Annotated in this window: 55 protein-coding genes (1 of these 55 running past the window's edge); 2 read left to right on the forward strand and 53 right to left on the reverse strand. The window is 36.9% G+C overall.

Annotation, left to right across the window (positions count from 1 at the left end; genetic code table 11):
- Positions 1-391 precede the first annotated feature (391 nt).
- The 42 genes from ACU1LP_RS10185 to ACU1LP_RS10390 all read right to left on the reverse strand — a co-directional run bounded on the left by ACU1LP_RS10185 (position 392) and on the right by ACU1LP_RS10390 (position 41607).
- The gene (locus ACU1LP_RS10185) at positions 392-1162 is read right to left on the reverse strand and encodes an SDR family NAD(P)-dependent oxidoreductase (protein ID WP_445732542.1); all 771 of its coding nucleotides are present in this window, start codon (positions 1160-1162) and stop codon (positions 392-394) included.
- A gap of 25 nt (positions 1163-1187) precedes the next feature.
- Positions 1188-1694, reverse strand: a complete 507-nt coding sequence (locus ACU1LP_RS10190) for a nuclear transport factor 2 family protein (protein ID WP_445736197.1) — start codon at positions 1692-1694, stop codon at positions 1188-1190.
- 75 nt (positions 1695-1769) lie between these two features.
- A complete protein-coding gene (locus ACU1LP_RS10195; RefSeq protein ID WP_445736198.1) occupies positions 1770-2216 on the reverse strand; it encodes a nuclear transport factor 2 family protein in 447 nt (148 codons plus the stop codon).
- A 105-nt stretch (positions 2217-2321) separates the two neighbouring features.
- Positions 2322-2576, reverse strand: a complete 255-nt coding sequence (locus tag ACU1LP_RS10200; RefSeq protein ID WP_445736199.1) for a hypothetical protein — start codon at positions 2574-2576, stop codon at positions 2322-2324.
- A 117-nt stretch (positions 2577-2693) separates the two neighbouring features.
- Complete coding sequence (locus ACU1LP_RS10205) at positions 2694-3548, reverse strand: SDR family oxidoreductase (protein ID WP_445736200.1); 855 nt, start codon at positions 3546-3548, stop codon at positions 2694-2696.
- Between the two features lie 351 nt (positions 3549-3899).
- A complete protein-coding gene (locus ACU1LP_RS10210; protein WP_445732547.1) occupies positions 3900-4166 on the reverse strand; it encodes a hypothetical protein in 267 nt (88 codons plus the stop codon).
- A 58-nt stretch (positions 4167-4224) separates the two neighbouring features.
- A complete protein-coding gene (locus ACU1LP_RS10215) occupies positions 4225-4761 on the reverse strand; it encodes a nuclear transport factor 2 family protein (RefSeq protein ID WP_445734123.1) in 537 nt (178 codons plus the stop codon).
- 57 nt (positions 4762-4818) lie between these two features.
- On the reverse strand, positions 4819-5700 hold the full coding sequence (locus tag ACU1LP_RS10220) for an ester cyclase (RefSeq protein ID WP_445734124.1): 882 nt from the start codon (positions 5698-5700) through the stop codon (positions 4819-4821).
- Between the two features lie 23 nt (positions 5701-5723).
- Positions 5724-6242: a nuclear transport factor 2 family protein gene (locus tag ACU1LP_RS10225; RefSeq protein WP_445734125.1), complete on the reverse strand. Its 519-nt coding sequence runs from the start codon at positions 6240-6242 to the stop codon at positions 5724-5726.
- A 95-nt stretch (positions 6243-6337) separates the two neighbouring features.
- Positions 6338-7153, reverse strand: coding sequence for a sterol desaturase family protein (locus tag ACU1LP_RS10230; RefSeq protein WP_445734126.1), 816 nt, complete (start codon positions 7151-7153; stop codon positions 6338-6340).
- Between the two features lie 27 nt (positions 7154-7180).
- Positions 7181-7384 carry a hypothetical protein gene (locus tag ACU1LP_RS10235; RefSeq protein ID WP_445734127.1) on the reverse strand — a complete coding sequence of 68 codons (204 nt, stop codon included), beginning with the start codon at positions 7382-7384 and terminating at the stop codon, positions 7181-7183.
- Positions 7385-7440: 56 nt separating this feature from the next.
- Positions 7441-8628 carry a DmpA family aminopeptidase gene (locus tag ACU1LP_RS10240; RefSeq protein WP_445736201.1) on the reverse strand — a complete coding sequence of 396 codons (1188 nt, stop codon included), beginning with the start codon at positions 8626-8628 and terminating at the stop codon, positions 7441-7443.
- An 84-nt stretch (positions 8629-8712) separates the two neighbouring features.
- Positions 8713-10584 carry a prolyl oligopeptidase family serine peptidase gene (locus ACU1LP_RS10245; protein ID WP_445734129.1) on the reverse strand — a complete coding sequence of 624 codons (1872 nt, stop codon included), beginning with the start codon at positions 10582-10584 and terminating at the stop codon, positions 8713-8715.
- A 114-nt stretch (positions 10585-10698) separates the two neighbouring features.
- The gene (locus ACU1LP_RS10250; protein ID WP_445734130.1) at positions 10699-11994 is read right to left on the reverse strand and encodes a DUF418 domain-containing protein; all 1296 of its coding nucleotides are present in this window, start codon (positions 11992-11994) and stop codon (positions 10699-10701) included.
- Positions 11995-12043: 49 nt separating this feature from the next.
- On the reverse strand, positions 12044-12799 hold the full coding sequence (locus tag ACU1LP_RS10255) for an SDR family NAD(P)-dependent oxidoreductase (protein WP_445736202.1): 756 nt from the start codon (positions 12797-12799) through the stop codon (positions 12044-12046).
- 58 nt (positions 12800-12857) lie between these two features.
- A complete protein-coding gene (locus ACU1LP_RS10260) occupies positions 12858-13055 on the reverse strand; it encodes a hypothetical protein (RefSeq protein WP_445735044.1) in 198 nt (65 codons plus the stop codon).
- A gap of 152 nt (positions 13056-13207) precedes the next feature.
- Complete coding sequence (locus ACU1LP_RS10265; RefSeq protein WP_445732500.1) at positions 13208-13354, reverse strand: hypothetical protein; 147 nt, start codon at positions 13352-13354, stop codon at positions 13208-13210.
- A 114-nt stretch (positions 13355-13468) separates the two neighbouring features.
- Positions 13469-14677 carry a DUF418 domain-containing protein gene (locus ACU1LP_RS10270; RefSeq protein WP_445736203.1) on the reverse strand — a complete coding sequence of 403 codons (1209 nt, stop codon included), beginning with the start codon at positions 14675-14677 and terminating at the stop codon, positions 13469-13471.
- Positions 14678-14792: 115 nt separating this feature from the next.
- Complete coding sequence (locus tag ACU1LP_RS10275) at positions 14793-15212, reverse strand: DUF1330 domain-containing protein (RefSeq protein ID WP_445732502.1); 420 nt, start codon at positions 15210-15212, stop codon at positions 14793-14795.
- Between the two features lie 4 nt (positions 15213-15216).
- Positions 15217-16542, reverse strand: a complete 1326-nt coding sequence (locus ACU1LP_RS10280; protein ID WP_445734229.1) for an agmatine deiminase family protein — start codon at positions 16540-16542, stop codon at positions 15217-15219.
- Positions 16543-16625: 83 nt separating this feature from the next.
- Complete coding sequence (locus ACU1LP_RS10285) at positions 16626-19049, reverse strand: CehA/McbA family metallohydrolase (RefSeq protein WP_445734228.1); 2424 nt, start codon at positions 19047-19049, stop codon at positions 16626-16628.
- 24 nt (positions 19050-19073) lie between these two features.
- A complete protein-coding gene (locus ACU1LP_RS10290; RefSeq protein WP_445732337.1) occupies positions 19074-19355 on the reverse strand; it encodes a hypothetical protein in 282 nt (93 codons plus the stop codon).
- A 35-nt stretch (positions 19356-19390) separates the two neighbouring features.
- Entirely contained in the window at positions 19391-20944 is a 1554-nt protein-coding gene (locus ACU1LP_RS10295) for a M20/M25/M40 family metallo-hydrolase (RefSeq protein WP_445734227.1), read from the reverse strand.
- A 96-nt stretch (positions 20945-21040) separates the two neighbouring features.
- Positions 21041-22828: a DUF885 domain-containing protein gene (locus tag ACU1LP_RS10300; RefSeq protein ID WP_445736204.1), complete on the reverse strand. Its 1788-nt coding sequence runs from the start codon at positions 22826-22828 to the stop codon at positions 21041-21043.
- A 294-nt stretch (positions 22829-23122) separates the two neighbouring features.
- Positions 23123-24421, reverse strand: coding sequence for an amidohydrolase family protein (locus ACU1LP_RS10305; protein WP_445734864.1), 1299 nt, complete (start codon positions 24419-24421; stop codon positions 23123-23125).
- 73 nt (positions 24422-24494) lie between these two features.
- Positions 24495-25244, reverse strand: coding sequence for a DUF6090 family protein (locus ACU1LP_RS10310; protein ID WP_445732333.1), 750 nt, complete (start codon positions 25242-25244; stop codon positions 24495-24497).
- A gap of 65 nt (positions 25245-25309) precedes the next feature.
- Entirely contained in the window at positions 25310-25468 is a 159-nt protein-coding gene (locus ACU1LP_RS10315; RefSeq protein WP_445732332.1) for a hypothetical protein, read from the reverse strand.
- Between the two features lie 331 nt (positions 25469-25799).
- On the reverse strand, positions 25800-26705 hold the full coding sequence (locus tag ACU1LP_RS10320) for an alpha/beta hydrolase (protein ID WP_445734387.1): 906 nt from the start codon (positions 26703-26705) through the stop codon (positions 25800-25802).
- Positions 26706-26802: 97 nt separating this feature from the next.
- Positions 26803-28110 carry a Zn-dependent hydrolase gene (locus tag ACU1LP_RS10325; RefSeq protein WP_445734388.1) on the reverse strand — a complete coding sequence of 436 codons (1308 nt, stop codon included), beginning with the start codon at positions 28108-28110 and terminating at the stop codon, positions 26803-26805.
- Between the two features lie 290 nt (positions 28111-28400).
- A complete protein-coding gene (locus ACU1LP_RS10330) occupies positions 28401-29117 on the reverse strand; it encodes a serine hydrolase domain-containing protein (protein ID WP_445736205.1) in 717 nt (238 codons plus the stop codon).
- A gap of 66 nt (positions 29118-29183) precedes the next feature.
- The gene (locus ACU1LP_RS10335) at positions 29184-30416 is read right to left on the reverse strand and encodes a DUF711 family protein (protein ID WP_445736206.1); all 1233 of its coding nucleotides are present in this window, start codon (positions 30414-30416) and stop codon (positions 29184-29186) included.
- Positions 30417-30492: 76 nt separating this feature from the next.
- Positions 30493-31032, reverse strand: a complete 540-nt coding sequence (locus ACU1LP_RS10340; RefSeq protein WP_445734602.1) for a nuclear transport factor 2 family protein — start codon at positions 31030-31032, stop codon at positions 30493-30495.
- A 183-nt stretch (positions 31033-31215) separates the two neighbouring features.
- Positions 31216-31959: a DUF6090 family protein gene (locus ACU1LP_RS10345; RefSeq protein WP_445734603.1), complete on the reverse strand. Its 744-nt coding sequence runs from the start codon at positions 31957-31959 to the stop codon at positions 31216-31218.
- 351 nt (positions 31960-32310) lie between these two features.
- On the reverse strand, positions 32311-33540 hold the full coding sequence (locus ACU1LP_RS10350; protein WP_445734604.1) for an amidohydrolase: 1230 nt from the start codon (positions 33538-33540) through the stop codon (positions 32311-32313).
- Between the two features lie 219 nt (positions 33541-33759).
- Positions 33760-35043 (reverse strand): agmatine deiminase family protein, encoded by a 1284-nt coding sequence (locus ACU1LP_RS10355; RefSeq protein ID WP_445736207.1) that lies wholly within the window; start codon positions 35041-35043, stop codon positions 33760-33762.
- 32 nt (positions 35044-35075) lie between these two features.
- The gene (locus tag ACU1LP_RS10360) at positions 35076-35588 is read right to left on the reverse strand and encodes a hypothetical protein (RefSeq protein WP_445732829.1); all 513 of its coding nucleotides are present in this window, start codon (positions 35586-35588) and stop codon (positions 35076-35078) included.
- A gap of 52 nt (positions 35589-35640) precedes the next feature.
- The gene (locus ACU1LP_RS10365) at positions 35641-36141 is read right to left on the reverse strand and encodes an ester cyclase (RefSeq protein WP_445732830.1); all 501 of its coding nucleotides are present in this window, start codon (positions 36139-36141) and stop codon (positions 35641-35643) included.
- Between the two features lie 113 nt (positions 36142-36254).
- Positions 36255-37565, reverse strand: coding sequence for an amidohydrolase family protein (locus ACU1LP_RS10370; RefSeq protein WP_445736208.1), 1311 nt, complete (start codon positions 37563-37565; stop codon positions 36255-36257).
- A 45-nt stretch (positions 37566-37610) separates the two neighbouring features.
- Positions 37611-38540 (reverse strand): proline iminopeptidase-family hydrolase, encoded by a 930-nt coding sequence (locus ACU1LP_RS10375; protein ID WP_445736209.1) that lies wholly within the window; start codon positions 38538-38540, stop codon positions 37611-37613.
- Between the two features lie 87 nt (positions 38541-38627).
- Positions 38628-39311: a hypothetical protein gene (locus tag ACU1LP_RS10380; RefSeq protein ID WP_445734552.1), complete on the reverse strand. Its 684-nt coding sequence runs from the start codon at positions 39309-39311 to the stop codon at positions 38628-38630.
- Positions 39312-39424: 113 nt separating this feature from the next.
- Entirely contained in the window at positions 39425-41128 is a 1704-nt protein-coding gene (locus tag ACU1LP_RS10385) for a tetratricopeptide repeat protein (RefSeq protein ID WP_445734553.1), read from the reverse strand.
- Positions 41129-41250: 122 nt separating this feature from the next.
- The gene (locus ACU1LP_RS10390) at positions 41251-41607 is read right to left on the reverse strand and encodes a RidA family protein (RefSeq protein ID WP_445734554.1); all 357 of its coding nucleotides are present in this window, start codon (positions 41605-41607) and stop codon (positions 41251-41253) included.
- A 204-nt stretch (positions 41608-41811) separates the two neighbouring features.
- Between ACU1LP_RS10390 and ACU1LP_RS10395 the strand changes: the two genes are divergently transcribed.
- A complete protein-coding gene (locus tag ACU1LP_RS10395) occupies positions 41812-42927 on the forward strand; it encodes an ATP-binding protein (RefSeq protein ID WP_445736210.1) in 1116 nt (371 codons plus the stop codon).
- A gap of 75 nt (positions 42928-43002) precedes the next feature.
- Here the strand turns inward: ACU1LP_RS10395 and ACU1LP_RS10400 are convergent, their stop codons facing one another.
- From ACU1LP_RS10400 to ACU1LP_RS10450, 11 genes are all read right to left on the reverse strand, one after another.
- A complete protein-coding gene (locus tag ACU1LP_RS10400; RefSeq protein ID WP_445736211.1) occupies positions 43003-43521 on the reverse strand; it encodes a YybH family protein in 519 nt (172 codons plus the stop codon).
- A 179-nt stretch (positions 43522-43700) separates the two neighbouring features.
- Positions 43701-44006, reverse strand: coding sequence for an EthD family reductase (locus tag ACU1LP_RS10405; protein ID WP_445731467.1), 306 nt, complete (start codon positions 44004-44006; stop codon positions 43701-43703).
- A gap of 58 nt (positions 44007-44064) precedes the next feature.
- Positions 44065-44802, reverse strand: a complete 738-nt coding sequence (locus tag ACU1LP_RS10410; protein WP_445731468.1) for a hypothetical protein — start codon at positions 44800-44802, stop codon at positions 44065-44067.
- 175 nt (positions 44803-44977) lie between these two features.
- Positions 44978-46009, reverse strand: coding sequence for a methyltransferase (locus ACU1LP_RS10415; protein WP_445734687.1), 1032 nt, complete (start codon positions 46007-46009; stop codon positions 44978-44980).
- A 204-nt stretch (positions 46010-46213) separates the two neighbouring features.
- Positions 46214-47158 (reverse strand): nuclear transport factor 2 family protein, encoded by a 945-nt coding sequence (locus ACU1LP_RS10420; protein ID WP_445734688.1) that lies wholly within the window; start codon positions 47156-47158, stop codon positions 46214-46216.
- A 52-nt stretch (positions 47159-47210) separates the two neighbouring features.
- Positions 47211-48149 (reverse strand): NAD-dependent epimerase/dehydratase family protein, encoded by a 939-nt coding sequence (locus tag ACU1LP_RS10425; RefSeq protein WP_445731471.1) that lies wholly within the window; start codon positions 48147-48149, stop codon positions 47211-47213.
- A gap of 234 nt (positions 48150-48383) precedes the next feature.
- Positions 48384-48905 carry a nuclear transport factor 2 family protein gene (locus ACU1LP_RS10430; protein WP_445731472.1) on the reverse strand — a complete coding sequence of 174 codons (522 nt, stop codon included), beginning with the start codon at positions 48903-48905 and terminating at the stop codon, positions 48384-48386.
- A gap of 714 nt (positions 48906-49619) precedes the next feature.
- A complete protein-coding gene (locus ACU1LP_RS10435; RefSeq protein WP_445736212.1) occupies positions 49620-50363 on the reverse strand; it encodes a hypothetical protein in 744 nt (247 codons plus the stop codon).
- 149 nt (positions 50364-50512) lie between these two features.
- Positions 50513-51253, reverse strand: a complete 741-nt coding sequence (locus tag ACU1LP_RS10440; protein WP_445731474.1) for a LytR/AlgR family response regulator transcription factor — start codon at positions 51251-51253, stop codon at positions 50513-50515.
- Positions 51254-53203, reverse strand: a complete 1950-nt coding sequence (locus ACU1LP_RS10445; protein ID WP_445736213.1) for a histidine kinase dimerization/phosphoacceptor domain -containing protein — start codon at positions 53201-53203, stop codon at positions 51254-51256.
- A 238-nt stretch (positions 53204-53441) separates the two neighbouring features.
- Entirely contained in the window at positions 53442-57230 is a 3789-nt protein-coding gene (locus tag ACU1LP_RS10450; RefSeq protein WP_445736214.1) for a histidine kinase dimerization/phosphoacceptor domain -containing protein, read from the reverse strand.
- A 287-nt stretch (positions 57231-57517) separates the two neighbouring features.
- Here ACU1LP_RS10450 and ACU1LP_RS10455 point away from each other — a divergent pair, with 287 nt between their 5' ends.
- A protein-coding gene (locus ACU1LP_RS10455; RefSeq protein WP_445736215.1) for a T9SS type A sorting domain-containing protein crosses the window boundary here: on the forward strand, positions 57518-57671 show its 5' end (the start). The gene runs 848 nt beyond the window's last position; 154 of the gene's 1002 nt are visible here — the first part of the coding sequence; the start codon lies at positions 57518-57520; the stop codon falls past the right edge of the window.

A 57671-nucleotide genomic window follows, 5' to 3' on the forward strand; every position in this document is an offset into this window, starting at 1 on the left:
TACCTAACGGCACGCTGTACGTCATTTTTAATTTTTTCTACCGATATATTGTCCCTAACGGGACATTTTAAAATTTCGCCAATGGCGTATTTGATATACCTTGTTGTCTTGCCTTCTCCCTTTGCCAAAGTTACGGAGGCTCGCCATTGGGAAGGTTTTTACGGATGTTTCGAAAGAGTTTTATCAATGTTGTTTGTTTTTTAGTTGTTTGTTGTTTAGTCGGGGAATTCATTTTTTGATATTTTAAAATTTGTAATTGCCACCATGTGCTTCGCATCCGACAGTCCCATTTTTTTGGGTCTAAAGGATGCGGGTTTTTGATTTATTTTACCCTACAATTAATCTGAAACTGATAGAGCTTTATTCGATTAGATTCATTGGTTTCTAAATTCTATATCGTCAACGTAAATCCACCATCAACCGTAAGCGTCGAACCACTTATATAGCTCGATTCATCTGAACATAGAAATAGAATCGTACGAGCCATTTCCTCTGGAAGCCCTGCTCGTTGTAGATGAATTTTGGGTATAATCTCTTTGTCATAAATGTCATCACCAAGAAACGTTCTGGCTCTGTGATGCATTGGTGTGTCCGTAATACCAGGGCATAAAAGGTTGACCCTAATACCTTGTGGTGCCAATTCTGCCGAGGCACAGCTTGTTAATCCTATAAGGCCATGTTTTGATGTGACATAAGCCGAACCATAACCAAACCCAAGAAATGAATTGATGGAACCAACATTGACAATCGCACCACCATTGCCAGATGTAACCATTGCCTTGGCTTGATATTTCATGCATAGAAAGGTGCCTTTAAGGTTAATGTCCATGACCTTGTCCCAATCGTCTTCTGGTAAGTCGATGACGCTTCCAGGGACGCCTTCAATGCCTGCACTATTTACGGCGTAATCCAAGCGACCGAAGGTCTTAATGGTGTGGGCAACCATTTGCTCCACATTTTTTGAATCGGAAACATCTGTTTGGATAGCAGAGGCTTTTCCGCCATTTGCTTCAATCGAAGCGACCAAGCTATGCAGTTCCTCTTTTCGTCGTGCTGCGACTACGACGTTTGCACCTTTGGCGGCAAAGGCTTCTGCGGTCGATTTCCCGATGCCGCTGCTTGCGCCTGTGATCAATGCGACTTTGTTTTTCATGGTTTTCATAAGGAATCTTATTTTAATTATTGATTTATTCTGTTTTAGCTGGCAAACTCGTATTCCACATATTCCTGAACATTTTCCATTTGCCATCTTCCTTTTTCCAAACGTTCATATATTTTCCTTTATCAACTATGTAATCTGCACCAAAGCTCATATAATAAGTGCCTTCGTCTATCACGTAGTCTTCATTCCCATAGGTCGCTGTACTTTCCTCGCGGGCTTCTTTAATGTCATAATTCACCCATTCCATATTTATGGCTTTGATGGTAGCTTGATCTTTTATTACTTCAGAATTGGGTGGAAAAACTCTAGCATCCCTTGTGAACATGCCATTTAGTGTGGCAGTATCCCGTGTTATATGGGCGTTCATAAAGGCATTGTTGTTATCCTGGATTATTTTTTTCACTTCATTGATATCAAAAACATCGGCAGTCTCTGTATCGCTTTTTTTGGCTGCCGCAGTATTGTTGTTGCAAGCAGTGGTCAAAAAACCTGCAAGTATAATTGCCAGAAGAATTTTAGAAATTTGTTTCATTTTAGTTGTGTTTTATGGTTTATATTAAATCAAATAGGTCCTGTGTTCAATGGTGGCTGGTTTCATTCTATAATCTCAATCTTTAATTGGCGTTTCCATATAAAAAGCTTCCAGCCATTTGCCCCTTTTTTTCACATAATTGACCGATGCCCTCACTTTGGGAGCAAGTCTGGTGTTGCCACAATTGCCATCTTGAGTGGCGATATAGGTTAAAAGCACGACGTTTTTTTCTATCACAACAAACCCAAAATTGTCTATCGACACACTTTTTACATCGCAATCGGTTATGGATGCAATGACTTGTGATTTATTGCTGATGCCCTCGGAATTGATGGATAAAAATTCTTCCGAAGTGTTTGTTTGAAACCATTCGGCATTTTTATTTTTCCAAGCGTCCCAGCCTGCTTTTTCCAAAGCAATGATTTCATTTTTGAGAACCTCGCTTTTGACTGAAGTTGTTTGTCCAAATGTGTTTGTGGCCATCGTAAAAACAACTGTTAAAATCATTAATGTATTTTTCATATTGCTTTTTTTAGTGAACTTGTTTAAAGTTTTAATCTCATTGCACTTAAATATTATAAATCACAGCCATTTTTCCCACATGGAAGACTGGCTGTGATATAATTGTTATACTTTTTTAAGTACACTTGAATTTGGAACGCTAGTAACGCCCGCATTCTTCATTTTTTCCTGAAGGCGGGGGTCGCTGGTGTAAGCCTCCAAAACATCAGGCCCTGGAGCTTCAAAAATCATCGTTACGTCATTTGCGTTTTTAACTGATCTATAAAGCCCTAATTGCTTAATACCGGCTTTAGCACGATTGGGTCCATCTGCATCATAAACTACTTTCCATTGCGCGAAGTCTTTTACTTCGTGTTGCATGATTACTGTCACCGTTTTTTTAATTTAAATTGTTAATGCCTACTCTATACGGTTTTCGGCTTGCTCCGTTTTAGTTGAAAATTTAGTTTTCCATCACTTCTGTATCTTTCTTGGCATCTACCTCGCATCCAATCCAAATGTATTTTGCACGGCTTCGTACCAATCGTCATCGTTTGTAGCATTCCAATCCACCCATTGTTCATCGGTCATAGAAGCTCTCCATGCAATAAATGGTTCTGCATCTGGGCCAACGGGGTGTCTTAATTTCCAAGAATTGCTTTCCGCTATTTCCAAAATCTTTTCAGCCACAAGTGTTGGTGGTGTTGGTGTTTGGAGCGATGCTGAAAAAAGGCCTGCCAAACGTTTGGAATGTGGATAAATTGATTTTTCATCTACTGAAATATCATTTGCCATTTGTGTATTGATGATGCCAGGTTCCACGATTGCTACACGGATGTTAAAGGGTTTTACTTCACCTGCCAAGGCTTCGCTAAAAGCTTCAAGTGCAAATTTACTTGCCGCATAAGCGCCCAATGGACCGCTAGAAATATGACCAGAAACAGAGGCAAGGTTGACAATACATCCCTTTTGATTTTTACGCATTAAAGGTAAAAATGCCTTGGTGCAACGAAGCACACCAAAATAGTTGGTTTCCATAACATCCTTAAAATCTTTCATTGTCAATTCTTCAATGGATCCATGGCGTTCTATCCCAGCGTTGTTGACCAGAACATCCACCGAACCATGTTTTTGAATGATGGTGTCCATACATTGTTTTACCGAAGCGTCGGAATCGACATCCATTTTAAGGATGGAAATGTCCAAGGATTCGTTTTTAATGGTTTGCTTGAAATCCGATGCTTTGTCTGGATTGCGCATCGTGGCAAATACTTTATAGCCTGCGCGACCGAATACCAATGCTGTTTCAAGGCCAATGCCTTTACTTGTTCCTGTGATGAGTACTGTTTTCATATTGTTTTGGATTTAATTAATTTTGTTTATTACAAATTGGAAATACGCCAATCGGTTTTCGGCTTGCTCCGTTTTTATTGAAAATTTAATTTTATATGACCTTCTGCCATTTTCTTTGTGCCTATCTTGCGTTCAATCCAAAATCCGGCTCAACCGACTTATACTACCAATGCCTTTGCTTGTTCCTGTAATTAATACTGTTCTCATATTCTTAAGCCCAGTGTTAACATTCTTTATTTAGTGTTCATTGCGATGCCGCATGGTCGAAATCTTATTCTTGGCCGCACCTCTCCCGATGCCCTAAGAAAAGGTTCGTTAGTGGTGCGGCCAAGAATAGAAGATCTCATTTTACTAAGCTACCTGCATCGATAATATAACCGGTTCCAGCACGGTGTGTTTGTCTTTTATTGCCTGGTTCTTTGGGTCATTGATAATAGCTCCAAGCATTTCCACATCTGCATCTTCAAAAACTACAACAACGGAGTTCGGGTCGTTTGTATCTTGAAAAGTCCTGAAGCTAGATACTGCGGGAGCAAATAGTTCCACTCGGTCTTGATGGCCTTTAAGCCATACATCAAAGTTTCCTACTTTGTGTCTTCCTACGATTGTTTTTTTCATGTCTGTTATATTTATTTTATTATGCCTACTCTAGTCGGTTTTCGGCTTACCCCGTTTTTTAATCCTTTTCCATAAGAACGGCTGGTGGAGGTGTGTCTTTTGACCATGTACCTTGCCAACTTGTGTATTTCCAGGTGCCGTTGTCCTTGACAAAAATGGCAGTGTATAAAAATTCTGCAACATAGGTGCCGTCAAAAAACGCTTGGGACCGTCCGTTAAGAATGCCAACATTGCCATAAATTCTTGTTTTTTGGTCGTAGAATTTAAAGCTTGCCTTTTCAAGCATCTTTAGTCTATCCGTATCTGCAAGGAGCTCATCCTTATTTTGTGTTACGCCATCTGCATTAATCGTAAAGTAGTCATCGGAAACATCTGTCTTAAAATAGTCCGTTGCGTTTGTGAACGTTGTATTTTCAAACATTTTGGAAAATGCAGCATCAAGTTCTTTCTCTAAAACTTCGGAATCATTGGCATCAGCAATAATAGCACTGTCAGTATTTTCGCCAGCATCTTTAGAAGCGGTAGTGTTGTTGCAACCTAAAGTCACTAATCCAACACTAATCATCGTTAGTAATAGAATAGAAAGTCTTTTCATTTTGTTTGTGTTTAGTTTAAAAGTCAACTTCATTTATAAAGCTGGCTTATGATTATTTTATTTTTTCTCTGCATCAGCCAATTTCTTGGTATCAACATATTGCTGAAATGCTGTTATTTTGCCATCTTTAAGCGTCCAAAGATGCGCGACTTGTGCGTCAATTTTTTTACCTGTTGCTTTTACGGTAGCGTCATAACGCAAGGTGGCAAGCACTTGGTTATTGTTCATTTCGTGAAGTTCGATATTCTTCAATTTAAAACCATCATACATCGCACCAAGACGAACGAAAACACCATTTAGAACGGCATCTGGACCTATGTATGGATTGCCAACAGCAAGTGAATTGCTTTCGGCTTCGTTCCACACGATTTTTGGATCCATCATGCCGAGAACGGTAGGAATATCTCCTGTGGCGAATGCGTTGTACAAACCATCAATAATGCTGACGTTTTCTGGGTTTGAAGTCAATCCCAACTGTTGCATCATGACTGAATTATCTATGAAATCCTGCTCTTGGGCTATACGTCCATCTTTCATTAGAACTAATGTGACGCCGTCGATATCCACCACGTTTCCTGTGGGTGGAATGCCGAAGAAATCGCCTGTGTGTTTCCCCGTAAAGTTCCAATGCTTGACGATTTTGTTGCCTTGCCCAAACACATCTTTTACAGTGAATTTCACATCAGAAAATCCAACCATGAAGGTTTTGTAATAGGCCTTAAAATCTGCAATGCCAACAATATTTCCGGTAGCGTTGATCTGTACGACGTTCGGGTCGAAATTTTTATCGTTGATGAGGTCAATCTGTCCTTTGTTAACGATGTTGTCCCAAACCTGTTCGTACATTTTCAGGTCTTTTTCAATGTTGCTTTTTTGGGCAAAAACTGTTGTGATGCTTAAAAAAGCGATGGCTAAAATTAATGTGTGTGTTGTTTTCATGTGTTTATATTTATTGTTTTAGATTATAATTGTATAGGTGTTGAGTTTGATTCATGGGCATATATGATTGACCATACCTCATTTTCTTTTTTGAAAAGCATGCTTCCCACATACGATTCGGTTTTCAGTTTATCACCTGTTTTGAATTCCATTTTGTTTTTTCCGAACCAAGTACAGAGCACCAGGTCTTTTGCTAAAAACCGATACTCTTTTTTGACGGTCGAAAATTCAAGGGAACGCAGTTGTTCGAAGGCTTCCGAGTTTACCGTTTTCATTTCCTGATAGTTATACGATGAACCATCAGGATTGATGAGCATAAAATCATCCGAATTTGAATAGGCTTTCATGGCTTCATCGATATTGAGATTCTTTGCACCTTGGACAATGCCGTCGATGCGTGAAGAGATTTCTTTTTTGGCTTGTTCTTTTTCTTGAGGCGTCAATTCTGAATGTTCCGTTTTTGCTTGTTCTTTACAGCTGATGCAAATAACTACCAATGCAAATGACAAGGTTGCCAATCTCAAAAATTTTGTTGTTTTCATTTTTTGACTATTTTATTTTAAAAGATCCATACGTGCCAGATAACTTCTTTCAATACTGTTGCTTATTTTCCCAATAGTTTTTTCCAAGCATTTTGTTAGGGCTTGTCATTCATATTGCGGTCAATTTTTATAAATGGACTTATAAGCAAATACCAAAACGTTTGTTTTTTATCAGTATCAAATTCCTTTAATCCATAACAAATGTTTTTTACCGGTAGATGTTTATAGGTTCCGAATAATTTGTCCCAAAAAATAAAAATATCGGCAAAATTCGAATCCGTATAAAATTGGTCCTGTTCATGGTGCACTTTGTGGATGTTTGGTGTTATGAACACTTTGCCAAAAATTTTATCTGTCCAATCCGGTAATTGAATGTTGGAATGTTGCGCTATCAGGAAAGGCAAGATCACAATGAAATAGACCCCTAAAATGGACAGGTCAAGACCAAAAATAAGGCTCGCCACAACACTCGAAGTGCCAAATATCAAAACTTCCAAGGGGTGCCCCCGAAAAAATGTCGAGGTATCCATTGTGGTGTCACTGTGGTGCACACGGTGTAATCGCCATAACAGCGGTGACCTATGGGCCAGACGATGGAACCAATACGAAGTAAGATCTAGAAACATGACGCCAATAATGACTTTGAGCCACAGTGGTATTTCAATCCAATACAAGAGACCTATATGATTTACGGACGACCACGAAATGATGCCCACTTGAACAATGGCAAAAGCAAGGTTGGCGAAGAAAAAGGCAATCATGAAAAGGAAATTGTTGAAAAAGTGATGTAAGCGCCTATCAAATTTGAAAGGGGTGCCAAGTAGGTATTCAAGACTGTAAAATAAGGCGATCAAAAAAACGATAATGTAATTGCCGTCAATTGAATTAATAAAATCGATTATGTTTTCCATGATGTTTTGGTTAATGGTTTTTTTCTGTTATCTATTTAATTTGGAAATTTGTACAATCCGATTATTGATAATACCCACATTTTTGATGGCATCCAATTTTGTTTCTGGGTCCATAACACTTCCGCCAGAAAGCACGACATCGTAAATGATGGGTGCTTGTGCGAAAGCCAGCATTGAAAATAGATTTATCAAAATGATACATAGAAGTGTGGTTTGTTTTAGTTTTTTCATTTTGGAATTTGTTTATTGATTTAGAAAAAGCATAATGAGTGGGTTCAACGAAACCATCATTTTATCCGATTGTATTTTTTCAGGGTTTCAATCAGTAAATCGTGTGGTAAAGCATAGGCTGTATTTCCGTTAATTCCCACCATAGTTTCAGCTGCGACCATTGCATTGATAATCGCTTCCTCAACTGCTTGAACGGTTGCTTCAAAAACAGGCATTAATTGGTCATTCGACATTGATTCAACGGTTGTGGTTTCATCTCGATTAAAGGCATTTTCATTTGCAGTTGAGAAAGCTAAAAAAATATCTCCAGAGCCGTTACTTCCCCGGCCGCCTACAATACCAACTCCTAAAGGAATTCTTTGAGCGATTCTTTTTAATTGATGAGGCAAAAGCGGTACGTCTGTTGCTATAATTACTATAATTGAACCATCTCCTTCTTGTCTCCTTGATTTTGGTGGCGCATTAAACTCGTAATTTAAAGTGTCTTTTAATTCAATTCCGACCGGAACACCAGCGATTGATAAGTTTCTTTTGGCTCCAAAATTAGATTGAACAATGGCTCCAACGGTATAGGTTGAATCTTTAATTTTAAATACTCTTGAAGAGGTTCCTGTTCCGCCTTTAAAGCCCAAACACATCATTCCAGTTCCGCCACCAACATTGCCTTCTGCAATCTTTCCGCCCGACGAATTTTTTATGGCTTCCAATACATTTTCTTCTTTGACGTGAAAACCATATATGTCATTAAGGAAACCATCATAAGTTTCAGCCACTACTGGATAGGTGTACCACCAATCTTCGCCGCTATACCAATCCGTATCTACATACCACTTCAATACGGCGTCTCGAACAACTCCAACACTATTGGTATTGGTTATCATAATCGGTGTTTCTAAAAATCCAGATTCGGTAACCCAAGTTGTACCTGTCATTTCTCCATTTCCATTAAGACTGTACCAATTGGCATAAACAGGACTGAATTTTTTGGCTTTTCCTCTCGGAAATATTGCAGTAACTCCAGTTCTTGTAGGCCCTTTGCCAAAAATATTTTCTCCTTCTCCAGAAATTATAGTGCTATATCCTACTTCAACTCCTTTAACATCCGTAATCGCATTGAATTCTCCTGATGTACCAATAAATGGAACTCCCAAATCTCTTGCTCTTGGTTTTTGGGCCAAAAGCTGCATTGAAAATAGATGTATCAAAATGATACATAGAAGTGTGGTTTGGTTTAGTTTTTTCATTTTGGAATTTGTTTAAAAAATGTTGCTTTTTACAATTTGTATTTCTTTTGAATGAAAATATCTGTTCATTAATTAAAATAGATTTTACTTTTTATCCATCAGGTTTTGTTTAAAAAAATCAATCGTTCGTTGTATCCAATCAATCCTGTTTGTTCGTCTGTAAAAACCATGTCCTTCGTTAGGGTAAACAATATATTCGACGGGTTTGTGATTGGATTTTAAACTATCGACAATCATATCGCTGGACCATTTTGGGACATTATTATCATTTGCTCCTTGAAAAACGAGTATCGGCACTTTAATTTTACTTATAAAATTTATGGGTGAGCGATCTACAAAAAGTAGTGAGTCTGTCGTGGGATTTCCCATTTCTCCCTCATACCACAAACCCCATCGGTCTTTGCCAAAATTATAATCGGCAATAAGATCAACCATACCATAAGCAGGAGCAGCGGCAGCATACAAATCAGGGTCTTTTGTCACTGCGATATAAGTCATATAACCGCCATAACTGCCACCTGTAACGCCTATTTTGTTTTTATCAATTAAGCCCTGTTTTATAAAATGTTCCAGTACGGCTCTAATATCTTTTAGGTCGCCACCGCCCCAATCCCTGTTGTTCATATCTTCAAATACTTTTCCGTAACCAACAGAACCCCGATAATTTATATTGAAAACCACAAATCCGGCTTGGGTCAATGACTGTGTCATGGTATCAAATATGTCTTGGTCTTGCATTGATGGACCACCATGGACTATTACTACGGCTGGCAGCAATTTTTCTGAAACACCTTTTGGTTTATATAGAAATCCTTCAATTGTTGTGTTATCGAAACTTTGAATTTTAAAGGATTCTGCTGCACTTAATCTCGCAGGTTGAATATCAGGGGGAAGTGAATTAGTAAGTTGTTGAATTTCATTTGTTTTTAAATCAAGCAAATAAATGGCTTCTGGGTGCGTTGCATCTTGTTTTGAAAACAACATTTTTGTTCCTTCCTCATGTATGTTTATTCCCGAAATGTTTCCGCTTGGAGGTAAAACTTCCTCAACTTTGGATTGTGGATTTTGCATGTGATAAATACCTGTTTTCCCACTTACATTTTTTGTAAAATAGATACCAGAATTTTTATTCCAAACCGCTTCCATAACATCCCAATCGCCAGGACCAAAACTTTTAACTTCATAGCTTGTGGCATCGATTAAAGTGAGTTGGTCAAAACCTTTGTCGTTTTTTGTAAGACATAAAATATTTTTATCATCAGGAGAAAAAGTGATGGGTCTGAAGATGTTGTTTTTATCAGCGGGTTTTATAGTGTCCGTTTTTTTATTTTCCAAATCAAAAAGCAATAAGTCACCACTTTGATCATCACTCGTTATTAGTGCTGTGATTTTCTTTCCGTTTTTAGACCATATTGGATGAAGCACCCGAATATTGCTTTTGTTGATTTGTTGAAATTCGGCTGTACTTATATCATAAATAAAAATTTGTGGCCTAAACGGAATTTCAGAATCGATTTCCATAGTAATTTTAGTTCCATCAGAGGATATGCTATATCCTTTTTCAGCCATTTTAGGCATGTTCGTCAAATTTGTTATTTCTCCACTTTTAATATCATATTTATACATATCAAAGCGTTCATCGCCGCCATAATCCACTGCAAATACAGCAAAAGAACCATCTGGGGCAATTTGTAAATCGCTGATTTTTTGTTTCAATTTGGTTATTTGTCGCGGTTCTCCGGATTTGGATAATTGCCATAATTCCAAATTTCCCGAAGCATCATTTATATAAAGAATATCTTCACTGTTAGGAATGAATTTAGGTGCAAGATTTCTTTGGATTTGTGAAAGTTGTTCTACAGTGTAGGGTTCAGGGTTTTTATTGCAGGAAATAAAAATAGTGCAGCCAAGTAAAATATAAATGGTTGTTTTAATTGTTAAAGATTGATTTTTCATTTTTTTATTCATTTTTTGTTAATGATCCACTCCGAAAACTTATTTATTGACAAAATGCAGTAAACGGGTATCATATAAATAGCATGTTAAGTATTTTTTTCATTATCCAGTCAATTATTTTCTAAACGGATGTTTTTTCTGATAGCTAAGGTTTCTCCATATCCATTCCAAGGGTCCAAATTGATAATACTTCAACCAAATTGGGCTTATGATCATTTGGAATAGCCATATAGAAAATACAACATACAAAAGTTCATATCTTTGTAGTGTCCCAAACAACCCGAAACCGGCACCTGTAAAAATAAATAGGGCAAATACGGAATGCATGACATAGTTGGTCAATGCCATTTTGCCCACGGCTGAAAGACTCTTCTTTAACCAGTTTAAAATAGGCAGTTTACTAAATAACATGATGAGCCCAACATGCCCCATGGCTACTGGCGTTCTTCCTAATTCATAGGTTATATGTGATTTTGAAAACCCTAGCAAAGAAAAGTTGCTATTTATAATGAGTTGTGTTTCATAATAGTTAACACTTAAACCTATGCCATAGCCCAAAACGACCAATATGCCATAAAACTTATACGATTTTTCTGCTGAAAGGATGTTTAATTTAAAAAGAGCAATACCTAAAAGCATCATACTTAAAACGTCCCACAGGTCATATCTATATGGGAAGTGTTCATTTTCATGCTGATTAATTGGAGCAAGAAATGAAACCACACTAAAATAGTCTTGACGCATATTGGCATTATATTCGGCAATAGCTTCCGGAGACCTTTCCCATATTCTGTTTTGCCATTTTTCATCAGCGTCTTTAAGTTCTTTTGATAAAGGTTTTCCCATAGACTTGTAGCTTTGTGCGAGTTCGGCTTGTTCTACAAATTTTTTGTCATTTTTATAATCATAATAGCCCCATAGGGAACCTATTGAAAACAAAATTAGTATGATGAACATTAACTTTTTCGGCGACATTTTTCTGAAAGAATATACCAAAAAACCCATTAATGCATAGTTGTATAAAATTTCGCCCGTCCACAACAACAAATAGCCATGGATCAAACCGAAAACCAATAACCAAGTCAGTCGTCTGAAATAGATGTTTGCAGCTTCTATGCCTGCTCCTTTTTTTTCGAGTCGGTCCAGAAGAATAAACATACCAACGCCAAATAAGAGCGAAAACAATGCCCTCATGGTGCCTTCAAAAAGCATGTTGGTCGTTATCCATGTAGCTAAATTCCAACACGTTGAACCACCACTAACCGTAGGGTCTTCATAGGCGCCTGCAAGTCCCATGCCGTTAATGTTCATTAATAAAATACCGAGCAACACGATGCCTCGCATGATGTCAAGTGATTGGATTCTGTCAGAGAGTTTTAGGGCAGAAAATGCGTTGTTTGTTGTTTCCATTTTTGATTTTAGTTTGATTTTTTAAATATTTGGCTTGTCTTATGGGTTGTTATAAATTCGATTTGTGTTGTCCGCCATCAACGGCTATGCAGGTTCCCGTAACCCAACTGGCAGCTGGCGAAACCAAAAATGCAGCAACATTGCCTATTTCATCGGGTGTGCCCATTCTTCCTGACGGAATGGTGCCCAGCATTTTATCATAAAAGGGGCGATCATGGGTTTTGGCCATTTCCCAAAGTCCACCTTTAAATTCCACTGAACCTGGGGCAATGGTGTTTACTCGAATGTTTTTTGGAGCCAATTGTGCTGCCAAGGTTTTTGAATAACTGATAAGTGCTGCCTTGGCAGCTGCATAAGCCGGCGGCGAACCTGCTTCAAGTCCGGAAACGGATGAAATGAATAAAATAATTCCATTTCCGGCTTCCATCATCCAAGGAATAACCTTTCTGGTGGCTTTTACGCTACCCAATAAATCAATGTTAATGGATGCCTCCCAGTCTTTATAGTCATCACCGAGACTTAAAGCGGAGACGTTATTGACCAAAATATCAATTTTTCCAAATTTGGTTTTGGCAGCATCAAGAAAAGCCTCTAATGCTTTGCTGTCGCCAATATCACAACATTGCGCAAAAACTTTTACACCTTTTTTAATGAGTTCCTTTTCAGTAGCTCGAAGTGCTTCTTCACCGCGAGCACAAATTGCTACATTCACACCTTCGGCTGCAAGTTTCAGTGCAATGCTTCTTCCTATGCCTTTACTCGCTCCGGTTATTATTGCGGTTTTTCCTTTTAGTTGTAAGTCCATAATTTTTTAAATTTATTGTTTACTATAACAGGTGCTGCTGTAGTTTTGTGAGCATATATTAATTTCCATAAGCCAATTGGTCGCTGTAATATGCGAATTCAGATATTATCTTTCCTTTTTCATCAAAAGTATCGATGAAATGTATCGGCATTGATATCTCTTTCTGGTCGGATTGACGGATTAAATGAAATACCCACCAAGAATATACTTCACGAGTGTCCTTATTGTATTTCAAATAAAGAGAAGGACGTTGCATGACCATACTTACAATTTTAAACTGCTGGTGGAACAATTTTCTGTATTTTTCTGCTTGCTCTTTTGAAAAAACAGTTCCCGGCTCATCATTTACACTTGCAAACGTGGCGTCATCCCTATAGTAACCAAAAGCGGTATCGAAGTCGTTTTGCTCTATCGCTTTATCATTTTATATTCGGTATCGATGTTTTTATGACTATTGTAAACAGTACCGTTTTTTTGACTGGATTCATTTTGGGCAAATACGGTTGTGATGGATACAAAAGTGAGTACGCTTAATAAGGTTGTTTTGGTTTTCATTTTTTCCATTTTTTAAAGAAAGATTTCCTCGCTGGTTGTTTTTATGTTTATTATTTTATTTGAGTACTTGATCCGAAATTTTTTGTGCAAAATTGTTAGCGGCCCTTTAGTTGTTCAATCCACTGGTAATTCATTAACATTATTATTGGCTTTCGATATTTTAATCGATTGCCAAGTCCTATTTGTTCCGCTTCGCCAGAGCCACTCTAATGGACCGAACTTATATTTATTAAACCACCATTTGCTAAAAAGTATTTGTACTAGAAAGAATAACAATCCAAGTCCCAAGGCTGCTGTTCCTGATAATTTGAGCAATAAGCCTAATCCATAACCGTAAAAAATGAAAATACCAAAAGCAGATTGCAACACATAGGTGGTAAGCCCCATTTTACCTACCGGAATCAATTGTTTTACAATTTTTTGTGTGCTTACAGATTTATAAAGCAGAAGCACCAAACCGATATAAAGCAGCGGAATAAAAATGTTAGTGAGATCTTTAGTAATGGCACCGAAATAACGCAGCAGTTCAGAATTGGATGGTGTTGAAACATAGAAATTAATTAACATTAATGGAATCCCGATCAAGGCAGATACAGCAATCAATTTGAGAAGTGGAATTTTATCCAGGTTCTCGTGCCATTTTTTTCGTCCTACCCAAAGTCCCAAAAGAAATAAACCCGGAACTACCCAAAGCCTTCCGCTAAATTTTAGGTAGTTGTACTTGTTGATAAACCCGATGGTACTATTTGAAACAAGTAATTTTTTGTACTCCCCATTCAGTATCAAATCATAATAGCTCATGGCCAGTTCTACAGGGTTTGGATGCATTGAAGTGGGTACGCTTGCCTGAACCGCTGGCTGAATTAGTGCAATGGTTTTGATTAAAATAGTTGGGCCATTGATTGCAAAGAATAAGCCAACGACCAAGATGAGCTTTGTTGACATTTTTCTAAATGGAATTAAAGCCATACCAAAAACCGCATAAACAGTTAAAAAATCCCCGCGGTAATGGATATGATGGATATATCCAATAAGGAAAAGCAGCACCAAACGCCATGCAAACTTGTGCGGTCCAAAACCCTTTTTTCGGTCTAATATCAAATAAAAACTTAGGCCGAAAAGCATAGAGAAAATCGCATAGAATTTACCTACAAATAAGTTTTGAACAACGATCCTGGAAAAGGTATCTATTGGAAATAAAATATTGAAACCAGCATATTGAGGCGGTGTGAAGCTTGCCAAATAACCTTCGAACATGTGTGTCATTATAATGCCGAATAAGGCAAAACCCCTTAAAGCATCTATTTCCTCAATTCGTTTCATTTTTAAATAAGTTTAATTTTCTTGTCAATTTTTACCAACTCCAACTGTTTTGTGCATGGGAAACATAGCTTGTAAAAAAGATTTGCTTCCAACATCTTTATCATTGGAATTTAATTCAATCTGTCAAATTTTCTTTGACTATTACCGATTTGGTCGAAGCTGATTTTTTTCTTAATTCAGCCACTTTTAAGTATTCTTCAGAGTTTAAGAATTTTTGAAGTGCCTCCATGGAGTTCCATTCCAAAATTATCAATCTGTTCGGATTCCAATTTCCTTCGCCAGGAATAACTTTTTTATCAGGGGCCTTGTCAAAAGCCATTCCCCCTGAACGAACTAAATATGTTCCGCCATATTTTTTTATTATTGGTTCCACTTTTATTCTGTACTGTTCGTACATAATTGTGTCATTGACAGTAATGTCAAGTACCACAAAAATTTTCGGTGGTAACGTATCTTTAGATTTCCCTGTTTGTGCTTGGATAGACATCGCACATAGAAATAAAATGGCTATCAAATACGTTATTTTGTTTTTCATTGTCTTATTTTTTACTCGGTTGCTGTTGTGTGGAACAGTGAATACCACCACCATCCCAGTTTTGTGGCATGGCGTTGATGAACACTATTTTTCTATCTGGGAACTGGGTTTCAAAAATCTTCCGTACGCGGTCTTCTTTTTCTTTTGAAGAACCTTCGGCAACGTAACTGGAGGCCAATACAACGCCGTTGGTAACCAGATAATTGAGATAACTTGAAGCGGGAACACGGAGTAACGTATCGCCAATTTTTGGTGCTTCAGACATATAAAAACTGTTGGAAGGAAGGTCAAAATAGAATTCTTCAGAATATTCCTTTCTAGCAGTGATTTTTTTTGTGATTAAATCGGGTAACGGAACTTTTATAATAGTGAACGGTTTGCCATCTTGGTCTGTCGCATTTTTTAATATTTTGAAACTTTCATTAAGGCGGTCATAATTCATTTTATTGACAGGATTCAAATCTTTTTCTGATTCATCAACCCAAGCCAATAAAATAGTATTTGCATTTGAAAACCGCACAAATTCATCGGAGTGTTGCACACCACCACCAACATAATTGCCTGTGATGCGTCTGAAAAAACCATTTGGATCGTCTGCCAATCCTTGTTTTAGCCAAATCACTTTTGAAACGCCCAAAACTCTTTTGAATTCACTTTCAATATAGTCTTTTGTTAAGTCAGGATTTCTGTGTTTTACGGCTGATTCACAAACGATAAGCGTTCCTTTTCCGTTTACCTCAATATTACCACCCTCATTTACAATATCGGTTTTAAGTATTTTAGCACCTTCAATATTGGCCATTAGGCTGTCTACTTTTCCTGTTCTCTGCATTGACGGTAGCCTTCGGTTAAGGTATTTGTTAATACTGTCTGTATTACCGTTGTATTTTTCCTTTAAAAATACAGGATATCCATAATGGTTCCAGCCAAAATCGGCCACTCCAAGTTCACCTTTATCATTGACTAAAAAAGCTGCGCCATGGTCCCTGATCCAATAGCGACCTCCAGGCATTGTATAGAATTTTATATTGGTAGTATCTACTTTATTACGAATGAGGTAATTTTTGGCGGTTTGCATCAAGCTATCAGAGTTGAATGCCATTTTTACCATTACTTTTGGCGTCAAAGTTTTGATCATTTTGGTAACTACCGGGTAGAAGCCTAATGTACTATCAGGTTCCCACCCAAGCCAAACCGCGTCTTGTGGTTCCCATTCCGCAGGTATGTAAAATTTTTCTGATACTAAATCTGCATCCGTAGTCTTTTCATTTTTACAGCTTATGACTAGAAAAATCAGTATTGATAAGGTGATGTATTTTGTTTTTTTCATATTCTCGTTTTTTCAAGTTTTAGGATTTTATTGTTCTTGTCTCTTGTCTCTTGTTTCAGGTTTTTCTAACGTCTAAAATCAAACTATTGCTTTCCTCCACTTATAATTGCAACCAACTTTTCCTTTGCTTTTGAGAAATGAGCCTCCAAATTGGGGATTTTGTTTTCTCCATAACCTTTGTTCAAACTTTGTTCTGATACTTTTAGAATCTCGAGCAGTTTTTCCGCAGCATTCACTTTACTACTTTGCATAGTACTCCCTATTTCATTAAACCATAGCGGAGAGCTCTCGGCAAATATGAAACTATCCATCATGGGCCATTCTGATTTGGTACCAGAAACCCGAGCTGTAATCCACCCACCTTCAGGTATTACGATCGTGCCAGTATAGGTCTCGCTTGTTCCTTTCTTGCTTTTTTGGCTCCAAACCACTTTTCCGTTCACAAAAATTTCCGCTTGGTCATAGGGAACAGGTGAGTGCACTGTTAGCTTCCATTTGGCTTTCTTTTTATTCGATTTAATGACATCACCCACTTCCTTATCATCAACTGAAAATAAAATCTGAGGCCCATTGCTCACAAAACTTTTCCCTTTTTTAAGTGCTTCTAAATAACTTTCTTGGGAAAATTCTCCCTCGGGGTTTACATATACTCTGGTTGCCCCAATTGCCATGGTTCTATACAGGTCATTCATTACATCACTACCAGCGGATAGCGCAATAGGGATGCCCAGGTTAAGAAACTCATGCCATAAGGCCGCTGTGCCAATTTCATCCGTCCAAAGACAACCTACTTCTAAAATATCCACTTCACCCAAAACCACATCTGCCGTCAAGGAAATAGGGATGCCGCGGGCATTTCCTTCTTTAAAGGGATCTCTTACTTCAACAGGATGAACATATCCTCCAAGTCCGCCTTTTTCGTGGGCAAACCGCAGCGGTTCTGCGTTAAGCCTATCATCTGCTTCATAAATATCATAATAGGGTCCCCAAACCCAAGGCCAGTATAATTCCTTGGTTCCAATCAAATTCAAATGTCCTAAGAAATGCGACCGTACCTCCTGACCAAAAGATATGATGGGCAGGCTATTATTTTCCCAACCTAAAAGGTCTTCTTCAAGAAATCTATTGCCAAGATTTGCCAACAAAGGAAAAGCAATATCTATTTCTTCAGCTTTAAGGTCTATACGGATATCTTCAGGGTCTAACCGATTGGAACCCCCATAATTTAAATGGAAATGATTGTCACCTGAATACCACCCATTTTGCTTGGCATTCCAAATTCGGTTCAGATTCATTTCAGTTGTATTCGCACCCGATTCTAGCTTAATCTCCTGAACAGTTTTAAGTGTAGAAAAACCATGTACCGCAGTAATAGTAAGGTTCCCAATAAGGGCTTCTATTTCAATTTCACCGGGAGAATAAAAGAATACAATTCCATTTTGCCCTTCTGAATGTATAGCGCCTGATGTTGGAATAATGGGATGTCCATTTTGATCAATAATACTCATTCTAACCGCTTCAATTTTTCCATCAACACGGCTGGTGATTTTTAGTGTTCCGGTTGCTTTGCCCCAATCCCATTTTTTTACGGTTAGTACTTCCGGTGAACCACCATATACTGAGATTCTTTCTAATTCTGAGGTCTCATTTTTGTTGTTTTCCGTATAATAGACCCAGGCACCATCATAGCTAAATTTGGGAGATAGAGGCAGGCCATTACTTTTGGTAAGTAACATTTTACTTTTAGGAATGAAGATATTAAGCAAGTGAAGCTCGTAATCATCACCATTAGCCCAAGTATAGGCCAAGGTTTTGTTGTCTGGCGCCAAGGTAAAAGCGGCCTGAGATACAAAGTTTTCTTCTACTAAAAATGATGAAGTGCCTTTGGCTATATCTAACAATTTTATGGCGTCATAGGAGAAACCATATTTATGAAGAAAAACCACATAATCTCCTTGGTTTGTAGGCACAGGAAGGCGCTCAAGGCTATCATCATCAGTTAAAATGGTGCTTTCAAGTGTTGAGAGATCTAATTTCCAAAGATCGAATGACCCATTTTTTGCCGAAGAATAGTAGATAAATTTACCATCCTGTGAAAAGATCGGATCCAGATCTAAAGCATCGGAATTCACCAGAATAGTTTCCTCATTAGTGGTTAAATCTATTAGAACTATCTGTGTATTTAGGGTATTATCACGAACAAAAGCAATTTTACTGCCATCAGGAGACCAATTGGGCCTGAAATCCATATCAGAGGAAAAAGTAATCCTTTTAGCTGCTGATGTATTGAGATCCATGACCCACAACCAGCCTTTTGCTGAAAAAACAACGGCATCATTTGATGGGGATGGCGCAGCATCCGTAGGCCCCCCATTTAAAACAGGTAATTCGTACCCTTCTAAATAAACATGATGACCGAAACCGTCAACTAATGGATATCGGTTAGACCATTGCGCTTGCGCGGAAAGGACTGCTAAAAGAAATAAACTGAAAATAAAATGTCTCATATGTTTTTAATTTGTTAGGAATTTTTAACGGTTAGTATATTGAAAGTAGGTGATTTCGAAAACACTATCACTCGGCATGGGTGTAGATAGTTCCAAACTAACATAACCGTATAATTTTTTTAGAATGGTTTTCCCATTTTGATGAGCCAAAATTGCTGCGCCAGCAATTTGTATACTATCAATACTTGCTTGCAATACTGAATCAGCAAATGATGCTAATGGAGTTATGGTTTTAGACTTTTCAGTTTTACAGCAAATGACTAGAAAAATCACTAATGCTACTAATGTGTATTTTGTTGTTTTCATTTTTCTAATTTTTGCTATACATATAGTTATAGCGATTACTCTTCCCTCGGCAATCGCAAATCCTCTTGTGCAATTTGGTACACCAGTGCCGCAATTACCGTTGCATTGACCATCATATCGCGTTCCGGCACATATTCCAAAACATCCAGATTGGTGTGATGCGTTACGGTATTATAGTTTAACGGATCTTGAATGATTTGAAAACCCGGGATTTTATAAAAATCGAAAACCTCATGGTCAGTAAAATTGGTATTTTCAATGGTTAGCGTATTCACATCTAAATAGGCATACGGTTCTAACATTTGTTGAAAAATGGGTCTGACGGCTTCGTTTCCTTGTAAATAGATACCTCGCATTTGTCCGGCACCATTATCCATATTTAGATATGCCGAAATTTTCTCCACCTCTTTTTTTCGGGTTGTTTCCTTTACTTTTCCATAGTGATTTTTTGCATAAGCTAAAGAGCCTATTTCTCCTTGTTCTTCACCGCCCCAAAGTGCCATTCTAATCGTTCGTTTTGGTTTTAATCCTGACGCTTTAATAATGCGCATCACTTCCATCATTACCGCCGAACCTGCGCCATTATCCGTAGCGCCAGAAGCGGAATGCCAAGAATCAAAATGGGCACCGATCATTACCACTTCGTCCTTCAGTTTCGGGTCTGAACCTGTAATTTCTGCTAAAATATTCACGCTATTTTCAGGTTTTAGATATAATTCAGCATCTAAATTGAATTTAATTTTAGGAGTAATTTCCCTATCAATTAGACGTTTTAATTTTCCGAAATTTTCTGGAGCAATCGCAAAATAGGGCATTGGTTTTACGTCGCTTTCTCTATAATTATAGGTTCCACTTGGATGGATAACACCCGGGAATAAAGGTGTAGCTCCTAAAATACCTAAAGCGCCTTCGGTTTTTAAGAATGCAAAAAAAACGTCATCCTTTCTCTTGTATTTTTCAAAAATAACCTCTAAATCTTCAATGGTATCAATATCTCCAGCGTTGGAATTTAAAGCATTATCGGGTGTAGGCGAAATTGATTTTTTGGCTTTCTTAATTTGGTGTTCGGTGTATCGTTTTGAAAGTGGTTCAAACAACATATTCTGTTTTGGGGCTGAACCCATTAAGATGGTTTTTCCTTTTAATTTTCCGCTCCATTGTTTTTTTACCAGTTCCATATTGGCATAACTTTCAATCCAAACTAAATCGCCAATCTGCACACCGTTAGAGGGTTCTGTCCACGCATACGGGTAGGCCTGTATTTTCATGTAAGCAGGCTCGGTCATTTCTACATTGAATGAATTTACTTCCCAGCCCATACAATCGTCACAATAGTTTTCGAAATACACCTTGTCCATTCCCCAATTTTCCATTGTTTTCTTGGCCCATTCCGCCGCCGTAAAATATTGATTTGTTCCTGTTAACCGTGGGCCGTACACATCAGATAAATCTGTAATTAGATTCATAACCTGCGATTTTTGAAAGCCTTCTGTATTGATTTTAGCAAGTGCTTGTGGCAATGTTTGGCTTGTTGTCACAAATCCTATCAAGAGGAATGCAGTGATAAGTATTTTTGATATTTTTTTCATCCTTTATTTTTTAATTAATTGATTTTTTATATTGAGTGTTTTGGTTCATGTTTTAAGTTTTTCTAACTTCTAACTTCTAACTTCCAACCTCTTATCTCATTTCCCACCCTTTTCAATCCAATCTCTAACCCGCTGTTCCAAAACTGCTAGCGGCATATCGCCAGCATCCAAAATTATGTTGTGAAACGCTTTAATATCAAAGCCATCACCCAAGGCTTTTTCGGCTTCTTGGCGTAATTTTGAAATGGTAAGTTGCCCAATTTTGTAGGATAGTGCTTGTGCAGGCGTTACCATATAGCGCTCTATTTCTGATATAATAAAAGCCTCTGGAAAAGCTTCATTGTTTAGCGAATAGGTTATGGCTTCCTCCCGTGTCCAACCTTTAGAGTGTATTCCAGTATCTACTATCAATCGAATAGCCCTGTGCATTTCTAAAGTTAACATCCCAAAATATTGATAGGGATCTTGATACAATCCCAATTCTTTTCCAAGCGATTCAGCATACAAACCCCATCCTTCATCATAGGCTCCAGAATATGTAAACTTTCTAAATGGAGGAATGCGCTCGTTTTCTAACGCAAGCATTTGCTGATAATGATGACCAGGGATGGCTTCGTGTAAAAATATAGCCTCATCAGCATTTACATTATAAGCCGTAACATCGGGAATAGGAACATAAAACACACCCAGTCTTGAGCCATCAGGATTACCAGGATTGTATTGCGGACTTGCCGATTTTTCACGAAACGCCTCGGTGCGTTTAACTATAAAAGGTGTTTTAGGTTTTTTATCAAACAACTTTGCTAGCTGTGGTGCCATGCGTTTATAAATGCTATCAAAATTACTTAGCACTTGCTGCGGGTCTGTGTAGGGCATTAAGTCTTTATTGGTGCGTACGTGATTAAAAAATTCAACCAAGCTGCCTTCAAAATCGACTTGTTTTTTAACCAATTCCATTTCTTTTCTAATCCGCACTACTTCAGACTTTCCTAAATTGAATATAGAATCTGCCGATAGGGTAGTGGTTGTCCAAAATTCAATTTGGTTTTTATAATAGTCGGCTCCAAAGGGCAATACACCAATGCCTGATGTGGATCGAGCAGCTTCTAGATAGTCCGTTTTAAAAAATTCGGCTAATTTTTGATACCTCGGAATAATGTCCTCTTTTATAATGCTTTGGTAGGTAGTTTCAATGGGTGATTTTTCGGCTTCCGTAAATCTTTCCGGCATATTTTTTACGGGACTGTAAAACAAATGGTCTTCTACAGGGCCTTTTGCCATGGCCTCAAATTGAGGAATTATTTTTAGTACTATAGATTTTGGATGCACATAGCCTAATGTAATGCCTTCCCTCATATTCGCCAATGCGGTATCTAACCATATCGTGTAATCTTTAATTCTTTTTAACCAATTATCATAATCTTGGAGGGTTGCAAAAGGTTGAAAGCTGCTACCCGAAGCCAGTTGAGCTATATCCAGATTGACCGCTTCAAATTGGTTTATGGGTAAATACTTTATAAAATTGTGGTTGGCTGCCAGTTTGTTTTTAGAGTACCAGACCATAATATCATAATTTAGCTGATCTGAAGTATTGAGCTGGGCGCTGTCATACTGTTGAATTTTATCCAAATGTGTTTGATAATGCGCAATTTCTTTAGCTCTAAATTCATCGGTCAAGTTATTGGGCATCCTATCTAAATACTTATTAATACTATTACGATTTCCGTACAATGGGTTTAATGCCAAACTGCCTTCATAAAAACTGTCATAAACTTCTGAAATAGGAGGTAGGTCTGTTTTTTCAGCTTCCTTTTTTTTGTCGGCACAACTTGTTAAGACGAGTGCGAATGCGAGCAACAGCGTAATGGATTGGATAGTTTTCATAAGCGGTTGGTAGTAAGATTTTTATAGTTACCATCCAATATACTCATAAACGACATAGATTTGAAGTCTCTTTGTACGAAACGTACGTTTGACTGTCCGAAACTACCGTTATATTTACCGAGAGCGCTAAACGTGTAGCCGTAAAGAGTCTAAAGGCGTAGCAGCAGATGTTCCTTAATTGCTTTTTTGGTTGTTCTATTCTATTTTGAAATTGAAATTTTTAGGTTCAAAGTTTCAGGTTTCAAGTTTTTGCTATTTTTCTAACTTCTAACTTCTAACTTCTAACCTCTAATCTCATTCTTCCGTATTGTATAATTTCCCATTCTTTATTACTAAAAAGATGTCGTCAATATGTTCAATATTTTCTATAGGATTAGAATTTAAAAAAAGCAAATTCGCTTTTTTACCAACGTCAATAGTACCTTGATTTTTAAGAATCCCAGTGGCTTGGGCCGAATTTTTAGTGGCAGCAACAAGGGCTTCAAAAGGCGTAAAACCTGCTTCATTCACTAATAATTTCATCTCATGTTGAACAAATGTTTCTTGGTCTGAGTCGCTACCAGCAGCGATGAGTACACCCTTTTTGTGTGCTTGCTGAATTATTCTTTTTCCAATTTCGTATCGCCAAATCATTTTAGGACGGTTTTTGTATATTTCTAATACTGAAAATGTTGCATCTAAAACGACCTTGTTTTTAATCATTAATTTATACAGTTCTGAAAAGTCTAATTTTTCAAACGCTGCATCCCAAAATTCTTTTTCCTTTCCATTTGGTTTATGGTCAATCCAAGACTTTATTAAATTTTCACTCTCATCATTTTCGTAAACCAACATATTTGCGTGTGAAATTGATATCACACCACTTGCTATTATTTCAGATGGTTTAGCGATTTGCAATGCTGCGTGAGACCAAACAGGAATATTTTGTCTTTTTGCTTCTTCAACAATTTTTACAACTTCATTATTCGATAAATCTGCATACATTTTTATACCTGAAGCACCTGTGCCTTTGGCTTCAGCTACATCTAGTACCATATTAGAATTATCACCAATTGCTTTCATATAGGGCATTTTTCCGCTAATTCCTCCTTGAGCTGAAGCGATGGTTCTTGGGTCAGCAAAAAATGTTGAACCCGCCATTAAAGCCGAATAGTAAATATGTGGTGCCACTATATCGCCCACTAATGCATCTCTTGATAAACTGGCCAAGGCTCTCGCATCGCCAGCCATATCCCTAATCGAAGTGATACCTGTCAACAGCATTTCTTTTAATACCTTTTCTGCATTATCCCTTCTTTCTTCTGTTGGGTCTGTTGCAAAATGTACGTGTGCATCAATTAAACCTGGGAGTACAAATTTTCCTTTTAACCGTATGGATTGAACCGTATCAGTAACGCTATAATTTTTAGAAGGTAAAATGGCGGAAATTTCATCATTGTGGATTACGATGGTATAATCATACAGTATCTCATTTGTGTTTACGTCAATAATATTAACATTCTGCAACGCATAAGAGCTAAAACTGAATTGAGCGCTTGCGGTAGTGCTTATTACTAACAGCAGGATTGAGGTTAATTTTTTTAAATTTTTCATTTGGTAATTTTTCAAGTTCTTTGCGTATTAAATTTGTTTTTCTTGTTTATGGTTCTGTACTTTTTGATTCCAATTATTTATTTGGAACGTAAGTTTCCTTTAGAATTTTATTGATGATTAAATCTAATTCAACGAGCCTGTTTTTGCAGTCGACAACTCTATATATGTAATCGTCCATGATATTTTCAAATTCAATCTCTTGAAAAATCTGGAGTTTATCTATGGTAAGGTTGGTTTTGTTTTCCCATTTTAAATGACCATAAGCATCCACGTCTTTTAGGGCATATTTTTTTGTTAGATAGGGAAGTACCTCGTCATCAATTTTAATCAGCACTCTTGCAGACCTATCGTTTAGAGATTTCATCGTTCGTCCCCATTCATATATTAAATCTACCAATTCTTGATTATGGAGCAATTCCAACCGTCCTGATTGGATAAGGCCGGAAATAGTATTTTCGGATGGTCTGAAAATTGGAGGGTCAATTGCATAAAACAATAAACTATCAATATTATGATTGTTGATGAGCGCTTCGTCTTTGCCAATGAGGTCCATCAGGATTTTTAGTGTATTTGCACAACTATCAGATTCTTCAAGGCTTGTTTTGATGATTGTCTTGTTTTGTAAATATTCGTTATGAATGTTTCTTACAATGCCTTCTTCTTCAATTTTCAAGATGCGTTCTTGATTCCAATTATTAATACTCAATGCAATCAAAATCCCAATGACCACGAGGATGATTTCGCCGATGGCGTATTTTAGGTATTTGGATGTTTTGCCTTCTGCGAGAAGGTTTTTGCGGATGTTTCTGAAGATTTTTATCATTTTTTTTATTTTTTTTTGTCCCGTTAGGGACTATATCTTGGTAGCCGATAACGTGTTGTGTTTGTTTATGTGCCTTTAGGTACATTATATTGTGCGTTTTGATATGGCGTACCTAAAGGCACGCTGGTCGCCGTTTCGTTTTTTGCTACCGATATGTTGTCCCTAACGGGACAGTGCAAGTTCTGAAAACCGTTTTTGCGGATTTTACTGAAGAGTTTTATCATTGGTTAATGGGCGGTTATAATGAAGCATAATTCGTGATAATGCGATTGTTTTATGTTCTATTCTTGAGGTTTTCTACTTCTGTTATATGATTTTATTTTAAACTTTGAAATTAATTTTATAATAAGTGGTTAAGTACATGACAAAAATTTATTAACATCAAATTATTAAAAAAAGCTCCTTAAATAATTCCTCCCCTTTCTTCAAGGGGAGGTGCCGATAGGCGGAGGGGTCAATTTTAATAGTTATTTTTATGATATAAGATTATTTTTGTCATGTACTAAAAATAAGTGGTTAGCTTCATAGAAAAAAATAATGTGTATTAAGCTTCGTTTATTCTATGTTGAATCCTGCTTTTATAAATTCTATCGCTTTCAAATGTGCAGGCGTTTCAGTTTTAACAGACAGCCAATTAACTACATCATGGCCTACACCTTCGTTTATGAAGCTTTTAGTTGTGATGCCATTTTCTTTCAATTTTCGCATAAACAATTCTTCTTCTGCACGAGATGTTTCATATTCCCCCAAAATGTTGAATGTAGTGGGTAGTCCAGAGAGATTTTTAGACCAGAGCGGTGAGCCATAGTCACTTCTAACATCCTTTTCATTAGTAAAATACAACTCTTTACATTCCGACCAAGATGAACCTCCGCCATCAAGTGCAGCATAGACAAGTAGTTGAAACGTAAACTTTGGACCCGCTTTGGTATCTCTTGCTTTTAGTGTTGTGGCGGCAGTAAAGTAGGCTCCAGTACTTTCGCCGGCAATTGCAAATTGTTTGGTATCCAATCCGAGTTCTTTTGCGTGGTTCCAAATCCATTCGGTGGCATCATAAACATCATTGTGGGCATCAGGATATTTGTTTTCTGGAGCTAATCGGTACTTTATAGCAATAACATTCACATCGCTTTGCGTTGCCAAATACCTGCAGATTTCATCATGACTATCAAGACTTCCAGCAACCCAACAAGCGCCATGAACATAGATTAAGGTGGGTTTTAAATCTGTGCTTTTCGGTTTGTAAATGCGTATATCTATATCACGTCCAGTTAAGGGAATTGTTTTATTTACAACCGTTACCTCAAATTGGGTTGTGTCGGGTCTGATAGACTCCACTTGTTCCCTGAATTGGTTGATACTTTCTGGTGTGGATAACCAAGCCTCTTGGGATATACCCATTAAAGGCGTAAAAAGTAGCAACGCAATAAAAGCAGGGACGCATATTTTTTTTGATTTCATAAAACGGATTTTAAGATTGTGATTTAGTATTTTTATTTGGATTGTGTTGGGTTTTATAATTAATGTTGTAAGCAGTTCTTTCTAAATGTTTATTATGTTACTCCTTATCTAATTGTAAAATGGTTTGAAGCAACACGTTTGCTCCGTTTGCCATATCTATGGATTTAGTGAACTCTTTTGGCGAATGGCTGATACCACCGACACTTGGAACGAAAATCATTCCTATCGGTGCAATCAAGGACATTTCTTGTGAGTCGTGTCCTGCGCCACTTTGCATATATTTTGTACTTAAGCCCAAGTCTTTGGCAGATTTTTCGATGGTTTGCTGCAAGGTTCTATTGGTTAAGGCAGGTTTTATAGTATTGTCACGGTTTTCAAAACTGATTGTGGTCTTGGTTTCGGTGGCAATAGTTGCTGCCTGCTTTTCCATTTCTGCAAAAAGCAGTTCTATTTTTTCAAAAGATAAATCCCGAATTTCCAAACCCAGTATCACTTTACCGGGAATTACATTATAAGCTCCCGGCATCACCTCAATTTTGCCTACCGTAGCCACGTGGTTGCCTTCTGTTTTCAAGGCAATCGCGTTTACTTCAATTATAAATTTGGAGGCAGCGAGTAGGGCGTCTTTTCGAAGTTTCATGGGTGTAGTGCCTGCGTGGTTGGCAGCACCTTCCACCGTAACATCATACTGAACGATACCTACAATGCCTTCTACAATACCGATTTCAATGTTTTCTTGTTCTAAAATGCCACCTTGTTCAATATGTAATTCCAAAAAGGCCTTTAAATCTCCTTTTTTAAGAATAACATTTGAAATAGCATCTGGGTTGCCCCCGATAACCTTGATGCCTTCTGAATAGGTTAGACCCATTTGGCTTTTTTCTTGAAGACCTTCTTTGCTTAAATGTCCCACCATTGCCATACTGCCGATAGTGCCGCCCTCTTCATTGGAAAAAATGATGACTTCCAACGGATGATTGGTAACGATGTTATTTTCATTTAAAGTTTCCATTATTTCCAGTGCAGAAATAGAACCTACGCAACCATCATAATTGCCACCATCTGGCACCATATCGATATGACTTCCAAAAGCAATTGGTTTTAAAGTAGGATTTTTGCCTTTTCTCTTTCCAATAATATTTCCTGCGAAATCAATGGTGACTTCAAGACCTGCTTTCTTCATTTGGGCAATGAACCAAGCTCTCCCTTCGAAATCGCCTTTCGTAAAAGCAACGCGATAGCCTTTGCCATTTTCATCTATTCCAAATTCTGCAAGCTCAAATATTCTACTTTCTATGCGCTCCTGATTAACCCGTAATTTTTCATCCTTTTTGGATTGTCCGTGGGCGGGAATCATAAAACAGCCCAAAATAACAGTAAGGATGACTAATTTTTTTGTTTTCATAATTCGGTTTTTAAGTTTGTGATTTAGTATTTGTTTCATTGTGTGTTGGGTTTTGTAATGATTATTAATGGCATTTTGAACTGGCTTTAATTTCTTGATTAATGCTATTCGCGTTATTTATTTTTTACAAACTGAACCGTCAACGAATCTATTTTTGAAATTAATTTCTTCGAAACATCATCCCTATTTCCAAAAATTGCAATAGTTAATGGTTTTTTCAAATATCTTTTAGTGAACGTGTTAACCCCAAACCAGCTTCCAGAATGTTCAGCAATACTGTCGTTCACAAATCATCCCATAGCATAAGACATATTAGGTTGAAAAGATTTATCGGTTTTTATGTTATCATTTTTCTCAAATAGTAATTGATGTATTTCTTTAGAAAAAATTGAATTATTTCTTAAAGCATTGTCGTAATTAAAATAATCATCAACACTCATATAAATACCTCCAGCCCCTAAAAGCCCAGTTAATGGATGTCCGTCCATTTTATTCCAGTTGCCTAAACTGTCTTTATGGTAATAGAAAGCTCTTTCATCAATAGCAACCTTGGTGGAATCCCAATCTTTTAGAAAAGCATCTTCGGCATCTTCTATACCTGAAGTGTGGTTAATTAAATGTTTAACGGTTACATCCTTAAAGGTTTCATAAGGGAAGAATTTGTAGACTTCATCGTTCAAAGCTATTTTTCCTTTGTCCACAAGGCTTAAAATGGCTAAAGCCGTAAATTGTTTACTTACCGAACCCATTTCCATATTTGTAGAAGCGGTTATAGGTTCTTTGGTTTCAATATTTCTTACACCAAATCCTTTTCCGATAAGCATTTTTCCATCATAAGAAATCAAAAGCGCTACGCCTGGTTCATTGACATCTAAATCAATATTCAAAATTGAATCTATTTTTGCCTCGAAATGTGCCAATTCAGTTGCATTTGATTCCGGTTTTTTATCATTAGGCGATTTGCAGGATACAAATGCGAGGATGATAATTAATAGTAGTTTGTTCATAGTTTTTGGTTTTAATTTGGTACAAGGTTTATATATGTTGTCGGCAACTGGCGTTTCTTCATATTCTCAATTCAATTTCATAACAACCGATGACGTCAGATAAGGATTATCAAAATCAACTATGTCGCCAGCATTTTTTTCGGGAATTGGAAATAATCTTGCCGACAATGCTTTGTTGAAATATTTAATCGATAAAGAGGCTACATCTCTGTATATGCCTTCAATCGTTTCTTTAGAGATATCTCCTGCAACAGGAATCACATCCAGACCCGTTCCTGAAACGGACGAGAACAACAACAATTCCTCAACAGTATAATTATCTTCCATTGCTCTTTTGGCTAAAACCATATCTTCAATTATAGGAAGCATCAGCCCGGAATAACCACAAGATTTTACGTCTAAATTTTTGATGACCTTTGTAATTATCGCGCAAGCACTCAATGTGGTTGGACTGCCAAATGGTTTGCCTGTCAACGTCTCAATGGCTTGCCCAATACTTGCATCCAAACCTGGTGCAGGCGATGTGTCAATTCCGTCATAGTTCCAGTCCGAAGTTTGTAACTTTTGACCTATATTTTCAATGGGTTTAAATTGGTTGTTCAATTCATTTTTTAAATTGACTTCTGCGTTCTCCCAATCAGATGTTTCAAATACTTTGGTAATGAGATTGGGATATTCCAACCCGATAGCAAAACTGTTTTTTCCTTTATGATATGCGACAGGAAAAAAGGGTATTCCGTCTGGGCAATTTGCGGAAGCAGTAAATCTAAAATTCGCTTCGCCACCTTTACTGTTCTTGGATAGTGCAACACAAATTTCCGCTGCTGTTTTAATTGTTTTATTGTGTATTCCCAGACGTTCTGAAGAAATAGGAACACTAAAATTTATGTTGGAAGTCTCTTTAATCAATTTTACGGTCCATTCAGTAAGTTTTTCATCATATTGATTGCCAGATATTAATTCGCCAATAGATAGACTTATGCTATTTTTAACCACTATTTTGTCAATTTCTTTTAGCTGTTGTAGGGTATGTTCGGTTGGGGTATCAATGACTAATTCGTGTAGGTTTTGTGTAGAAATCCGTATATCCTGCACTTCATAACCCTTACTGATGTAGCTGTTTTTGGCTTTTTCTAAAAAAGTGATTGCATTTTTTATTGCATTTAAATCATCAAGATTTTCTAACGTGATACCTGCTGTAATTGTTCTGATTCTAAAATCAAAAGTTTGATTTGGTTTATCTGCACTTATAAGCAAAAGCGAAATAATTGAAAGGAATACTAGTTTGGTTAGTTTCATAGTTATGGTTTTTTTTAGGGTGTTGCCAATGGTGTTGTGCTTTTGTTATTTTTTCCCATTATTATTATCTAAAATTTTAATAAGTTTGATTGACTTTTTTTGTTTCATTTTCAGAAACAAAAGATGGTGGTGGCGGTGAGTCTTTTGTCCAAGTTCCTTGCCAATTTTCGTACTTCCAGACGTTATTATCTTTCACAAATATTGCAGTATAAAAAACTTCGCCAACATAAGTTCCTTCTGAAAATGCTTTAATGCGACCATTGATAATTCCAACATTGTCATAAACTTTTATTTGTTGGTCGAAAAATTCAAAACTCAAGATTTCAAGCATTTCAATTCTTTTTGTGTCGGCTAGAAATTCCGCCTTATTTTGAACAATTCCATCTGCATTTATAGTGAAGAAACTGTCAGAAACATCAGTTTTAAAATATTCGGCTGCATCTGTGAGGGTCAAATTTTTCCACATTTTTTTAAAAGCACTATCGAGTTCTTTTTCGGCAAGTTCTGAATTATTACTATCTGATTTAGTTGATTTAGATTTGTCTGTTTGAGAACAACTAAAAATTAATAATAAGCAGACAAAAGAAATTGATTTTAAAGAGAATATTTTATTCATAGTCATATTTTTGTGCCTACTCTAATCGGTTTTCGGCTTACTCCGTTTTAATCAAAATACCTCTGTTTAATTCACAACGTTGGTTTTTTCGCATTGCATACAACTTGAGTATATAAGAATAGTGATATTCCTTGCTGTGCCTGCCTGCCGACAGGCAGGCTTTCGTTATTTTTAGTACTGTAATTATTCATCTAATAGCTTTTTTACTTCTATAAATTCTTTTCTTAAATTATTATGAATTCGAAGTTGAGAGTTTGCTAAATAGAAATAATTATCAATAAGGTTTTCAAACTCTTCATTGTTAAGAAGCAATTCATTCTTTTCAGATTTGAATTTTGATGGACCAATATTTAATTTAGAATAATTGTTATCCATTTTTCTAAAGTTAAAGTTCTTATACAAAAATGTTTGTAAAACGTCAGCGCTATATTTGGCATTTATTTTATCGAATTCTCGTACATTCTCAATATTGGAACTTAAACCATATAATTTACTTTTTAAAATATTAGAATTTATTAATGCCACTTTTCCGGTATTTAATCCTTCATTTAAGGTTCCCGTTCTAAACTCAACTGTTACACCGGTTAGAATTTTATAAATTAAACTGTCAAGTGATTTTGAATTTTCATTGTTAACTGGTTCATTAAAGAGTTCGAGTATTTTTTTTGAACCCTTCATCCTATCCTGTATTTGTTCAATTGCATTAGTACTCAAATCAATGTTTCCGTTTACTTCGGTTAATAATCTTTGACTAAATTCAATTGATTCATTCTTATTTATTTTGTTATTGTTCCAGTTATTAATTGACAGTGCAATTAAAATTCCAATAACCACAAGAATTATTTCTCCAATGGCATATTTAAGGTAATTAGTTGCCTTATTTTCCTTGATGCTATTTTGTCTAATTTTTCTAAAGAATTTTATCATTTTTTAGCGGTTTTTGATAATGAAGCACAACTGTCTCGGCTATGAGTAGTTGCGTGGGTTAGCACTTAACTTTAAATGTACACACTAAGTTGGAAATTCCGCAGGAATTTTCAACTTAGGCGAGAACAAGCAATTACTTATAGCCATTGTTTTGCTTTCGTTATTTAACTTCCTTACTAATCTTTGCTAAAAGCATGATAACCTCTTCCTTAAAGTATATAAAATGATTTATTTTTTATTGTCTGTTCAACTCCATATAATCAAATACCAAATTACACAAGGCATTTACACCTGTCTTAAACGCACTATCGTCCATGAGAAATTGTGGCGTATGATGTTCTCCAACGGTTTTTAGATCTCTGCCTTTGCTCGTTGCACCAACGAAAAATAAAGTCCGGGTACTTTTTGAGCAAAGAATGAAAAATCCTCTGCACCTGTAGCGGCAGGGATTAACATCACATTTTCCTTACCAGCGGTTTTCTCCAAAGTTGGTAACATCAATTTCGTTAGCTTTTCATTATTGAACGTTACTGGAGTGCGCGTGGTATATGGAAGTTCAACTGTTGCGGTCGTTCCAGCGGCTTGCGCAGTCATTTCAACAATTTCTCTGATTCTTTTATATACAAAAGCCTCGTCTTCATTTGTAAATGTTCTGATCGTACCCAACATTTCTACTTGTTCTGGTATGATGTTGCTTCGATTTCCACCATTTATAGCCCCTATAGTTACAACTGCTGGGTTATCGGTCAATGTAATATTGCGACTTACAATAGTTTGCAGGCTTGTGATAATTTGAGCGGAAACCACTATTGGATCAATACCCATCCAAGGATATGCACCATGTGTTGGCTTTCCTTTAACGGTAATTTTCATATCACTGTTGCCAGCCATAATGCCCGCTGGTTTATAGGTGATTTTTCCAACTTCGGTTGAAGCATCCAAATGCAGTCCAAAAATGACATCTACTTTCGGATTTTCGAGAGCACCTTCCTTTACCATTAAAGAGGCACCACCTTCTTCGCCAAATGGTGCGCCCTCTTCGGCTGGCTGAAAGATAAATTTTACAGTGCCTTTTAAATCGCTCTTCATTTCTGAAAGTATTTCTGCAACTCCCATTAAAATAGCGACGTGACCATCGTGTCCGCAGGCATGCATTACGGAAGTTTCATTGCCATTATAATTCGCTTTTACTTTCGACGCATATGGCAAATCGTTCTTTTCTTCCACGGGCAAGGCATCCATGTCTGCTCGAAGTGCTACAACAGGACCAGGCTTATCTCCTTTGAGAATCCCAACAACACCTGTCACACCTACTTTTGTTTGTACATCTATACCAAGTGACTCTAAATGTTTGGCTATGAGTGCAGCTGTTCGAAATTCACGATTTCCCAATTCTGGATTTTGGTGGATATCGTGTCGCCATTCGATAACTTTCTGTTCGATCTTATCTGCTGCTTTATTAACTGCTTCACTGTGGTCGTTGATTTGGGCGAAAGTTAAAGTCGTAAAAAACATTAAAATGAACAACAATAAAATTTTTAAAGTGTCTTCAAGGTGTGATTGGTTGGTTTTAATTTTCATTTCTTTAATGTATTATAGATTAATTATTTTTTAAAAGAATTTTATCATTTGGTTAGTAGTTGGTCATAATGAAGCACAACTTGTTTATATAAGATTAGCGACTTTTTTAAAGTAGCCAAATTGGTAAACAGAGACTGTTCCTTCCAACCGATGGCTTTTTTAAAAATGTTTAATGATTTTAAAATTTTGTACATCGTTAATTGCATTATAGTTTTACATCTAATTATTTGATAATGCCGGTTGTTGCATACTTATACAATGAATGCCGCCACCTCCCAAATTCACGGCGAGGGCGTCAATCATAATTACTTTTCGGTTTGGGAAAACAGATTGCAGAATTTGCGCAGCTTTTTCATCTTTTAATTTTAACGCCTCGGGCATTCCTTCCCTCCAAATGGTTTGACCAATTATTACTTTGTTGGTAATTATAAAGTTGAGATAACTTAAGGCGGCCATTACTTTTACACTTTCGCCATCGGGGAACGTGCTTCCATTCTCGTAGTCAAGCGTTTTAATGTATTCATATACATAATCGCCGGGATTCATTGTATTGTAAATTGTTCCGGGAAGTGGCATTCTGATTATGGTAAATGGGTTACCATCTTGGTCGGTCGCTTTGGATAAAATCTGATAATTCTCCTCTAGTCGTTTGTTGTTTTCAAAAGCGATTGGGTCGTCCAATTCCGTGGGGTCTATTTGTGCCAAAAGGATGGTGGAATCATTTACAAAACGAACAAATTCATCTACGTGACCATTTGTGGTAACTACGGTATATGCTTTTGTTCCGTCCGAAGTTGTAATAGGGCCGAGAAAGGTATGGTCATCTTCAACCAAACCTTGTTTTAACCAGATTACTTTTTTTGTTCCCAACAATCGTTTGTATTCGGCTTCCATTTGCAGGGTGCCCATAGTTGGATTTCTGCCTTTTTCAACTGCTTCTGAAGTTATTAAAGTGCCTTTTCCATTGACTTCTCGGTTTCCACCTTCACTAATCATTGCACTTGAAATTACGGGCAACTTAAAATGTTCCGCAACCCTTACGTCATATAGTTCCTCCGTTTTGGTGTCAACGTCCAAAGTATCCGCATAGCCCCAAGAATTAAAATTAAAGTCTGCAATAGCAAATGTTTTTTGATTGGTTTCAACAAATATGGGTCCCATATCTCTTGTCCAGATTTCAAAAGATGGTATTACCAAAAGCTTCAGTCGTTTCTGTTCTCCGAAACGGTTTTTTAGGGTTTCTTTTGCTTGATTGAGAAGTTCTTTGTTTTTGCAGGTTACGACAACGTCTATATCGCCAATTAAAGCGTCTATAATTGAAAGGGTAACTTTTTGAACAGATTCACTTTCTTTATGATTGGTCGCTGGCCATATCAACCAAATGGCTTCTTGGGTGTCAAATTCTGCCGGTTGATTTATAACCACCAAATCATTATTTTTCTTTGGCGATGCGCACGAAAGTATTAGTAGTGCAAGTAGAATGCTGGTTAGGATTGATTTCATTTTATGTTTAATATTCACTGTTAGTGATTTTTTTATTCATTAGTCAGGAATTCAGTAACTAAAGAACTATCTTCAGATTCCATTTCGCAGGTCCAACTATCTATCCACCATCTTCCATTTTCGTAATGAACCTGAATGCTATTGAGTCCTCTAACATTAGTTTCAGTTTTTGGGTCAGTTCGTATTTCAAATGCACTCCAGACTTGCGCAATATGTCCATAGTTGCTAACCAATCTTTTAAGTTCTATTTCATAAAAATCTTCTTTCGGCGATAATCCGATTGGTATATATTCCGCTTCGAGCGTATGTGATTCCGCTTTGCCATTTTCATCAAGTCTCGTAATAACCGCATTTTTTGAATGAATATAGTTGTCTCTTTCAAATTCCCAAGGCTCACTACTCGAACCCGAAACAACATCATAATAGGCGTTTATCAGTGTGTCTATTGATGTTACATCTTTCTTGTATTTTTCTTCTTTCGTTTGTCCAAAAATTGAATGAAAGGCAAAAAATATGCTGATGGATGTAATTAGTATTTTCTTCATATTGATTTGTTTTAAATTTTTGTTTATGCGTTATAAATTAAAGTCCGAAACCTTATTTACTCGAACCATTAGATTTAAAATTGAGAATTTGTGTTTTTATGCTTGGGTCATCTGGAAAGGCCCATTGCTCCGCTATTTTTCCATTACTTATTCGATAAATTGAAACTTCGTATATTTCAATTTTAGCACCTGTTGCATCAATGCCTTCGTGCATTTTGGTATGCGTTGCTGTGGCTTTATAGCGCGTTACGACTTTATCTTTTTCTTGAATGATATCCACTATTTCTTCCTTCCAATCAGGAAAAATGGCTCGCCAATCTGAAACGTTTTTTTTAGCATCTTCCATGCCTGTCCATTCCTCACTTGTTAAATAATGACAAACAAAGTCTGAAGTTAGTATTTCGTCTAAATTGTCTATGTCAGCTCCACTCCAAACCTTGTGATATTCTAAAACAACGTCTTTGTTTTTCTCTAAAACCGAATTCTTATCTGTTGATTGGCAGCTAAAGAAAAGTAACAATGTAGTTATTAGTGTTAAAAATGCATTATTCATAATTCTCGGATTTGAAATAGTATTATTTTTCATACTTGTGCAAAACGGTCACATATATGCGGCGTGACAAGCTTTTGCTGGGCATGATCGTCATATACATTGTAAGCAACTATTTATTCTTTTTCAATATAAATTTCACCATTCTTCATCACGAAGACAACATTGAACATCGTACTTGAGAAGTCATATACTATGTCACCTTTTACAGCAATAATATCGGCAAATGCTCCTTCTTTTATACTTCCCAGTTCATCTTCTTTGCCCATAAATTTTGCTGATAAATATGTTGAGGATCTAAGTATGTCAAGTGGTTGCATTCCTTCTTCTTCATAAGCTATAAGAACGTTTTTTGCTGCTTCTCCTTGTGGCATTTTTAAATCAATATAATTATCAGACCCTGTTAATATTGTTACGCCTGCTTTAATGGCTCTCTGCAACCTATCCTGATATCTATCTTTATACCCTTTTGTTGCTATATCGGTATCTTCTTTGTAATCCATAATATCTAATACCTTTTTCAGAAGAGGTTTCGTAAGGTCTGTAGGGACTAGCGCGACACCTTTTTTTGCCATAAGTGTTAATGTTGTGTCTGAAATTTGATAACCATGTTCAATACCATCAACACCTGCGGTTACTGCCTCCCAAACCGCCAAGTCTGTTGTTGCATGAGCCGTAACCTTTTTGTTATAACGATGTGCCATTTTTACGATTGCCTTCATTTCATCCATAGTAAGGCTCGTATTGTTGGGCGAATTGTTAGCGCAAATCTTGATGATGTCTGCGCCATAGTTTACGTGAATCCGTACTGCATTTATGGCATCATCTACATTTTTGACTATGGTATATTCGTCTTCAATTACGTGTCTTTGGCTTTTTAGTAAACCGGGAACTTGTCCGCCTTCAGAAATAATAATTGGTCCAGACACAAACATTCTCGGGCCTATAGTGGTGCCTTCATTGATGGCTTTTTTTAAAGCTACATCAAGAAAAGGGCCTGAATCTCCTAAGTCTCTCACTGTGGTAAAACCTGCTTCTAGCCAAGTTTTGGCTCGGTTAGCACCTCTAAGCACTCGTAAAGCATCGCCTTCAAATAAGACTTTTTCGGCCATCGGATGTTTATCTTTAAAGTCGTCAAGAGACATCAAATGTGTATGACCATCAATTAATCCAGGTAAAACAGTATATTCTGTTAAATCAATAACTTTTACATTTTCGGGAATGGAGCTGTTTTTTCCTACTTCGGTTATTTTATTGTTTTCAATTTTAATAACATAATTTGTTAGGATTTTTCCGTTTTCAGAATCAAATAACTTTCCTGTCTTAATAAAAGTGATTTCATTTTTTTCAATGGATTGTGCAACTGTTGGTTTTGTGAAGAAAATAAAGTAACAAAGTATGCACACGTATTTTAATTGTCTTTTCATTATTTTGGTTTTAATTGTTGTTAACGGATACATTGTGTGCAGTCTTTATTTAATCTTTTCAACTTCTTTAAGAAACTTACTTATTACTTCATATACTTTTTCTGGTTGATCGATCATTGTCTTATGTGCGGCACCGTCAATAATTTCAACATTTGCATTCCTAGATAATTTTTGATATTTGTACATAGTTTCTGGTCTTGCTTCATCATATTCACCTGCCATAAAAAGAATTGGTTCGGTGATTTTGTATAGGTCAGCTGTCCTATCAAAATCCTTAAGGGTGCCAGTAATATTAAACTCCGTTGGGCCCCACATATATTCATAAATTTGATCGTTGAAACCGGGTACATTTTCACATTCTATGTTAGGAATAATAGGCCAACTCTTTCTGGACATGTGTCTAACATAAAACGAATCAGTTGCAGCAAGATACTGAGGTGCGTTGTAATTTTTTAAAGCTTCGTATTTAAAAATCGTGTCCTGAACATTTACAGGCAGTTGAGAAAGCAAAATTTTGGCATCTGCCATCCAATCAGGACTACTGATATGTGGGCTAGAGAAAATTACAGATTTCACCCCTTTCGGTTGCTTTGTAATCATGTATTCTATTAAAAATGTGCTACCACAAGAATGTCCCAATATGTGTAGATTATCCAATTCCAATGCACTTCTTAATAAGTCTATTTCATTCACAAATCGTTCCGTTTTCCAAAGGGTTGTATCAGTAGGTCTGTCCGAATTTCCTGAACCTAGTTGGTCATAGAATATTACTGGACGGTCTTTAGCCAATAGAGAGAATCCAGGGATCATTGAACAACTCCTCGAACCTGGCCCACCATGAAGAATTAATAGAGGAATTCCATCGCCTTCCCCCACAATTTTGTACCATATTTTACCACCTTCAACATTTACGCAACCTTCCTTTTCAATGATATTTTTACAAGACGAATTTATCAAAAGAGAAAAAATACACATTAGAGTAATTACTGTTTTCATAGTTTTTTATTTTAAAGTTATTCGTTTGTCATTTCTTTGATTGCACACAACTATTTTATATACCTATTATCGTACCTTTTTCCAAATTACCGGTGCAGCCAATTCCAAATTCGAGGTACTTGTTGTCGCATCATATTCTTGCCTAAAATCCAAGCCAATACTATCGCAAGCCTTGGTTACTAAATCTAAATAATCTTGGGGAATTATAGTGACTCCTTTGGTCTTTTTTGAATCATATACGTATTCAGGCGTGGCTTTATAGGCGTAAACTTTTCCTCCCTCAAAATTATATTCGGTAATCTTTTCGGTTACATCTATACGTTCGTAACCAAATTCATACAGGTCCATAGCTGCAATTTCTTGGGCTGTTACCATATACAAAACGGCATTCATTGCAGTGCCTTTTTTTGCGGTAATGTTTAAGTAAATACCCTTGCTAAAAAGCAGCGTGTCATTACCTTTAATATAGTAGCCATCATTTTTCAGTTCTTCTTCTGTATATCCCTTGTCATCATTAGAAGCAACGAAATCCCAACTTCTTTGAAAACCGTCAAGATGAACCAGATAAATGGAGTCCGTGTATGTATGTTTGAATACCTCTTCAGCTCTGTTAAGTGACATTAACGACCCAAAGCCAATCATTCCTACTTTGCCTTTTTCAATAACAATGGTCTGCTTGTTTGATGGTTTTTTACAGCTAATAAACAGGATTAAAAATGTGAAATAAAATATTAAATTTTTGATTTTCATTGGTTTGAATTTTTTTGTTGATATGTATGCTAACATAGGATAAACTAAAGTCGAAATCTAATTCGCTCGAAACAGTAGTTCTCGACTGTACTTGCCTGCTAAATTTTTCCCACTTAAAACATTTCATAAATACCGACATCTGCATACTTTGCCGCCGCCGATAGCAATTTTGTATATTCTTTCGCTTTAACGGAATCTCCTTTTTGTGCATACACAATCCGTAAGGCATTATAGACATACGCACTTTTTGGAAATCTTTGTAATAGTGTCTGATATGTTTCTACCGCGTCATCATATTTTTCGGCTTTTATCTGCGCAGCGGCAAGGCTCATGGCTACTGGTCTTGCATATAAGGGAGGCTCGCCATAGCCAAGATCTGCTTCATTTTTGTGGGCCTTTTTCAACAGCATCAGTGCCTGTTCGTAATGTCCCTGCTGACTTGCAATGTAGCCTTGAAGCTCCAGACTTGCGGTGTTGATGGTATTTTGATAATCTTGATTAAGGGTGCTTTCCTTATCCATTTGTTTGGCATTTCTCCATAGCAAAGCATCTAAACTGTTGGAAGCACTTATTGCCATGGATACATCGTTTTTATCCAGTGCCGCCATACCTTTTGTAAATAAGGTAAGTGCTTTTTTGAATTCCATATTTGAATGACTGAATACAGAATCATTATCCACTATCTGCTCAAATTCTGCGGTGGCTTGTTCCCAATTGCCAAACGCCATTTCCATCTTTCCTGGAGCCAATAAGCCCTGATGGAAAAATCGACCATCGTAGATGTCTTTTCGATTTTTGGAAATGGGCATTTTTTTGAGTCGTTCGGCGTAGTATAAAGCTTCTTTGTGCCTACCGTCGTGAACACAATTATTGATGAGGTAATTGATGTTGTGAATGTAATTCCAATCATCTACTTCCTCTATCCCTTCATTTTTCATATAAATAGAATCTACTTTTACCGCTGCCACAAAGGCATCGTGGGCCTTTTTGTAATTACCTACCCGATTATAAATGTGGCCGGGCATATGCACAATATGGCCAGAAGCGGGCGCAAGTGCTGTAAGCGCATCGGCGCTGGCGAGTGCTTCTTCAGGGCAGCAATTTTCTTTTAAGTGAATCCAGTAATGATGGAATGCGTGGCTATTGGGAGCAACCCGTTTCACATCTCTTAATAAAAACTCGCTGTACATTTGGCCTTCAATGGGTTTCATATCTGTATCAAAACCACTCATTTTGTTTAGTGCCAAAAAAAGTTTTGCCTCTACATCATCAGGAAATTTATGGATGATAAGTTCCCATCTTTTAGCTATTTCAGGATAGGCTTCCTGTTTTAATGAATCTTTTAAAAGTGCGATCTCTGCATATAGCCTTTCGTGTTCATTTGCTTTTGGTAGTAATTTTTTTATTTGCTTTATGGCATCTTCCATGTTGGATTTGAAAATGCTGTCCTTGTTAGGTGTCGGCATTTGCAATAATCCCCAATAAGGCATGATGGCAGTGGAGTCGTTGCGAATGGCTTCTTTGAAGGCGCGATAGGCTTCAAAATCCCAAAAGTCGTGCAATAGCGAAATGCCTTGATTGAAATAGGCCTGTGTTTTTTCGGAGGTCGTTTCAATCTTTAATGTGGAATTACCTGCACCTTTCATAAGCTTTGGTGGCGGAAGGTTGTGCACATAGATGATTTCTGACCGAGACGCCAGCATGTGGGTAAGATGGTTATGGCTTTCTGCGGTGGCATCGTCCGTTTTATGATGCTCGTGCTGTGCAAAAATAATTAGAGGCAATAGTGCTACTGTGATGAGAAAAAGTTTTTTCATATTATTTTTTAATTGTTTCATTATTACATTTTGTAAACCTCCAATTCAATCTCTATCAAAAATTCCGACAATGCCAATTCTTTCACGCCAAGCCAAGATCCTGTTGGGAATTGTTTTTTTTTTTAGATTTCAGCTCTGTAACCCGACAATTCTAAAAATTTGGGCATGTTTGTAGTGAACACATTTTCCACCACAACATCATCGAATGTGCATCCGTAGTGTTTCAATACTTTATCTAAATCTGCATAGCAATTTTTCATCTGTTGTTCAAAATCGCCTATGGCAGTTGGGTTCCCATCATCGTCCATACTGACAGCATCAGAGATTTTGATGTCGTTACCGATTTTCACGGCGTGTGAGTAGCCATAGGCCTTTTCTACGTCTGGACGGAGAAGAAAATAGTCTGGTGTTTCATTTCCAACAATGGTTGCGGTGGATTCAGATTTTTCTACTGTTGTTTCCGTCTTGTTTTTTTTCACTACAGCTTGATATTGAAATTGCTGCCACTAAAGCGATTGCCATTGTTATAAATTTTGTTGTTTTCATTTTCGAATTGATTTGAATGGGTATCTTTTGAATAATTTTTGATTTTTTGTTCTTGCAAATTAGAAGTTGAAACTCTAATCTGCAAGCAAATGATTAATAGAGTGTTATATGGTTAAATTCTTCAAAGTGCCACCAAAATGCCGATAATTGCTGTTACCGGACCTCGGCAAAGTGGTAAATCCACGCTCATTCGTTATTTGTTTCCTAACCATACGTACCTTAATTTAGAGGATATCCAATTGCGTTCTTTTGCGCTTGAGGATCCCAAAGGATTTCTTTTCAATGCGGGAAAAAATGCCATCATTGATGAAATACAATATGTTCCTGATCTTCTTTCTTATCTTCAAGTGATCACCGATCGTGAAAAAATTCCGGGCCAGTTCATCATTTCCGGTTCACAAAACCTCCTTTTAATGGACGGTATTTCCCAAAGTCTTGCCGGAAGGGTCGCTATTTTCAACCTTTTGCCTTTTTCCTTGGAAGAAATCCACACTACTGATGATGCGTTAAAAACCTATGAAGATTATATTCTTCAAGGATTCTATCCGCGTATTTATGATCTTGACCTAAACCCCAACCAATGGCTCAATGATTATATCAGAACCTATGTGGAGCGCGATGTGCGACAAATAATCAACGTTGGCGATCTTAACACCTTCCGCCAGTTTCTCGAAATCTGCGCTGGCCGCATCGGTCAATTGGTTAATTTTTCCGAGATTGGCAATCTTATAGGTGTATCATATAAAACGGTTTCCAAATGGCTGAGCGTCTTGGAAACGAGCTTTATCATTTATACCCTTCGTCCTTATCATCAAAATTTCAATAAACGTATTGTAAAATCTTCCAAACTTTATTTTTATGATACCGGTTTGGCCTGTGCGCTTCTCAATCTTCGCAATTCGGATGATCTAAATCAGCATTTTGCAAAAGGTGCTCTTTTTGAAAATTTCGTCATCACTGAAATCTTCAAAAATCAGCTTAACAAAAACATTAGGCCCAAAAACTATTTTTGGAATGCCGCCGGGGCTTATGAAATCGACCTTTTGATAGATCAAGGTCCTAAACTTGTTCCCATTGAAATAAAATCTTCCCGTACCATTAATTCCCAGTTTTTTGCGGCCTTCACTTATTTTCAACCAATTTCCGGTGCACTGCCAGAGAATAGCTATGTGATTTATGGTGGTTCCGAAAAACAGACCCGCAGCATTGCGCAAGTACTCGGTTGGGAAAACCTGAATGAAATTCCGTTGTGAGCTTAGGTTGTTCGATGGCCTAAGCCTTGTCCGTTCCCTGTGAAATTTGTTTTTATTCCCATTTTTATTTATTGGTTACTTTGTTTGATCATGAACAGGCAGTGGCTCATTGGCGCTCCACATGCCATAAATGGAAATCCATCTTCCTGTCTCATCGCGCCTCAATAGTTCTGTAAATTTTCCAATATCCGTAACAATGGAACCATCTTCGGCTTGAAACTTTAATTCAAAGGTGCCAATTTCATAACCCAGATCACCATCACTACTGGCATCGATGGTTCTTACCTTGGCATCCACCAAACCAGCATCTATGGCACCTTGCCAATAATTTTTAATGTTTTCCCGCCCGGTAATTATGGCTTCGTTTGGAGGTAGGAGCGATGCGGTTTCGCTGTAAACGCTTGCTGCTGCCGTGGCATCTTTTGCCAATAATGCTTTAACAAAATCCCGGTTCATCTGTCCAAGTTCCTCAACAGTTGCAGATTTAGGCATTTGCATACCATTTGTTTCGTTTTCGTTTTGTTTGCAGCTTGTTATGCTTATAAAAGCGATTAAGACTACCATGCTGATAATTGTTTTCTTTAAATTTTTCATGTTTAATATATGTTTAATGGTTATTAAATTACTAGCCAGCTACAAAGCCCCATCCATTTTCAAAAAACCGCTTGCGCTAGCTTCCATAATGCTACGGGTAGCAGGTGCTGTTAGTGCTATCTTTCCTTCGGGCCTTTTTTTGTGATTTGTGGGTTTCATGGGTGGTTTTTTTATTGATATTAGTGTTCAACAGCACCTACCAAAAGGGTGGCGCCTCCAGTTGCGAAATTGGAAAGATCGTTAGCTGTTGCTTGTCCTTCAGGAGAACCCATCGCTTTTTGCATGGCTTCCGGACTTTTATACCAAAATTCGGCCATACGGTAATAGTCTGGTTTTGTGCCATCAGGACCATTTAAAAATTTGGTAAGCTCTAACTTTTCATGCCCCGTCATTTTTGCTGCTTTAGGCAAATGCGTATGGGCATAATAATTTTCAAAAGCTGAAACATCTGTTGGATGTGCGTAAAGTACTGTTAGTTTAATCATGATCTTTGTTTTTAGTTTTTTTTCTTATCTATATGATCCTTAAAAAATTAATAGGTGTTTATGTTATAGGCAATAGTGCAAACCATTTGGCAAATGCATCCCATAAAGGAAAGCTTATTTGAAAGAAAATTAAATAATGGAATATTATAAATAGTATTAACAAAGTAGGGAAAACCCATCTGCCGCTTTTTTGTTTTCTTTCTATAAATATTAGTGAAACAATAAGTGCATACATGATGGCAACGGTAATTGCCAACCCAAGGAAAAAGTCAGGTTCCGGCAAAATAGTAAGGATAATAAAACGGCCCAAAGTAGGTTCAATAAACACAATGCCAGTGGCTATCATGGCCCGGGCATGAATTTGGACGTTATGCCTGTGCCTAATGGCTATGCTGTACATTATGCCTATTATTACTACATCTTTTGTTTGCAACCATAAACTTGCGCCTAGGTTTTCAGTTATTTGCCCACCTATCCTATAATGTTTCAAAAGTATTACCGATATAAAGAACAATGGCAAAATGATATAGCTTAACTTACCGATCGATCTATGTATGGCCAATTTCTTTTTTCTGATTAAAATGGGTTGGGTTATCAATATTACGACCCAAAGCGACGCCATTACCGCATGAAAATGGAAGTACATATTAAAGTTTGCCGTTCCGTCCATGTATTTGGAAAAGTACGAAGGCCAAAACCCCAATAATACCAAAACAAGCAATCCTATAAAATAATATCCGGATTTTTCAAATTGGATTTTTCGTGGACGCTTGATTTTGTTAGTGGATGCTTTCATTTTTGGTGGGTTTTAATGGTAATCAATATATAGTGGTTGTATATGGTTTTTAAATTAAAACTGTTGTTGATATACTTTGGGGAAGTATAATGTAATAGTATAAATATAATTTAAAGAGGCTTGAAAAGTCTATTCTTTGTCAAACTGCCCCAAAAGCTTTCGGGATTGTTATGGTTTATTTTATAGCAATGGCGGCACTTGTGGGGCCGATTAATGGCATAATGGAAGTTTTGGAAAATCCAGCGGCAACGCATAGCTCCTGGAAATCTGAAAACGAAAAGTCATAACCTTCCGGAGTTTCTATGAGCATGTTCAGCGACATTAACAACCCGAAGTGGTTTTCCCGCCTGTCGTTGTCTATAATGTTTTCTATCACGACAAAGGTGCCCCCTTTTGGTAATGCATCATAGGCTTTTTGTACGAGCATTCTTTTGTCTTTTTTACTCCAATCGTGAAGCACGTTGCCCATAGTGATGACATCGGCTTTTGGAAGATCATCCACAAAAAAATCGCCAGAAACTACCTGAACGCCATCATTCAGATGCATCGTACTGATAACCTCTTTAGCTATTGGAGTAACTGCTGGCAAATCAAAACTTGTGCATTTTATATGCTTATTGTGCATGGCCACTTGTGCGGAAAGATGCCCGCCGGCACCACCAATATCGCAGAGCGATTTATAATTGGAAAAATCGAACTGCTTTGCAAACGTAATAAAATTGCCCATTTGCACACCGGCCATACCGCTTACAAATTCCTTAAGCTTTTTTGGGTCGGCGTAAATTTCTTCAAAAAAAGGTTTGCCTCCGTTTTTGGTCTCATTTTGTGGCAGCCCCGTTTTTAAGCCCGCTTCCAAATTGTTCCAGAATGGATACAATCGATTGTTGCACATTTCGAGAATACCACCAACATAGGTTGGCTTGTTTTTATCAAGAAATAAATTGCTATCGAGCGCATTGCTGTAGATTGCCGTAGTCTTGATTCCAGTACGTTCCAAAAAAGCCATAGCTACCAAGGCATCCAGAAAATCGTATAAGCTTCTGTCGTGCAATCCTAAGTTTTTCTGAATATCCTTACCAGACATTTTGTCGTCTCCCAATACGGTGAATAAGCCCATATTAACAGCGGTCAATAAGGTTTTTGAATTAAAGAACCCCGTACCGGTTTGCAAGATTTTTGACGGATTGATTGGTTGTTGTGTTTCCATTATTTATTAATTTAGAGTTAATTATTTTTTCAAATTTTATGACATCTTTTTATCAGTACAAGCGATACAGCAAACCCCTGTCCTGCTGCGTGACTTGGAGAAATTGAGATTCCAACACGTGCATCTTACATATTTTGGTATGAGTTCCATTTTAAAAACTAAAGGCAGCTTAGGTGGTTAAAGCTGCCTTTAAATTAAATAAGGTTATTTAGCATTTAATAATGTTGGGCTGTAATAGATCATTTCAGCAACAATTTTTCCATCGGCATCAAAGCTATCGCTAAAATGAAAAGGTACAGAAATTTCTTTTTTGTCCGATTTGCGTATCAAACGGTAGTTCCACCATGACAGCACTTCACGGCCATCGCCCATTTCATATTCCAAATAATCGGGATATCCTATCATATCGATACTAACTATTTCATAATCATCCAAAAACTTTTTCCACATAGGTGTAATTTCAGCTTTGGTAAGCGATTTCCCAAGTTCAGTATTGATATCAGAGAATCTGGCATCATCAGAATAAAAGCTCATGGTTTTGTCAAGGTCGCCATTTTCATAGGCATAAGTTAGTTTACGAACCGTATTGATGTTGTCGTGGTGGTTGTAAATGGTGCCATTGGTTCTGTTAGAAAAACTGCTTCTTATTTCATCATTAATACTTTCGTTGCTATAGCTTATTACGGTCTGTATTTTGTTGTCTTTGTTTACAACATACAGTCGGTGTATGGGCATATTGACTTTAACGCCCGTTTTTTTGTGAACGCCTTTTAAATCTTCCCAAGTTTGCACCCAGACCACATCTTTTTGATTGCCTTCTTTATATTCCAAGGCATCCGGATAAGCACCTTTGCTACGGCTAATGGAATAATAATCCAAGGCATCAAACCAGCCTTTTGCTCCTTTAGAGAACGATTCTTTATCTTGCCCTTTGTCATTGGCATTTATACCTACGCCATTATAGGCTTTAAAGTCATCGGCCAAATAACTGGCAACTTTATCGGTATCGCCGTTTACAAACGCCTTGGTCATATTTTCAACCACGGCAATTGCAGGATGGTCAATATAAATGGTGCCATTTTTTTTCTGCCCAAATGTTGTAAGAATACCTGTTAAGGCAAGAACGAATAATAATGTTGTTTTTTTCATTGTTTTTGATTTTAAGAGTTAATTAATTATTGATTTATTTTTATTGAAAATTTTAATTTGAATATTCGTTTAATGTTGATTTTACCGATTGGAACGGTAGGCCCAATTGGCGTTCTGCCAACTGGTTTTGATAAATGATTTTTGGTTGATGTTTTGGAGGTTTTCCGTTCAACATCAACGAAATATCCGAAACAGGATAGCTTTCACTGCTCAATAAGTAGTTTTTGCCATGTAAACCAGAAATCGTTGCTGCTTTATATACCCCTTCTGCTACATCTTTAACATCAACAATGGCCATTTCAACATCTTCATCATAAAGCATTTGTACGAACGGATTGGGCGCAAGATTATTTTTGATCAGATACTGTAAACCTGTTGAAGTGGAATCTTCTCTTTTTGACAAGGACTTTCCAAAAACGCCTACAGGTGATACACTTGTAATTTCATAATCGAGGTTAGGATGTTTTTTGATGAAATCATTAACCGTTTGGTTCGCAATAAATTTTGCCTGCGCATACGGATGGCTCTCTGTGCTCATAAAAGGGGTGTCATTTTCGTTAAAGGTGTCGGTAGATGATTTTCCACCTGCGGGCATTGGGAAATTGGTGTTCCAGGCAGCTACCGAAGCTATTAGAACCACTTTGTCGATAGTTGGTGTTTCATTAATGACTTCCAAAAAATTTTCAGTGCCCTTTATGGTGGGGTCGAAAAGTTCTTTTTGCGCATCTTGCACGTCCAATTGAAACGGTGTGCCTCCATGGATTACAATATCACAATCTTTTACAAACTCTTTTAATTGCGTTTTATCTTCAACATTTAATTCGCTGATGTACAAATGATCGGAAAAATCAAGACCCATCAAATGTTCGTATTTTTCCTGTTTTGAAATATCGGTGGTAGAAACTTTTACCTCAAATCCGTTTTCCAAAAATCGCTTGGTAATATGGCTTCCTATAAAACCAGCACCACCAATAATGCCTACTTTTTTCATGTGTTTATATTTATTGTTTTTTTAACGGTCATCCCGATAGCTATCGGGACTGTTCGCTATTAATCATTCCCTTGAGTGATAATGCTTTTAACATGCTCGTTTCATGATATTTTTGATTAATTAATAAAACAGGCAGTTGGCAATAGCTTGAGTGACTAATTCAAAAAAATTATAATGAATAACTTTTTGTTACTATTGCCATATTCTCTCCCAAAAATCCGCCTGTTTTTTTTGTTAGTGTTCTTTAATTTGTTCAGGTATGCCTTTAGTAGCTTCTACCTCTTGGATATCCATCATTAACTTTGAGACATCCCAATAGCCATCTTCCCTAACAATTTTGCCATCAATAAAACGTGCCGTAATATGTGCAGGAATTATATAAAGTTTGTCATTGGCTTTTAAATTAGCTTCCCAATGCCCCCAAAAGTTTACCCAAGTTTCACCTTTATCAGTTACAACCATTTCATATTCCACACTCTCCGGGTCGTATCTCCATGATGAAAATAGTGCAGCATCTTCTTTATTTTGAGCAATTAATTGGGCTACGGTTTGTGCCTCTTTTATGGTTACGTTATTTAATATTTTGGAGGTATCTGCATAATAACTTGCCATGGCGTTCCAATCTTGCTTTTCGTAAGCTTCGATAACTTTTTTATAGGAGTCTATTTCTGGTGAATGCTGTGTGTAACGTTTTTCTTGTTTGTTACAAGCTGTGAATAGAACGATTGCAAATCCTAATAGGAATAATGTTTTCATTGTTGGTTGGTTTAAAACCCCACAACTCTAAATATCAAAGAAATTGTGAGGTTGGGTTTTGGTTGGTTGTCTTTTTGCCGTGATATGATAATGGACTTGTTTTTTTGTTTCCAAAATTGATGATTTTTAACAAGTTGATTAATAAGGATCACTATATATTCTGTATCTAAGTAACTAATAATCAAAGTAAAATAAAAGTGGTTTAGGACGAAATACGTGGTTTACTGTCCGAACACTACTTTTAGTTTATCGAATGCCATCTACAAAATTTGGGGAATGAAGTCATCTTGACTTTTTTTAGCAATTGCAATTTCTGGCGGTTGTTGTTATAACGTTTGTTTTATATCTTGCAAGCTGCGGATCGGACTATTTCCAGGCCTCATAAGAATGCCTTTTTTTATGTTTTGTCTTAACCACAAGGCAAGGCCAGAAAAATGCCTTTTCATTCCAGGCAAACCTCGGGGTATCAAAACCCACTGGTAGGAATGGGGTCTTAAAAGTATAGTTCTATAATTTAATACATGACAAAAATTGGTGGTATGTTTGGTTGTCGGTTTCAGTCTGGGCGCTCCCGATAACTATCGGGACGAAAACGTTGGAAATTTCGTTTTTAACAGCATTTCAACTTTAGCCTATTTTGAGAGATAACCGAAAAGGGCCCAGAATATGGCACTTTTTAATTTTTGCCATGTACTTATATATGGTTGGTTAAAATTATTGGTTACTTAATTCTTCTTCCAGAGTGTACAAATAGCTCCAACTGGAGTCCAAAGAGCTGCGGAATTTATTTCGTGTTTCCGTGGTTTTTGTTTTGCCTTGAACCGCTTCATAAACTTTCCATACGCTATCAACATCAATATCCAAATCTGCATAACTTTTAAAGGGTGTGGATACAATATAGTCGGCTTGGTCTGGCGATCCACCCATAAAACGATACCAATAGCCTCTATTGTCCCCTTCTTTTTTAATTAAAGCAGCTGATACATCTTTAACAACTTCATCAAAAATTGTTGAGTTTTTTACTTTGAAACTAGATACCCAAACAAGTTTTATACCTTCCATGGATGCTTTTTTGCTCCACTCAGGCATGTACCTGGTGGTATTGAATTCAGTACTTTCAATATGTGGAATAATAAAATCCAGGGCAATGGCTCTGCACATTTTACTGGTTTCATCCGGTTTATCCATTTCTGCCCAATTTGCTAGCCTTCCAGACAGCACATAAACATTGCCTTTTCCTTGAACGCGATGCCATACGTTCCATTTATCGGTACCATTGTTCTCTTGGTAGCACTTATTCCATTTTTTAACGCCTTCTTGGAAATTGGAGTCATGGCCAAATTTTATGGTGAACTCGGTCAAATTCAACATAAAACTTTCTTGATCTTGTGATTGCGCTGTTAAGGGAAGCATGATGCATAGGCCCATGACTGCTAAAGCTGTTTTTAAAATTCTCATGATTACTTGTTTTTAATGGTTAATTATTTCTCTAAGTAACTCACAATCAATTTAAAATAAAAGGGGTTTAGGACGAAATATGTGGTTTACTGTCCGAACACTACTGTTTGTTTATCAAAGCACATTAGGTAAATTGATAGTTGAAAAATCTATATGGTTTGCAACCTGTTGAGCAATTCCTCTTTTAAAGACTTGCTTACAGGGATGGCTTTTTTAGCGATTACAATATGGCTTGTGGCAACTTCATCAATTTGGGAGAGGTTGACGATGAAGGAGCGATGTACCCGTATAAAATGTTTTTGTGGTAATTTTTCGTCGAGGTCTTTTAACGTCATTACCAATAAATATTCTTTTAGTTTTGAGTAAATACGGCAATAGTTGCGTTCTGCTTCTATATAGAGAATGTCTTTAATATCCACTCTCACCATTTTTTCAAAATGCCTGACAAAAATGCTATCGCTTAAAATAAAAGGATCTATTTTTTCTGTTGAAGGCGTTGCTTGTTCTTTTTCAGATTTTACCCTGTTTATGGTTATTTCTATGGCGCGCTCTAAGTCTAATTTTTTGAAAGGTTTCGATATAAAAGCGTAGGGATTGGTAGATTTTGCCCGGTTAAAATGGGCTTCATCAGCATTGGCGGTTAGGTAGATGATGGGAATATTATATGTTTTTTGCATTATTTGAGCCGTTTCAATACCATCTATTTTGCCTTTTAAATTGATATCCAAAAGTAAAATATCCGGTTGCTGTTGCTCTATATGCACCAAGGCTTCTTCGCCTCTTGGAATGATGCCGGTTACTTCATAACCCAATGTGGTGAGTTGTAACGAAATGTTCGCTGCTATTATCATTTCGTCTTCTACAATTAATATTTTTGTTTTTTGGGTCATTTATGCTGCTGTATTTAATTTAAAATGGAACAGAACAGACGTGCCGTTTTGGTTTTTTTCCATCATTTCACCATTAAGTTGTTGGGTGAGTAATTTTATGAGTTGCGAACCAAAACCAGTGCCTTTGGGAGCTAATCCGGCTGTTTTACCAATGCCATTATCAACAACTTTTAAAGTTAAGGTTTCTGGGTTGGATTTTGATAAACTTATTAAAATATTTCCTGAAGCATTTTCAGGGAACGCATATTTTAAGGCATTGGTAAGCAGTTCATTTACAATCAACCCGATAGGCACCGCCGTATCAACATCCAATTCCAACCGGTCCATGGCACATTCTATTTTCACTTTATCGTCTGCATTAAACGTATCTAAAATACCTTCGCCCAAATTAAGAAAATAGTCTTTCATTTCGATGCTTCCCAAATTTTCGCCTTGATATAACTTTTGGTGGATGATGCCCATGGACTGTACCCGGTTTTGGCTGGCAATCATGGCATCCTTGGTGGCGGAATCCTCCAATTGTGCCGATTGCAAAGCAATCAAGCTTTTAACGAGCTCCAGATTGTTTTTTACACGGTGATGGATTTCTTTTAGCAACAGTTCGTTTTCTGCATTTCGGATGTCCAATAAATTGTTTTTATCCTTTAGCTCATTATTTGTTTTTTCAAGCTCAAAACCGGATTTTCTCTTAAGCCTATAATTACGGTACACCAACCCCAATAAAAGACTTCCAATTATCAGAGCGACAATAAATAGTTGTTGTTGCAAGTGTTTTTGGCCCAGTTCTTCGTTTTGCTTACTTAAATCTGCTTTTAATTCATTTTCGCGCAAACTTCTTTCGTTCGTTTCCCTTTCAAAATCAAGTAATTCTGAATAAAATTGTTCTTTGTATTTTAATGCGTTTATTAAATCCCCCTTTTTTTCGTACGCTTTACCAATATATAAAAGTATATCTATGGCTGGTTTTGCGTTTTTATGCTCTAAATGGAACTCCCTGGATTTTTTATAATAAGCAATTGCAGAGTCATATTTTTTATCGTTAAGGTTAAGATCGGCAAGTAATCCAAAACAGTACGGATAAATACTGGTATCTTTATTATAGGTTTCAATAATTTCAATGGATTTCATGATGTTACTTTTGCCTTCAGCATATTGTGCTGGACTGATGCTATCTTTTCCTGTTTGCGGATAGGTAATTAATTCGCGGCCAACTTTGGAATAATACCATGAATAAGCGTACGGAGTTGGGTAATCTTTTACAATAGACTTTAAGTTTGCCACGTAATAGCTGACCGAGTCATTGTTTTTATCTGTATGAAATGAAGTCAAGAACAAATTTGTGGTAAAAAAGTGCCAGTTATTTTTATTTGAAGGATGGGTTTTGTAATAATTATAACTTTTAAGTAAATATTGATGTGCCATTTCCAGTTCATCTTTAATCCCATATTTGTAGTGAAAAACACCTTTATACATAGATATCCTTGCTTGTACATCTTTATTTTCCTTTGATTTGAGATAGTCGAGCGCTTTTGTAAATAATTCTAAAGATTCTTTTTGGCCAATCACATCTATTTTTATTAAAATTGCCCATAATGCCAGATAGTCAAATTTCAGGATCCGATATCTATCTACCGCGTCAGGTAACTTTGAAACAAACTTCCATCCCGTTTGTGCATTCAATTCCAATTGATCATTTGAGGTTGAATAAATGATCATATCCATGTAAATGTTCCCTAATTGCTCTAAATGGTCTATTTTATTTTCATTTAGGCCATGTATAGCTTTATTAAAATAGTAGCGACTACTATCTTGATTGTATTGGGGCATAAAATTAAACCACAGTGCTTTATTTTGATATGTTTTACTTTGGTTTAAAAGCATATCGGTATCATTTTGCCCAAAGGCAAAGTTAATTACAAGAACTAAAAAGAGGCACGATTTTCTTTTCATGTGTTTATGCTTATTGTTTTTTAACGGTCACATGGTTCTTCCATATAATCATTCCGTTGGGTATCAAAAACTCGTTATGGAAGTTTCATGTGTTTATGCTTATTGTTTTTTAACGGTCACATGGTTCTTCCATATAATCATTTCGTTGGATACCGAAAACTCGTTATGGAAGTTTCATGTTAAATTGGCTATTCTTTTTTATGGTTTTTGAATGTATGAAAATTCATATTTTGGTTGTTTAAGCTGCTGCATGTAATTTAAAATGGAACAAAACAGAGGTGCCGTTTTGGTTTTCTTCCGTCATTTTACCGTTAAGTTGTTGGGTCAATAATTTTATAAGTTGCGAACCAAAACCGGTGCCTTTGGGCGCTAATCCGGCTGTTTTACCAATACCGTTATCAACAACTTTCAACGTTAAGGTTTCTGGATTTGATTTTGATAAACTAATGGAAATATTTCCTTTTGCATTTTCCGGGAATGCGTATTTTAAAGCATTGGTAAGCAGTTCATTTACAATCAACCCGATAGGCACCGCCGTGTCAACATCCAATTCCAACCGGTCCATGGCACATTCAATTTTTACTTTATCATCGGCGTCAAACGTGTCTAAAATACCTTCACCCAAATTAAGAAAGTAGTCTTTCATTTCGATGCTTCCCAAATTTTCTCCCTGATATAATTTTTGGTGGATGATGCCCATGGATTGTACCCGGTTCTGACTGGCAATCATGGCATCTTTGGTGGCGGAATCTTCCAATTGTGCCGATTGTAAAGCGATTAAGCTTTTAACGAGTTCCAGATTATTCTTGACACGGTGATGGATTTCCTTTAGAAGAAGTTCATTTTGTTGGTTTTTACTGTCCAATTCAATATTCAATGCTTGTAATGTCTTTCTTTTTTTACTGATGTTTTTAAGACTGAAATACATACCCATGAGTCCCAGAGCTAGTAATACTGCAATGCCCACGTACAATAATTGGGTTTTACGTTGTTGTGCTATTTGAGAATCTTGTGCCGTAATGGTTTCATCTTTTTGTGCCGTTTCGTATTTTACCAAAAGTTCCGATTGCAGGCTTTTAATGGTTTCTTTGTGCATGGAGTCCTTTAAAACCTCGGCCAACTCGTTGTATTTAAGTGCTTCAGCATACTGGTTTAAATGCTTAAGACAGTTGGACAATGCTTCATACCTGCGCCATAAAAAATTGGGTTCATTAAAGGTAATGGCATAGGTTACACCTTCATTCAAATAGGGTAGGGCAGCTTCGTAATTTTCTTGGGCCAAATAGGTTTCTCCCACATAATGTGCATAACCACCACCAATGGCGTCTCCATACAGTTTTTTAGCTTCTGTTAAAACGTACAAAAAATCTTTAAGAGCCTTATCGTATTCGCCCAAATTCTTATAGGCACTGCCTCTGCCGTTGTAGGCTTTTAGAATATCATTATCCCCAATGCCTAATTCCTTAAAAATACGGATGGTTTCATTGCTTTGTTGTAATACTTTTTGATAATCCTTATTTTGCAGATAGGTTTCAATGGTAGCTGAATAGGCAAAACCCAACTCTTCTTGATTGTTGAGTTTTTTTATGAGGAGGATGCCTTTATCTGCATATTGAACAGCCGAAAAGGTATTATGGGTCAAGGTATAAATATCCGCCAGGTTTATATAATTGAGAGCCAAACTTAATTCGTTTTTGGATGCTTTACAAAGCGCAATGGTTTTAAAAGCCTCTTTTTCGGCAAGATTATATTGTTTCCGACTGATATAGTCTGAAATAATATTACCATGAAGTTCAATACTTTTAACTGTGTCCTTTAAAGAAACATAGAGTTCCAAAGCTTTTTTGTCATAATACAAAACGGAATCAGGGGTTTTAAAGATGTAAAAATGGTAGGAATGCCAATTGGCCAAATTCGCATACGATTGGGCAATTAAAGAGCTATCGCCATTTTTTATTACTGCTTTTAAGGTTTTATGGGCTTTTTGGTAAGCGATGGTGGAATCTTTATAAACAGTTACATGGGTTGTAACCCAATCAACATCGGAATCCAAAGCTACTTTTGGTTTTTGTGCAAATGAAAGTTGAAGACAAAACATAAGCAGTATGCATGCTGCATGTAATTTAAAATGGAACAAAACAGAGGTGCCGTTTTGGTTTTCTTCCGTCATTTTACCGTTAAGTTGTTGGGTCAATAATTTTATAAGTTGCGAACCAAAACCGGTGCCTTTGGGCGCTAATCCGGCTGTTTTACCAATACCGTTATCAACAACTTTCAACGTTAAGGTTTCTGGATTTGATTTTGATAAACTAATGGAAATATTTCCTTTTGCATTTTCCGGGAATGCGTATTTTAAAGCATTGGTAAGCAGTTCATTTACAATCAACCCGATAGGCACCGCCGTGTCAACATCCAATTCCAACCGGTCCATGGCACATTCAATTTTTACTTTATCATCGGCGTCAAACGTGTCTAAAATACCTTCACCCAAATTAAGAAAGTAGTCTTTCATTTCGATGCTTCCCAAATTTTCTCCCTGATATAATTTTTGGTGGATGATGCCCATGGATTGTACGCGGTTCTGACTGGCAATCATGGCATCTTTGGTGGCGGAATCCTCCAATTGTGCCGATTGTAAGGCAATCAAGCTTTTAACCAGTTCCAGATTATTTTTTACACGGTGATGGATTTCCTTTAGAAGCAATTCATTTTGTTGGTTTTTGGCAGCCAATAATTTATTTGTTTTTGTACGGGCCATATAACTTCTATATCCAACAAACAGGAATCCTAAAAGTAAAAAAGCAACACCCACACTAAGCCATTGTACCAACCGTTGTTGGGTAAGTTGTGTTTTTTGTGATGCTATGGTGCTTTCCTTTTTTTCGGTTTCATATTGGGTCAATAGGTTCGACATGGTTTTGTCGCTTTCTGCTTTGGCGGTGCTATCGCGCATTGTTCTTGCTTTCTTTTGGTACTCCAATGCCAATGGGTAATTGCCCATTTTTTCATAAATAGTGCTTATATGCCCATAATTTTCAGTTAAGTTGGCCAAATCCTTGTCTTCTTCTTGAAAGTTTACCGTTTGAAGTTGGTATTTTAAGGCTTCTGGATAATTGCCCGTTAACAGATTGATCTCGCCTAAATTGGCAATAACGGTAACGGAAGCATTTCTGTAGTTGGTTTGTTTTGAAAGTGTTAAAGCCTCTTGATAATCTATCATGGCATCAGAATATTTACCCAGCCTTTTAAGGGCATTTCCACGGTTATTCAAAAAATCGCATAAATTCATGGCGTTGAACCCTAATGATTTTGCCAAGGTAAGTGCTTTATCAAAATACATAAACGATTTTTTGGGTTGGTGCATTCCAATGGTAGCACTTCCTGCGTTGGTATAACTGTAAACCAACTCCTCATTCAAATCATTTTTTTTACAAAATTCTATGTTTTTCAAGGCATATTCCAATGCCTCTTTATACCGTTCTTGTCTGTATAAATCTTCGGATATTCGAGTATGGGCTCCTGCAATTCCGGCTATATCGTTTATAGATTCCATAAGTCGCAACGCTTTTAAGTCGCTTTGCATGGCGTTTTCCAATGCGCCCCCTTTTTTATAGACCCAGCCAATTTTAAAAAGCGTAGTGGCTTGCCCTTTTTTGTCATCAATTGCGGCATATCCACTTAGTGCTTTATCAAAATGATGGGATGCAGAATCCAACTCTAATAAGTTGGCATGGATACTACCTTTCATTTCATTGAATTTAGGTTTCCAATTGTCACTTTGCAAATTATTGGCAAGTGTCACGGCTTGTCGCGCATAAATTAGGGCTTTTTTCAAATCGGTATTGGAAGCAACAGTTACAATGTCTTCCAACAGCTCTAATTTATTACTGTTTTTTGTTTCTTTTGAAAGTAATAAGTCAAGACTGTCTATGGATGCGTTTTGTGCAAATGAACATTGAAAGCAAAATAGAAGGAATATAAAAACAGTCCTTAATATAAAGAAGAATCTAATAAAGGAAATTGGCATAAAGTCTTTTTCTTGATAATTAATTCAGCTTCAAAAAAGACTTAGGGAGTACTAAGGCGTAATATTATAGAAAATATTGAATATTAACAAATTTTTTCAAGGGTATTCATGAATTATGTTATGGAATTAAAAAACAATTAAGGTTTTCTAAGTATTTTTAACAACAAAGATGGCATGATATTTAGTTCAATATTGCACAACAACTGAAAAACAAGTTTCTATATCTAATTAAAATGGCGCTTTCCAAAAGTTTAAATAGATTTGATTAGACTTTAAATCTTTAAGCTATGAAATCAAAACTACTTTTTTTATTATTCACACTGCCTTTTTTAGGTATCTCCCAAACCCCAATCAGTACTTATGAAAGCCCGAACGGCTCTACGTATTCAATTCTAAGTACATCGCCAATTTTAGACCAAAGTGCTACCGGTGCCAATGTAA

The sequence above is a fragment of the Mariniflexile sp. genome (assembly GCF_052728615.1).

Coding starts and splice junctions, on each gene's coding strand:
- ACU1LP_RS10185 (WP_445732542.1), bottom strand. CDS start 1,162: ATGAAAACCATGAAAAACAAAGTCGCATTGATCACAGGCGCAAGCAGC.
- ACU1LP_RS10190 (WP_445736197.1), bottom strand. CDS start 1,694: ATGAAACAAATTTCTAAAATTCTTCTGGCAATTATACTTGCAGGTTTT.
- ACU1LP_RS10195 (WP_445736198.1), bottom strand. CDS start 2,216: ATGAAAAATACATTAATGATTTTAACAGTTGTTTTTACGATGGCCACA.
- ACU1LP_RS10200 (WP_445736199.1), bottom strand. CDS start 2,576: ATGCAACACGAAGTAAAAGACTTCGCGCAATGGAAAGTAGTTTATGAT.
- ACU1LP_RS10205 (WP_445736200.1), bottom strand. CDS start 3,548: ATGAAAACAGTACTCATCACAGGAACAAGTAAAGGCATTGGCCTTGAA.
- ACU1LP_RS10210 (WP_445732547.1), bottom strand. CDS start 4,166: ATGAAAAAAACAATCGTAGGAAGACACAAAGTAGGAAACTTTGATGTA.
- ACU1LP_RS10215 (WP_445734123.1), bottom strand. CDS start 4,761: ATGAAAAGACTTTCTATTCTATTACTAACGATGATTAGTGTTGGATTA.
- ACU1LP_RS10220 (WP_445734124.1), bottom strand. CDS start 5,700: ATGAAAACAACACACACATTAATTTTAGCCATCGCTTTTTTAAGCATC.
- ACU1LP_RS10225 (WP_445734125.1), bottom strand. CDS start 6,242: ATGAAAACAACAAAATTTTTGAGATTGGCAACCTTGTCATTTGCATTG.
- ACU1LP_RS10230 (WP_445734126.1), bottom strand. CDS start 7,153: ATGGAAAACATAATCGATTTTATTAATTCAATTGACGGCAATTACATT.
- ACU1LP_RS10235 (WP_445734127.1), bottom strand. CDS start 7,384: ATGAAAAAACTAAAACAAACCACACTTCTATGTATCATTTTGATAAAT.
- ACU1LP_RS10240 (WP_445736201.1), bottom strand. CDS start 8,628: ATGAAAAAACTAAACCAAACCACACTTCTATGTATCATTTTGATACAT.
- ACU1LP_RS10245 (WP_445734129.1), bottom strand. CDS start 10,584: ATGAAAAATCAATCTTTAACAATTAAAACAACCATTTATATTTTACTT.
- ACU1LP_RS10250 (WP_445734130.1), bottom strand. CDS start 11,994: ATGGAAACAACAAACAACGCATTTTCTGCCCTAAAACTCTCTGACAGA.
- ACU1LP_RS10255 (WP_445736202.1), bottom strand. CDS start 12,799: ATGGACTTACAACTAAAAGGAAAAACCGCAATAATAACCGGAGCGAGT.
- ACU1LP_RS10260 (WP_445735044.1), bottom strand. CDS start 13,055: ATGCAACGTCCTTCTCTTTATTTGAAATACAATAAGGACACTCGTGAA.
- ACU1LP_RS10265 (WP_445732500.1), bottom strand. CDS start 13,354: ATGAAAACCAAAACAACCTTATTAAGCGTACTCACTTTTGTATCCATC.
- ACU1LP_RS10270 (WP_445736203.1), bottom strand. CDS start 14,677: ATGAAACGAATTGAGGAAATAGATGCTTTAAGGGGTTTTGCCTTATTC.
- ACU1LP_RS10275 (WP_445732502.1), bottom strand. CDS start 15,212: ATGAAAAACAAAATAACGTATTTGATAGCCATTTTATTTCTATGTGCG.
- ACU1LP_RS10280 (WP_445734229.1), bottom strand. CDS start 16,542: ATGAAAAAAACAAAATACATCACCTTATCAATACTGATTTTTCTAGTC.
- ACU1LP_RS10285 (WP_445734228.1), bottom strand. CDS start 19,049: ATGAGACATTTTATTTTCAGTTTATTTCTTTTAGCAGTCCTTTCCGCG.
- ACU1LP_RS10290 (WP_445732337.1), bottom strand. CDS start 19,355: ATGAAAACAACAAAATACACATTAGTAGCATTAGTGATTTTTCTAGTC.
- ACU1LP_RS10295 (WP_445734227.1), bottom strand. CDS start 20,944: ATGAAAAAAATATCAAAAATACTTATCACTGCATTCCTCTTGATAGGA.
- ACU1LP_RS10300 (WP_445736204.1), bottom strand. CDS start 22,828: ATGAAAACTATCCAATCCATTACGCTGTTGCTCGCATTCGCACTCGTC.
- ACU1LP_RS10305 (WP_445734864.1), bottom strand. CDS start 24,421: ATGAAAAATTTAAAAAAATTAACCTCAATCCTGCTGTTAGTAATAAGC.
- ACU1LP_RS10310 (WP_445732333.1), bottom strand. CDS start 25,244: ATGATAAAAATCTTCAGAAACATCCGCAAAAACCTTCTCGCAGAAGGC.
- ACU1LP_RS10315 (WP_445732332.1), bottom strand. CDS start 25,468: ATGATAAAACTCTTCAGTAAAATCCGCAAAAACGGTTTTCAGAACTTG.
- ACU1LP_RS10320 (WP_445734387.1), bottom strand. CDS start 26,705: ATGAAATCAAAAAAAATATGCGTCCCTGCTTTTATTGCGTTGCTACTT.
- ACU1LP_RS10325 (WP_445734388.1), bottom strand. CDS start 28,110: ATGAAAACAAAAAAATTAGTCATCCTTACTGTTATTTTGGGCTGTTTT.
- ACU1LP_RS10330 (WP_445736205.1), bottom strand. CDS start 29,117: ATGAACAAACTACTATTAATTATCATCCTCGCATTTGTATCCTGCAAA.
- ACU1LP_RS10335 (WP_445736206.1), bottom strand. CDS start 30,416: ATGAAACTAACCAAACTAGTATTCCTTTCAATTATTTCGCTTTTGCTT.
- ACU1LP_RS10340 (WP_445734602.1), bottom strand. CDS start 31,032: ATGAATAAAATATTCTCTTTAAAATCAATTTCTTTTGTCTGCTTATTA.
- ACU1LP_RS10345 (WP_445734603.1), bottom strand. CDS start 31,959: ATGATAAAATTCTTTAGAAAAATTAGACAAAATAGCATCAAGGAAAAT.
- ACU1LP_RS10350 (WP_445734604.1), bottom strand. CDS start 33,540: ATGAAAATTAAAACCAACCAATCACACCTTGAAGACACTTTAAAAATT.
- ACU1LP_RS10355 (WP_445736207.1), bottom strand. CDS start 35,043: ATGAAATCAATCCTAACCAGCATTCTACTTGCACTACTAATACTTTCG.
- ACU1LP_RS10360 (WP_445732829.1), bottom strand. CDS start 35,588: ATGAAGAAAATACTAATTACATCCATCAGCATATTTTTTGCCTTTCAT.
- ACU1LP_RS10365 (WP_445732830.1), bottom strand. CDS start 36,141: ATGAATAATGCATTTTTAACACTAATAACTACATTGTTACTTTTCTTT.
- ACU1LP_RS10370 (WP_445736208.1), bottom strand. CDS start 37,565: ATGAAAAGACAATTAAAATACGTGTGCATACTTTGTTACTTTATTTTC.
- ACU1LP_RS10375 (WP_445736209.1), bottom strand. CDS start 38,540: ATGTGTATTTTTTCTCTTTTGATAAATTCGTCTTGTAAAAATATCATT.
- ACU1LP_RS10380 (WP_445734552.1), bottom strand. CDS start 39,311: ATGAAAATCAAAAATTTAATATTTTATTTCACATTTTTAATCCTGTTT.
- ACU1LP_RS10385 (WP_445734553.1), bottom strand. CDS start 41,128: ATGAAAAAACTTTTTCTCATCACAGTAGCACTATTGCCTCTAATTATT.
- ACU1LP_RS10395 (WP_445736210.1), top strand. CDS start 41,812: ATGCCGATAATTGCTGTTACCGGACCTCGGCAAAGTGGTAAATCCACG.
- ACU1LP_RS10400 (WP_445736211.1), bottom strand. CDS start 43,521: ATGAAAAATTTAAAGAAAACAATTATCAGCATGGTAGTCTTAATCGCT.
- ACU1LP_RS10405 (WP_445731467.1), bottom strand. CDS start 44,006: ATGATTAAACTAACAGTACTTTACGCACATCCAACAGATGTTTCAGCT.
- ACU1LP_RS10410 (WP_445731468.1), bottom strand. CDS start 44,802: ATGAAAGCATCCACTAACAAAATCAAGCGTCCACGAAAAATCCAATTT.
- ACU1LP_RS10415 (WP_445734687.1), bottom strand. CDS start 46,009: ATGGAAACACAACAACCAATCAATCCGTCAAAAATCTTGCAAACCGGT.
- ACU1LP_RS10420 (WP_445734688.1), bottom strand. CDS start 47,158: ATGAAAAAAACAACATTATTATTCGTTCTTGCCTTAACAGGTATTCTT.
- ACU1LP_RS10425 (WP_445731471.1), bottom strand. CDS start 48,149: ATGAAAAAAGTAGGCATTATTGGTGGTGCTGGTTTTATAGGAAGCCAT.
- ACU1LP_RS10430 (WP_445731472.1), bottom strand. CDS start 48,905: ATGAAAACATTATTCCTATTAGGATTTGCAATCGTTCTATTCACAGCT.
- ACU1LP_RS10435 (WP_445736212.1), bottom strand. CDS start 50,363: ATGAGAATTTTAAAAACAGCTTTAGCAGTCATGGGCCTATGCATCATG.
- ACU1LP_RS10440 (WP_445731474.1), bottom strand. CDS start 51,253: ATGACCCAAAAAACAAAAATATTAATTGTAGAAGACGAAATGATAATA.
- ACU1LP_RS10445 (WP_445736213.1), bottom strand. CDS start 53,203: ATGAAAAGAAAATCGTGCCTCTTTTTAGTTCTTGTAATTAACTTTGCC.
- ACU1LP_RS10450 (WP_445736214.1), bottom strand. CDS start 57,230: ATGCCAATTTCCTTTATTAGATTCTTCTTTATATTAAGGACTGTTTTT.